The organism is Pantoea sp. SGAir0418 (assembly GCF_043529865.1).
Genome location: NZ_CP027912.1, coordinates 456419 through 511242 on the forward strand (window position 1 = coordinate 456419; position 54824 = coordinate 511242).

At 59.9% G+C, this 54824-nt stretch carries 59 protein-coding genes and 1 riboswitch (2 of these 60 running past the window's edge); of the genes, 39 read left to right on the top strand and 20 right to left on the bottom strand.

From position 1 onward, the window contains the following. From C1N84_RS21190 to C1N84_RS21215, 6 genes are all read left to right on the top strand, one after another. Positions 1 to 116, top strand: partial view of an ROK family protein gene (locus tag C1N84_RS21190; RefSeq protein WP_058770333.1) — the end only. 832 nt of this gene lie to the left of the window's left edge; the window shows 116 of its 948 coding nt (coding positions 833–948); its start codon lies beyond the left edge, outside the window; its stop codon occupies positions 114 to 116. Between the two features lie 185 nt (positions 117 to 301). Further along, on the top strand, positions 302 to 1525 hold the full coding sequence (locus C1N84_RS21195) for an MFS transporter (RefSeq protein WP_058770332.1): 1224 nt from the start codon (positions 302 to 304) through the stop codon (positions 1523 to 1525). 71 nt (positions 1526 to 1596) lie between these two features. After that, positions 1597 to 2643 (top strand): catalase family peroxidase, encoded by a 1047-nt coding sequence (locus C1N84_RS21200; RefSeq protein ID WP_394541856.1) that lies wholly within the window; start codon positions 1597 to 1599, stop codon positions 2641 to 2643. Then, entirely contained in the window at positions 2640 to 3194 is a 555-nt protein-coding gene (locus C1N84_RS21205) for a cytochrome b (protein ID WP_058781059.1), read from the top strand. The genes C1N84_RS21200 and C1N84_RS21205 overlap by 4 nt, the downstream gene beginning before the upstream one ends. Next, positions 3194 to 3697, top strand: coding sequence for a sigma-70 family RNA polymerase sigma factor (locus C1N84_RS21210; protein ID WP_058781060.1), 504 nt, complete (start codon positions 3194 to 3196; stop codon positions 3695 to 3697). The genes C1N84_RS21205 and C1N84_RS21210 overlap by 1 nt, the downstream gene beginning before the upstream one ends. Then, complete coding sequence (locus tag C1N84_RS21215) at positions 3694 to 4443, top strand: anti-sigma factor family protein (RefSeq protein WP_394541857.1); 750 nt, start codon at positions 3694 to 3696, stop codon at positions 4441 to 4443. Before C1N84_RS21210 ends, C1N84_RS21215 begins: the two co-directional genes overlap by 4 nt. A 1-nt stretch (position 4444) precedes the next feature. Here C1N84_RS21215 and C1N84_RS21220 read toward each other — a convergent pair whose 3' ends face one another. Next, positions 4445 to 5326, bottom strand: a complete 882-nt coding sequence (locus tag C1N84_RS21220; RefSeq protein ID WP_264444169.1) for a LysR family transcriptional regulator — start codon at positions 5324 to 5326, stop codon at positions 4445 to 4447. 123 nt (positions 5327 to 5449) lie between these two features. Between C1N84_RS21220 and C1N84_RS21225 the strand changes: the two genes are divergently transcribed. Further along, positions 5450 to 6175 carry a pirin family protein gene (locus C1N84_RS21225; protein WP_021508917.1) on the top strand — a complete coding sequence of 242 codons (726 nt, stop codon included), beginning with the start codon at positions 5450 to 5452 and terminating at the stop codon, positions 6173 to 6175. 253 nt (positions 6176 to 6428) lie between these two features. Then, positions 6429 to 6638 carry a glycine zipper 2TM domain-containing protein gene (locus C1N84_RS21230; RefSeq protein WP_031279978.1) on the top strand — a complete coding sequence of 70 codons (210 nt, stop codon included), beginning with the start codon at positions 6429 to 6431 and terminating at the stop codon, positions 6636 to 6638. A gap of 118 nt (positions 6639 to 6756) precedes the next feature. Here C1N84_RS21230 and C1N84_RS21235 read toward each other — a convergent pair whose 3' ends face one another. From C1N84_RS21235 to C1N84_RS21245, 3 genes are all read right to left on the bottom strand, one after another. After that, positions 6757 to 7464, bottom strand: coding sequence for an RES family NAD+ phosphorylase (locus C1N84_RS21235; RefSeq protein ID WP_264444164.1), 708 nt, complete (start codon positions 7462 to 7464; stop codon positions 6757 to 6759). Then, positions 7457 to 8134 (bottom strand): hypothetical protein, encoded by a 678-nt coding sequence (locus C1N84_RS21240; protein WP_215481193.1) that lies wholly within the window; start codon positions 8132 to 8134, stop codon positions 7457 to 7459. Before C1N84_RS21240 ends, C1N84_RS21235 begins: the two co-directional genes overlap by 8 nt. A 170-nt stretch (positions 8135 to 8304) precedes the next feature. Further along, positions 8305 to 8742 (bottom strand): 6,7-dimethyl-8-ribityllumazine synthase, encoded by a 438-nt coding sequence (locus C1N84_RS21245; RefSeq protein ID WP_088517394.1) that lies wholly within the window; start codon positions 8740 to 8742, stop codon positions 8305 to 8307. Positions 8743 to 8907: 165 nt separating this feature from the next. Beyond that, positions 8908 to 9027: riboswitch (TPP riboswitch) on the top strand. A gap of 126 nt (positions 9028 to 9153) precedes the next feature. Between C1N84_RS21245 and C1N84_RS21250 the strand changes: the two genes are divergently transcribed. The 8 genes from C1N84_RS21250 to C1N84_RS21285 all read left to right on the top strand — a co-directional run bounded on the left by C1N84_RS21250 (position 9154) and on the right by C1N84_RS21285 (position 15043). Next, positions 9154 to 10098 carry an FAD-dependent oxidoreductase gene (locus C1N84_RS21250; RefSeq protein ID WP_264444161.1) on the top strand — a complete coding sequence of 315 codons (945 nt, stop codon included), beginning with the start codon at positions 9154 to 9156 and terminating at the stop codon, positions 10096 to 10098. Further along, entirely contained in the window at positions 10082 to 10279 is a 198-nt protein-coding gene (thiS, locus tag C1N84_RS21255) for a sulfur carrier protein ThiS (RefSeq protein ID WP_150360083.1), read from the top strand. The genes C1N84_RS21250 and thiS overlap by 17 nt, the downstream gene beginning before the upstream one ends. A gap of 3 nt (positions 10280 to 10282) precedes the next feature. Beyond that, entirely contained in the window at positions 10283 to 11041 is a 759-nt protein-coding gene (locus C1N84_RS21260; protein ID WP_010615680.1) for a thiazole synthase, read from the top strand. 10 nt (positions 11042 to 11051) lie between these two features. Continuing rightward, positions 11052 to 12020 carry a HesA/MoeB/ThiF family protein gene (locus tag C1N84_RS21265; protein WP_021508921.1) on the top strand — a complete coding sequence of 323 codons (969 nt, stop codon included), beginning with the start codon at positions 11052 to 11054 and terminating at the stop codon, positions 12018 to 12020. Next, positions 12017 to 12733 carry an ABC transporter ATP-binding protein gene (locus C1N84_RS21270; protein ID WP_215788040.1) on the top strand — a complete coding sequence of 239 codons (717 nt, stop codon included), beginning with the start codon at positions 12017 to 12019 and terminating at the stop codon, positions 12731 to 12733. The genes C1N84_RS21265 and C1N84_RS21270 overlap by 4 nt, the downstream gene beginning before the upstream one ends. Then, positions 12717 to 13451, top strand: a complete 735-nt coding sequence (locus C1N84_RS21275; RefSeq protein WP_260640979.1) for an ABC transporter permease — start codon at positions 12717 to 12719, stop codon at positions 13449 to 13451. Before C1N84_RS21270 ends, C1N84_RS21275 begins: the two co-directional genes overlap by 17 nt. Positions 13452 to 13460: 9 nt before the next feature. After that, on the top strand, positions 13461 to 14390 hold the full coding sequence (locus C1N84_RS21280; RefSeq protein ID WP_059009262.1) for an ABC transporter substrate-binding protein: 930 nt from the start codon (positions 13461 to 13463) through the stop codon (positions 14388 to 14390). 185 nt (positions 14391 to 14575) lie between these two features. Further along, positions 14576 to 15043 (top strand): hypothetical protein, encoded by a 468-nt coding sequence (locus C1N84_RS21285; RefSeq protein ID WP_058759022.1) that lies wholly within the window; start codon positions 14576 to 14578, stop codon positions 15041 to 15043. Positions 15044 to 15120: 77 nt separating this feature from the next. Here C1N84_RS21285 and C1N84_RS21290 read toward each other — a convergent pair whose 3' ends face one another. The 3 genes from C1N84_RS21290 to C1N84_RS21300 all read right to left on the bottom strand — a co-directional run bounded on the left by C1N84_RS21290 (position 15121) and on the right by C1N84_RS21300 (position 17187). Continuing rightward, positions 15121 to 15420: a helix-turn-helix domain-containing protein gene (locus C1N84_RS21290; protein ID WP_021508926.1), complete on the bottom strand. Its 300-nt coding sequence runs from the start codon at positions 15418 to 15420 to the stop codon at positions 15121 to 15123. Beyond that, positions 15404 to 15775 carry a type II toxin-antitoxin system RelE/ParE family toxin gene (locus tag C1N84_RS21295; RefSeq protein WP_021508927.1) on the bottom strand — a complete coding sequence of 124 codons (372 nt, stop codon included), beginning with the start codon at positions 15773 to 15775 and terminating at the stop codon, positions 15404 to 15406. The genes C1N84_RS21290 and C1N84_RS21295 overlap by 17 nt, the downstream gene beginning before the upstream one ends. A gap of 494 nt (positions 15776 to 16269) precedes the next feature. Next, positions 16270 to 17187, bottom strand: a complete 918-nt coding sequence (locus tag C1N84_RS21300) for a LysR family transcriptional regulator (RefSeq protein ID WP_058759023.1) — start codon at positions 17185 to 17187, stop codon at positions 16270 to 16272. 136 nt (positions 17188 to 17323) lie between these two features. Between C1N84_RS21300 and C1N84_RS21305 the strand changes: the two genes are divergently transcribed. Both C1N84_RS21305 and C1N84_RS21310 read left to right on the top strand, forming a co-directional pair. After that, the gene (locus tag C1N84_RS21305) at positions 17324 to 18325 is read left to right on the top strand and encodes a zinc-binding alcohol dehydrogenase family protein (RefSeq protein WP_394541858.1); all 1002 of its coding nucleotides are present in this window, start codon (positions 17324 to 17326) and stop codon (positions 18323 to 18325) included. 104 nt (positions 18326 to 18429) lie between these two features. Continuing rightward, positions 18430 to 19083 carry an oxygen-insensitive NAD(P)H-dependent nitroreductase NfsB gene (locus tag C1N84_RS21310; RefSeq protein ID WP_021508932.1) on the top strand — a complete coding sequence of 218 codons (654 nt, stop codon included), beginning with the start codon at positions 18430 to 18432 and terminating at the stop codon, positions 19081 to 19083. Positions 19084 to 19120: 37 nt separating this feature from the next. Here the strand turns inward: C1N84_RS21310 and C1N84_RS21315 are convergent, their stop codons facing one another. Together C1N84_RS21315 and C1N84_RS21320 are read right to left on the bottom strand one after the other, a co-directional pair. Further along, positions 19121 to 20500 carry a heavy metal sensor histidine kinase gene (locus tag C1N84_RS21315; RefSeq protein WP_394541859.1) on the bottom strand — a complete coding sequence of 460 codons (1380 nt, stop codon included), beginning with the start codon at positions 20498 to 20500 and terminating at the stop codon, positions 19121 to 19123. Then, entirely contained in the window at positions 20497 to 21171 is a 675-nt protein-coding gene (locus C1N84_RS21320; protein ID WP_021508934.1) for a heavy metal response regulator transcription factor, read from the bottom strand. The genes C1N84_RS21315 and C1N84_RS21320 overlap by 4 nt, the downstream gene beginning before the upstream one ends. 267 nt (positions 21172 to 21438) lie before the next feature. Here C1N84_RS21320 and C1N84_RS21325 point away from each other — a divergent pair, with 267 nt between their 5' ends. Next, positions 21439 to 22209, top strand: coding sequence for a transporter substrate-binding domain-containing protein (locus tag C1N84_RS21325; RefSeq protein ID WP_264251844.1), 771 nt, complete (start codon positions 21439 to 21441; stop codon positions 22207 to 22209). A 38-nt stretch (positions 22210 to 22247) separates the two neighbouring features. Further along, positions 22248 to 23330 (top strand): M14 family metallopeptidase, encoded by a 1083-nt coding sequence (locus tag C1N84_RS21330; protein ID WP_264251843.1) that lies wholly within the window; start codon positions 22248 to 22250, stop codon positions 23328 to 23330. Here the strand turns inward: C1N84_RS21330 and C1N84_RS21335 are convergent. Continuing rightward, positions 23315 to 24085 carry a 2OG-Fe(II) oxygenase gene (locus C1N84_RS21335; protein WP_260640974.1) on the bottom strand — a complete coding sequence of 257 codons (771 nt, stop codon included), beginning with the start codon at positions 24083 to 24085 and terminating at the stop codon, positions 23315 to 23317. The two genes, C1N84_RS21330 and C1N84_RS21335, sit on opposite strands and share 16 nt — an antisense overlap. Positions 24086 to 24182: 97 nt before the next feature. Here C1N84_RS21335 and C1N84_RS21340 point away from each other — a divergent pair, with 97 nt between their 5' ends. The 4 genes from C1N84_RS21340 (at position 24183) to C1N84_RS21355 (ending at position 27798) form a co-directional block, all read left to right on the top strand. Continuing rightward, a complete protein-coding gene (locus tag C1N84_RS21340) occupies positions 24183 to 25082 on the top strand; it encodes a LysR substrate-binding domain-containing protein (RefSeq protein WP_394541860.1) in 900 nt (299 codons plus the stop codon). Positions 25083 to 25174: 92 nt separating this feature from the next. Next, a complete protein-coding gene (locus C1N84_RS21345) occupies positions 25175 to 26470 on the top strand; it encodes an SLC13 family permease (protein ID WP_394541861.1) in 1296 nt (431 codons plus the stop codon). 27 nt (positions 26471 to 26497) lie between these two features. Next, complete coding sequence (locus C1N84_RS21350) at positions 26498 to 27355, top strand: AraC family transcriptional regulator (protein WP_058781077.1); 858 nt, start codon at positions 26498 to 26500, stop codon at positions 27353 to 27355. Positions 27356 to 27390: 35 nt separating this feature from the next. Then, positions 27391 to 27798, top strand: a complete 408-nt coding sequence (locus tag C1N84_RS21355) for a DUF2000 family protein (protein WP_104093399.1) — start codon at positions 27391 to 27393, stop codon at positions 27796 to 27798. On the opposite strand, the gene C1N84_RS21360 is transcribed toward C1N84_RS21355, so the two are convergent. Together C1N84_RS21360 and C1N84_RS21365 are read right to left on the bottom strand one after the other, a co-directional pair. Further along, positions 27773 to 29134: an amidase gene (locus C1N84_RS21360; RefSeq protein ID WP_348879392.1), complete on the bottom strand. Its 1362-nt coding sequence runs from the start codon at positions 29132 to 29134 to the stop codon at positions 27773 to 27775. The genes C1N84_RS21355 and C1N84_RS21360 overlap by 26 nt on opposite strands. Before the next feature lie 3 nt (positions 29135 to 29137). After that, positions 29138 to 29959 carry an MBL fold metallo-hydrolase gene (locus tag C1N84_RS21365; protein WP_264444133.1) on the bottom strand — a complete coding sequence of 274 codons (822 nt, stop codon included), beginning with the start codon at positions 29957 to 29959 and terminating at the stop codon, positions 29138 to 29140. 79 nt (positions 29960 to 30038) lie between these two features. On the opposite strand from C1N84_RS21365, the gene C1N84_RS21370 reads away from it, so the two are divergent. Continuing rightward, on the top strand, positions 30039 to 30968 hold the full coding sequence (locus tag C1N84_RS21370) for a LysR family transcriptional regulator (protein WP_264444131.1): 930 nt from the start codon (positions 30039 to 30041) through the stop codon (positions 30966 to 30968). Positions 30969 to 30973: 5 nt separating this feature from the next. Here the strand turns inward: C1N84_RS21370 and C1N84_RS21375 are convergent, their stop codons facing one another. Continuing rightward, positions 30974 to 31666, bottom strand: coding sequence for an SDR family NAD(P)-dependent oxidoreductase (locus C1N84_RS21375; protein ID WP_394541862.1), 693 nt, complete (start codon positions 31664 to 31666; stop codon positions 30974 to 30976). Positions 31667 to 31797: 131 nt separating this feature from the next. Between C1N84_RS21375 and C1N84_RS21380 the strand changes: the two genes are divergently transcribed. Then, the gene (locus C1N84_RS21380; protein WP_394541863.1) at positions 31798 to 32700 is read left to right on the top strand and encodes a LysR family transcriptional regulator; all 903 of its coding nucleotides are present in this window, start codon (positions 31798 to 31800) and stop codon (positions 32698 to 32700) included. A gap of 1 nt (position 32701) precedes the next feature. Here the strand turns inward: C1N84_RS21380 and C1N84_RS21385 are convergent, their stop codons facing one another. After that, a complete protein-coding gene (locus C1N84_RS21385; RefSeq protein WP_394541864.1) occupies positions 32702 to 33736 on the bottom strand; it encodes a LacI family DNA-binding transcriptional regulator in 1035 nt (344 codons plus the stop codon). A 217-nt stretch (positions 33737 to 33953) separates the two neighbouring features. Between C1N84_RS21385 and C1N84_RS21390 the strand changes: the two genes are divergently transcribed. The 4 genes from C1N84_RS21390 to C1N84_RS21405 all read left to right on the top strand — a co-directional run bounded on the left by C1N84_RS21390 (position 33954) and on the right by C1N84_RS21405 (position 39167). Further along, entirely contained in the window at positions 33954 to 34982 is a 1029-nt protein-coding gene (locus tag C1N84_RS21390; RefSeq protein ID WP_058759035.1) for an ABC transporter substrate-binding protein, read from the top strand. 89 nt (positions 34983 to 35071) lie between these two features. Further along, entirely contained in the window at positions 35072 to 37294 is a 2223-nt protein-coding gene (locus C1N84_RS21395) for an ABC transporter permease (protein WP_394541865.1), read from the top strand. Beyond that, a complete protein-coding gene (locus C1N84_RS21400) occupies positions 37291 to 38352 on the top strand; it encodes an ABC transporter ATP-binding protein (protein ID WP_021508950.1) in 1062 nt (353 codons plus the stop codon). Before C1N84_RS21395 ends, C1N84_RS21400 begins: the two co-directional genes overlap by 4 nt. 14 nt (positions 38353 to 38366) lie before the next feature. Beyond that, on the top strand, positions 38367 to 39167 hold the full coding sequence (locus C1N84_RS21405) for an inositol monophosphatase family protein (RefSeq protein ID WP_021508951.1): 801 nt from the start codon (positions 38367 to 38369) through the stop codon (positions 39165 to 39167). A gap of 113 nt (positions 39168 to 39280) precedes the next feature. Here the strand turns inward: C1N84_RS21405 and C1N84_RS21410 are convergent, their stop codons facing one another. Beyond that, complete coding sequence (locus tag C1N84_RS21410) at positions 39281 to 39919, bottom strand: LysE family translocator (protein ID WP_264444121.1); 639 nt, start codon at positions 39917 to 39919, stop codon at positions 39281 to 39283. 280 nt (positions 39920 to 40199) lie between these two features. Here C1N84_RS21410 and C1N84_RS21415 point away from each other — a divergent pair, with 280 nt between their 5' ends. Continuing rightward, complete coding sequence (locus C1N84_RS21415; RefSeq protein WP_394541866.1) at positions 40200 to 41402, top strand: lactonase family protein; 1203 nt, start codon at positions 40200 to 40202, stop codon at positions 41400 to 41402. Between the two features lie 8 nt (positions 41403 to 41410). Here C1N84_RS21415 and C1N84_RS21420 read toward each other — a convergent pair whose 3' ends face one another. Next, a complete protein-coding gene (locus tag C1N84_RS21420) occupies positions 41411 to 42298 on the bottom strand; it encodes an alpha/beta hydrolase (RefSeq protein WP_264444118.1) in 888 nt (295 codons plus the stop codon). 184 nt (positions 42299 to 42482) lie between these two features. Here C1N84_RS21420 and C1N84_RS21425 point away from each other — a divergent pair, with 184 nt between their 5' ends. From C1N84_RS21425 to C1N84_RS21455, 7 genes are all read left to right on the top strand, one after another. Next, positions 42483 to 43907, top strand: a complete 1425-nt coding sequence (locus C1N84_RS21425) for a hypothetical protein (protein ID WP_264444116.1) — start codon at positions 42483 to 42485, stop codon at positions 43905 to 43907. 340 nt (positions 43908 to 44247) lie between these two features. Further along, entirely contained in the window at positions 44248 to 45453 is a 1206-nt protein-coding gene (locus C1N84_RS21430; protein WP_264444114.1) for an SfnB family sulfur acquisition oxidoreductase, read from the top strand. 9 nt (positions 45454 to 45462) lie between these two features. After that, positions 45463 to 46665 carry an SfnB family sulfur acquisition oxidoreductase gene (locus tag C1N84_RS21435; RefSeq protein ID WP_264444738.1) on the top strand — a complete coding sequence of 401 codons (1203 nt, stop codon included), beginning with the start codon at positions 45463 to 45465 and terminating at the stop codon, positions 46663 to 46665. Beyond that, positions 46662 to 48023 carry an LLM class flavin-dependent oxidoreductase gene (locus tag C1N84_RS21440; protein ID WP_264444113.1) on the top strand — a complete coding sequence of 454 codons (1362 nt, stop codon included), beginning with the start codon at positions 46662 to 46664 and terminating at the stop codon, positions 48021 to 48023. The genes C1N84_RS21435 and C1N84_RS21440 overlap by 4 nt, the downstream gene beginning before the upstream one ends. Before the next feature lie 20 nt (positions 48024 to 48043). After that, a complete protein-coding gene (locus C1N84_RS21445; protein WP_152390923.1) occupies positions 48044 to 48844 on the top strand; it encodes a MetQ/NlpA family ABC transporter substrate-binding protein in 801 nt (266 codons plus the stop codon). 2 nt (positions 48845 to 48846) lie between these two features. After that, positions 48847 to 49944, top strand: a complete 1098-nt coding sequence (locus tag C1N84_RS21450; RefSeq protein ID WP_058776052.1) for a methionine ABC transporter ATP-binding protein — start codon at positions 48847 to 48849, stop codon at positions 49942 to 49944. Beyond that, positions 49928 to 50578, top strand: a complete 651-nt coding sequence (locus C1N84_RS21455; RefSeq protein ID WP_021508962.1) for a methionine ABC transporter permease — start codon at positions 49928 to 49930, stop codon at positions 50576 to 50578. Before C1N84_RS21450 ends, C1N84_RS21455 begins: the two co-directional genes overlap by 17 nt. Before the next feature lie 7 nt (positions 50579 to 50585). On the opposite strand, the gene C1N84_RS21460 is transcribed toward C1N84_RS21455, so the two are convergent. Beyond that, on the bottom strand, positions 50586 to 51488 hold the full coding sequence (locus C1N84_RS21460) for a LysR family transcriptional regulator (RefSeq protein WP_222986823.1): 903 nt from the start codon (positions 51486 to 51488) through the stop codon (positions 50586 to 50588). A 100-nt stretch (positions 51489 to 51588) separates the two neighbouring features. On the opposite strand from C1N84_RS21460, the gene C1N84_RS21465 reads away from it, so the two are divergent. Further along, entirely contained in the window at positions 51589 to 52653 is a 1065-nt protein-coding gene (locus C1N84_RS21465; RefSeq protein WP_058759046.1) for an SDR family oxidoreductase, read from the top strand. A gap of 21 nt (positions 52654 to 52674) precedes the next feature. On the opposite strand, the gene C1N84_RS21470 is transcribed toward C1N84_RS21465, so the two are convergent. The 3 genes in view from C1N84_RS21470 to C1N84_RS21480 are tightly spaced (at most 17 nt apart) and all read right to left on the bottom strand, a layout consistent with a single transcriptional unit that may run on beyond the window. Continuing rightward, the gene (locus tag C1N84_RS21470; protein ID WP_104187505.1) at positions 52675 to 53304 is read right to left on the bottom strand and encodes an NrsF family protein; all 630 of its coding nucleotides are present in this window, start codon (positions 53302 to 53304) and stop codon (positions 52675 to 52677) included. After that, positions 53297 to 53848, bottom strand: a complete 552-nt coding sequence (locus C1N84_RS21475) for a sigma-70 family RNA polymerase sigma factor (protein WP_215481225.1) — start codon at positions 53846 to 53848, stop codon at positions 53297 to 53299. Before C1N84_RS21475 ends, C1N84_RS21470 begins: the two co-directional genes overlap by 8 nt. A 17-nt stretch (positions 53849 to 53865) precedes the next feature. Next, positions 53866 to 54824, bottom strand: the 3' portion of a protein-coding gene (locus C1N84_RS21480; protein WP_058776050.1) for a protein-disulfide reductase DsbD family protein. The gene runs 271 nt beyond the window's last position; 959 of the gene's 1230 nt are visible here — the last part of the coding sequence; the start codon falls outside the window, past its right edge; it ends in the stop codon at positions 53866 to 53868.

Genomic DNA, 54824 nt, shown 5'->3' on the forward strand with positions numbered 1-54824 from the left:
AGCGCTGTGTGTTGCGCAGCACAGCGCATGCGCTGGTGGTGCCGGGCGAGTTTGCCCACCAGGGCGGCATGGTGGGCGCGGCGCTGCTGGCGCGGCAGGCGCTCAGCGCGTCCTGAGCTTTTGCCCTTTCGCCCGTTGCAGGCGCTTTTCGGTTACCGTGTTGCGCTCAAGACTTCGTTGAACCCGATTCAACCTTAAATGCGCTAAGCTTGACGCGCTAAAACCCGCAGCAAAGAGGCTGTTGAACAGACACTGTCGCCAGCCTCTTTGCTGTTTTTTCACCTGCGGTACGGAAAAAAACATGTCATCAGTACAACCTCAACTCTCTCAGCTCCCGGACGAGGCCTCGCTGCCGCGTCACAGCGTGCCAAAAGCGCTGTTCGCGCTGGGCACCGGCGGATTTGCCATCGGCACCGGTGAATTTGTCATCATGGGCCTGCTGCCCGATGCGGCGAAAGGCCTGAACGTCACGATTCCTGAGGCCGGCCATCTCATCAGCATTTATGCCCTCGGCGTAGTGATTGGCGCGCCGCTGCTGGCTATTCTCGGAGCGCGGGCTTCACGGCGTAATTTCCTGATGACGCTGATGGGCCTGTTTGCGCTGGGTAATCTGCTGAGCGCTGTCGTGCCGGGCTACCCTGCGATGCTGGTAGCCCGCTTTCTGGCGGGCTTTCCGCACGGCACCTTCTTTGGCGTTGCGGCGCTGGTGGCGGCAGGACTGGTGGAGCGCGCGCGACGCGCGCAGGCGGTGTCGATGGTGCTGCTGGGATTAACCATCGCCAACCTGATTGGCGTACCTGCCGTTACCGCCATCGGCCAGTGGTTTGGCTGGCGTGATGCGTTTGCCATCGTCGGCGGACTGGCGCTGCTGACGCTGTTACTGGTGTGGCTTTGGGTGCCCAATGTGGCCGGTGACAAGCAGGCCAGTCCACTGCGCGAGCTCTCGGCGCTGACGCGCAAGCAGGTTTTGCTGACGCTGGCGATTGGCGCGATTGGCAGCGGCGGCATGTTCTCGGTATTCAGTTACGTTAAACCCACCATGATGGAACTGGCCCACCTGCCGGAGAATCTGGTACCGGCGATACTGGCGCTGTTTGGTCTTGGCATGATTATCGGCAACCTTGTCGGGGGACGTCTGGCCGATCGCGGGCTGGAGAAAACCATCCGCATTGTGCTGGTGTGGTCGCTGCTGGTATTGAGCGCGTTTGTCTTTGCCGCGCATTATGCGCTGGCGGGCGCGCTTAACGTGATGCTGGTCGGTACCATGGTGGCGCTGGGAAGCGTGCTACAAATCCGCCTGATGGACGTGGCCGGTGATGCACAAACCCTGGCGGCCGCGCTTAATCACTCGGCGTTCAACATTGCCAACGCGCTGGGGGCGTGGCTCGGCGGCATCACCATTTCCGCCGGGCTGGGCTGGCAGTCCACCGGCTGGGTTGGGGCCATTCTGTCCGTGCTGGGGCTGCTGATTCATGCCGTTGCGGTGCGCGATGCGCGCCGTAATCCGGCGCTGGTCATAAAATAATTTTTACCGCGCGGGAATAAACGCCGCGCTGGTTCGTCTTATGCCCACGTTTCCTTACTGAGTTGGCTAAGATGAACTTTAAACCTACGGTCAGACATCTGCCGTTGTTACTGCTGGTGGTCATTATTCCCGGATTACTGCTGGTGCTGTTTCTTGCTGCAGGCGGTTGGCTGACGCCGCAGCGCCTCAGTGCGCAAAGTCTGGTGCAGTCGCTGCAGCAAAACAGCGGTGTGCATCCGGGATACCGGCGCAATCATGCCAAGGGCGTGTGCGTTACCGGCGATTTTACCTCCAGCGGCAACGCGGCGTTTCTGTCACGCGCCAGCGTTTTCCAGCCGGGTACGGTGCCGGTGATTGGCCGCTTTGCCATTGCCGGCGGTAATCCGCACGCGCCGGATTATGGCGTGCCGGTGCGCAGCCTGGCGCTGGAATTTCAGCTGGCGCACGGCGAGCAGTGGCGTACCGGCATGAACGCGCTGCCGTTTTTCCCGGTCAGTACGCCGCAGGCTTTTTACGATCAGCAGCAGGCCAGCCGACCGCTGCCGCAGACCGGCAAGCCTGATGCGCAAAAGCTGATGGCGTTTACCGTTGCCCATCCCGAAGTTAAACCGTTCTTTGCCTGGGTAAAAACCCACATACTGGCCGCCAGCTGGGCACAGGAGCAGTACAACAGCCTGAATGCCTTCCGCTTTACCAATGCGCAGGGGGAAACGCGCTTTGTGCGCTGGAGTCTGGTGCCGCGTACGCCATGGCAGCCGATTAGCGCCGCTCAGCAGCAGCCGGATTATCTGCAGAGCGACCTGCACGACCGCCTGGCGACCGCACCGCTGAAGTGGGATCTGGTGATCAGCGTGGCTCACCCCGGCGATGCGGTGAACGATGCCAGCAAGGTGTGGCCAGCCGATCGGCAGCAGGTTGTCGCCGGTACGCTGACGCTGCGCGACAGCAGCCCGCAACAGGGCGGCAGCTGCAATGACATCAATTACGATCCGCTGATTCTGCCGCAGGGCATCAGCGGCTCGGACGATCCGCTGCTCAACGCGCGCTCTGCCGCTTACGCAAAATCTTTCAATCTGCGCACGGCTGAACAGGCGCACCAGCAGGAGAAAAAATCATGAGTCACCAGACAACCCTGTTTCATCCGCTGCTGCGCATCGTACACTGGTTGATGGCGCTGGCCGTGCTGACCATGCTATTTATCGGTGTGGCGATGGTGGCGGATATCTCGGCTGCCCATTCACTGCTGCTGGCGATACACAAACCACTCGGCGTGGCGATCGCGTTGCTGGTGGTCGTGCGTATCGGGCTGCGGCGTTACTATGGTGTGCCCGCCATGCCCGCGTCGGTGCCGGGCTGGCAGCAAACGGTGGCTCATTTGACCCATCTGGCGCTCTATTTACTGATGCTGGCGCAACCGCTGGTAGGCTGGGCGATGCTGTCGGCAGGCGGGTTTCCGGTGACGATTGGCGAAGGTCTGGTGCTGCCGCCGCTGCTGCCGGTTAGCGTGGAAAGTTATGCCGTGCTGCGCCCGTTACACTCGCTGCTGGCGTTTAGTCTGTTCGCGCTGATCCTGGCCCATCTGGCCGCCGCGCTGCTGCATGGTCTGATTTTACGGGATGGCGTGCTGAGTAGCATGACCGGCCTGCGCCGGGTGCGAGAGCAAAAATAATGTCTGCATTGAGCGATGACGAAATCCGCGCATTACTGCCGCATTTGCAGCGTTTTGCGCTGGGGCTGACGCGTGAGCGCATGGCCGCTGAGGATCTGGTACAAAACACGCTGGTCAAAGCACTGGACGCGGCGCGCGATGACACGCGCAGTCTGCGTGCCTGGCTGTTTTCCATTCTCTGGCATCAGTTCATTGATGGCGAACGCCGCCGCAAGCGCTGGCAGGCGATTATGACGCTGTTCAGCCGCGCCGAGCCCTTTGCCGAGTCGGCTGAGCATCATGCCATCGCCGATGAGATGCTGGCGCTGTTCGCCCGTCTGCCGGCTGACAGTCGCGCATTGCTGCTCCTGGTTAACGTTGAAGGCATGCGTTATCAGGAAGCGGCTGACACGCTGGACATTCCGCTGGGCACCGTGATGTCACGGTTGTCGCGGGCGCGAAAACAGTTGCAGCACATGACCGAAGGCCTGCCGGCCCCGGTGACGTTGAGGAGATTAAAATGAATATCCCGCCCAATGAGAACCAGCTGCACGCCTGGCTGGATGGTGAACTGGATAGCGCCAGCCATCAGGCCGTCAGCGACTGGCTGGCGCAGCATCCTGACGTCGCCGCCCAGGTTGAGGGCTGGCGTCAGGACAAGCTGCGCTTGCAACAAAGCCTGCAACGCAACATGGCGCGAAACGCCTTTACGCCACTGCAGCCAGCACAGCTGCGCCAGCGGCGTGCGCGACAGCGTTATCAGCGGCTGGCGCTGGCCTGCTCGCTGGTGCTGGCGTTGGGGATCGGCAGTCTGTCCGGCTGGCAGATGACTGAACGCTTACAGAATCATCCGTTACCGATGGAGGATGCGGTACAGGCTTACCGGTTATTCGGCGATGGCGCGCAGCAGGCGACGATGGACATAAGCACCCATCAGACGACACAGCTGGCCAGCTGGCTGGGCCGCTATTTTATCAACGGTACGCTGCCGCCCAATCTGGAGCGCTTTGGCTATCAGCTCATCGGCGCGCGCCTGATGGCGAATGAGCATGGCGCCTCGGCGCTGGTGCTGTATCAGACCGCCAGCGGCACGCGCGTTGGCTGGTACATCCGCCCGCAGACCGTGCGGCTGGAAAAGGGGTCGCGCCAGGCGGACAACCTGGTGGCGCAATACTGGAGCGATCGCCACTATAACTATGCGCTGGTGAGCCCGATGAGCGGCGAAGCCGCACCGGCGCTGCGTGCTGCGATAGGCAGCGAAGTGGGCTGATTCATTTGCCTGCCAGCTTGGCCTGCAGGAACGTCATAAATACCCGATTGATCTCGCTGCGCTGGCGATGCTGCGGATAAAGCGCATTCAGGTGCAGCGAGGCCGGATGCCAGTCATCCAGCACCGTTACCAGCTCACCACGCGCCAGCGCCGGAGCCACGATAAACTCCGGCAGCAGGATCAGCCCCAACCCGGCGACGGCCGCATCACGCAGCATTTCTCCGTTATTGCTGACCATCGGTCCCTGGACCGCCAGCACTTTACGCGTGTCGCCCTGAAACAGCTCCCAGCCGGTCTGGCTTTCACGCCCATAGCGCAGACAGAGATGGTGCAGCAGATCCTCCGGCTCACGCGGTGCGCCGGCGCCCTGCAGGTAGGCCGGGCTGGCGCAGATCACGCGGCGGAATTCCCCCAGCCGTTTGGCGATCAGGCTGGAGTCCGGCAGCGTGCCAATGCGGATCGCCATATCAAAACCTTCACCCACCATATCCACATGCCGATCGGCCAGTTCCACCTGGAACTGGATACCGGGATGCTGGCTCAGGAATTCGGCGATATAAGGGGAAAGATGGCTGATGCCGAACGACATCGGCACGCTGAGACGAAAACTGCCGCGCAGCACCTGACGACGACCAGACACCGCCAGTTCGGCTTCCTGCACATCATCCAGAATGCGCTGCGCATGCTGGGCAAACAGCTGGCCGTTGTCGGTAACGGAAAGTTTGCGCGTATTGCGATTCAGCAAACGCGCCCCGAGCGACTCTTCCAGCGCGGCGATGCGCCGGCTGACGTACTGCTTGGAGAGCATCAGCTGTTCAGCCGCAGCGGTAAAGTTGCCCGCTTTGATTACGGCGACGTAAATCCGGAGATCTTCAATCTGCATATTGTCCACTTATCTGTGACAGTCATTGTCATCCAGGCGCATTGTTGGGCAAATCAGTTTACGTATACTGGTCAGCAACGGGAAGGGCCTTCGCCCTCCAGCTAAAAATTTAAGGAGCAGACCATGATTGAACAACGACTGTCCGAACAACGTGGCTTAGGCGATCACGGCTGGCTGCATTCACGCCATACTTTTTCGTTTGCCAGCTACTGGGACCCACAACAGACCGGTTTCTCCGATCTGCTGGTGATTAACGATGATCAGGTAGCACCGGGTCGCGGTTTCGGTGCGCATCCGCACAACAACATGGAGATTATTTCCTACGTGCTGGAAGGCGCGCTGGAGCATAAAGATTCCATGGGTACCGGTTCGGTTATCGTGCCCGGTGACGTGCAGCTGATGAGCGCCGGCAGCGGCGTGACGCACAGCGAGTTTAACCATTCGAAACAGGATAATGTGCACTTCCTGCAGATCTGGATTGTGCCGGCAGAACGCGGTACCGAGCCAGGTTACCAGCAGGTGTCAGTGGCAGAAGCCGACAAACGCGGTCAGCTGCGCCTGATTGTTTCGCCACAAGGCGACAACGGCTCGCTGCGCGTACGTCAGGATATGCGTATTTACGCGGGACTGTTTGACGGTGCCGAGCAGCAGACGCTGGAACTGGCTAACGATCGCTATGCTTATATTCACGTGGCGCGCGGCAGCATTGAAGTGAATGGCGTAAGCTTTAAAGCCGGCGACGGCGCGCGCGTACGCAATGAGACGGCGCTGCAGTTCGCTAACGGTAACAATGCTGAAGTGCTGGTGTTTGATTTACGACCAGTAGAAGTTAATCATCCGCAGCGTTAATTCATTGCGCGGTAAGTCATCGAGGCATGGCGTGAACCTTCACGCCATGCCTTTTTATTTGGCTTAAGGTACGAATAATAACCAGCACCTGGCAGGTCCGGCATAAAATAGGAATTTTTACCTTCCACAAAAATGCAAAGCCCCTTAAATTTGCCTCCAGGATAAGCACGCTACGCCAGGTATTTGGCGGCTAAACAACAAACAAAGTTAACACTATTACATTCCATTAGAATTAATGGTAATGAGGATTTTGATGGTTTTAAAACGCAGCTTTAATATCGCAGTGGTATTGGTTCTAGCCTTTTCTGTAACGGCTTGTGGCATGTCTCATCGTGGCCGCAACACCGCCATTGGCGCTGGTGTAGGTGCTGTAGGCGGCGCCGTTCTGACCGGCGGCAGCACCTTCGGTACCCTCGGCGGCGCGGCTATCGGTGGCCTGATTGGTCACGAAGTCAGCCGTTAATTTCACCGTTACTCAGGATTTCGCCAGCAGGAATGCTGGCGAAATTTTAAACCATTTCATTTTTAAATTCTTATTCGTCCACTCTTCTTTTTTATCCATCGCCTGATAGCATCGTGGTTTATTTTGCTGCAATGATAAACACACCTAATCGCGATGCGAGATGTAAAACCTCGCCATAAGTATCGGAATCATCAATCAGGCTTAATGATTTATTAAGTGGCGTCAGCATGCCAGGTGAAATTCGATCGCCAAATAACATCACTGCCCGCGCTGAATCATCCTGACGGGATATCCATGAAAGGCCCTGCGCTGATTCGCTCTGATGATGCAGAGCGGCTGCCCAGCGTCGGGTGAGGGGATAGTGATGTTTTTCTGTGTCGATAAGCTGCTTACGCGTGATACCTAACTTGCGCAATGCGATGCTGCTCAGGTCGATCAGCAGCATATCTTCATTAACTTTAAGACAGGAGTGAAGTTGATAATGTAATTTTTTCTTATCCAGTGTCTTAAGACCGGGTGCGAAAGGCACGTCATGAAATACTGTTTCCATTAATGCGCAGTCTCTGGTCGAACCGCCGTAAAGGGTCGGTATTGGCTGCCCATGTCTGGTTTTTATTGGACTGAAGCGGGCATTCCCTTTCACTCCAGGATTAAACTGGTTGGCGGCATAATGCGACAGATGGACCCGGTGCAGAATGCTTCCTGCTGAAAGCGTAATAAATGACAGCTGAAGTAAAGCGCCTGGCAATGGCGCACCTTCTTCGGCAGTAATAACAGGCAAAGTTGATAAATCATCAGGTTGCGCCGCAGTGCTGCGCTTATCCATGCGTTATTCCTTCCATTTCATCCAGAGCGGCGTCGATGACGCGTTGCGCTTCGGTTAGCAGTAGATCTTGTGGTCGTTTGCCCGCAAGGAAACTGTTATTAGACAGAAACCACAACGCAATAGCCCAACTGTCTTTGCGTCCGGCAAAAATCCTGAGTATTTGAGCCAGTGGTTTAACCGGGCGAAAGTGCGTGTCGCGATCCAGGCCATAATCGGGGAAATAATCTATCCCATTGTGATTGATGGCAAATATCTGGCCGCTTTTTTTCCATTTATTCGGCTGAGCGCTCGGATTTGTGGAACTCAACCCTGCCAGTTGCGCCACTTCTGCGGCGCTGAGCCAGTTTCCGCTCTCCAGCACGGCATTGCGCGCCTCTAGTAACATCGCCGCTTCTTTGAGTAAATGAGGCGAAGCTGGCACGCGCGGTAACATCGCACTGGCAAGTTGCTCCAGCGATTCCTGCCGCTGCCGCTGCTGAAAAATTGCAAACATGGATGAAGCGATTGCGGAAAGATTTTCTGACAGGTTGCGCAGCGTCAGCGCATCGCCTGGGTGGTCGAAAGTAATGGCAACAACGTGACTGGCATGTGATTTTGACAGCCGACCCTGAATCTCCTGCGGGGTACCTGTCAGTGCAGAAACTCCGGTGTGATCTTTATCGCTAACCATCAGTTAACTCCCGCAAGGTTATTTAGGTTATCTTATTTTAATGATATCCCGAATAACTTGCAATGGCATCAATGGTGCTGCTTTAAGTAAGCAAGAGGCGAGAGGTAAGAGGGAGCACACTATAGGAAACGGATTGTTAAAAGTGGGAAAAGCTAACAATCCGTTTGAGGTTAATCGATCTGTAGCTGATGAATCATCAGAGCGGCGCGTGCGGCTTCTTTGCCTTTTTTAATAAAATGTTCGGTATAAAACGCTTCAATCGCATCGACCGGCTGAAAATTGTGCGGAGTGAGTGATACCGAAAACACCGGAACATTGGTGGCGAGCTGCACATTCATCAGGCCATCGACGACGGCCTGAGCGACAAAGTCATGGCGATAGATGCCACCGTCGACCACCAGCGCGGCGCAGACAATCGCATCAAATTTGCCGGTTTCGGCCAGGCGTTTGGCCAGCAGCGGCATTTCAAACGCGCCGGGTACGTCATAGCTTTTTAATGTATTCTCGACGCCTTGTTCTGCCAGTTCCTGCTCAAATCCCACCAGCGCGTTGTTCACGATCGCCTGATGCCATCCTGCTTTAATAAAAGCCACACGAAACTTATTCATAATGCTTCCATGATTAGCTGAAAAATTTATAAGTGAATAATAAAAAAGTCTTTTTTATCATCTGCCCGCTATCCGTCTGGTATACCATATGTTGCAATTTTGATCCACAACGCGGGCAGCGCGGTTAACGTGCTGCTTGACGCCAGCCAGCGCCTGCAATACAAATAGACGCGTCGGGGGAGTCTCGCCAGAGAGACTGAGAGGCTAATAGCGCACTGCGCGGCTTAGCGACCCTTTGAACCTGACCCAGTTGATACTGGCGTAGGAAGACTGACGGCTCATGTGCAAAGCCGTCTGGCGCAAAGGCGAGCCCGATCGCTGGCGTCGATTCCCTTCACCTGTATCTGCGGGTCTCAGTTATCACTGAGAGGCCGATGTGAATTTCCCAGATTATTTACCGGAACGTTGTTCATGAGCCGCTGGAGCGTGCTCGGTAGCGGCGTGTCCGGGCTTTGTGTTGCCACGCTGCTGGCTGAGCGCGGAGAAACCGTCGAGGTCATTGACGATGAAGCGCGTCAGCCTGCCTCGTGGTTTGCTGGTGGCATGCTGGCGCCGTGGTGTGAAGCTGAAAGCGCGCCAGCCGACGTAATTACCCTCGGCCAGCATGCTGCGGCATGGTGGCAAACGCGCGTCAGTAGCGTGGTGCAGCAGGGCACGTTAGTGCTGGCACCGCCGCGTGATAACCCGGAGTTAAACCGCTTCGCGCGCATGACGACGGCGCATCAATGGGTTGATCCTGCGTCGCTTGAACCGGCGCTGGAAAACCGGTTTGCGCGCGGACTGTTTTTCCCGCGCGAGGCACATCTCGATCCGCGCCGCGCGCTGTCTGAGCTGCGTGACAAACTGCTGCAGCGTGGCGTCCGCTTTGATGCGCGCCAGCCCTCGGGCCGGATCATTGACTGTCGCGGTATCCATGCCAGAGCGCAACTCTCCGGCCTGCGCGCGGTGCGCGGGGAAATGCTGATCCTGCAGAGTCATGAGGTGTCATTTTCCCGGCCGATTCGTCTGCTCCATCCGCGTTTTCCCTGTTATCTGGTGCCGCGTCGCGACGGCCACTTCATGCTCGGCGCCACCATGATCGAAAGCGACGATGCCAGCGCTATCAGCGCGCGCGCCATAATGGAACTGCTCAGCGCGGCCTACACCCTGCACCCGGCGCTGGCGGAAGCGCGCGTCATCGAAAGCGGCAGCGGTCTGCGTCCGGCATGGCCGGCTAATCTGCCGGAAATCCACTATCACAACGGTATTTTTTATCTTAACGGCATGTATCGTCACGGTTTTCTGCTGGCACCAATGATGGCAGAACAGCTGATGCAGCGCCTGTCCGGGGAGGTTAGCCATGAATATTCAGCTTAACGGCCGCACCATCAGCACTGAGGCCACCAGCCTCAGCGAATTGCTGATCGAACAGCAAATCGATGCGGTCTGTGTTGCCACCGCCTGCAATGGCGATTTTGTGCCGAAAAGTCAGTATGCCAGCCTGCAGTTGCAGGAAGGCTGGCAGCTGGAAGTCCTGTCACCGATGCAGGGAGGCTGAGCGATGTTTTACGATTTTACACCGCAGTCACGCTTGCTGCTCGGCACCGCAGGCTACCCTTCACCGGCGATTTTGCAGCAGGCGATCGCCGCATCCGGCAGTGAAATTATCACTGTCAGCCTGCGCCGCGAAGGCACGGCGGGCGCGGCTTTTCGCGAGCTGCTGACGGGCCTGAATGTGCGCGTGCTGCCCAATACCGCTGGCTGCCACACGGTCAAAGAGGCCGTCACCACCGCGCACATGGCGCGCGAGTTGTTTAACACGCCGTGGATCAAGCTGGAAGTGATTGGTCATGCCGACACGCTGCAGCCCGATCCGTTCGCGCTGGTCGAAGCGGCACGCATTCTGTGCGCCGACGGCTTCCAGGTGTTTCCCTACACCACGGAGGATCTGATTGTCGGTGAAAAACTGCTGGCCGCCGGCTGTGAACTGCTGATGCCGTGGGGCGCGCCCATCGGCTCCGGCCAGGGACTGCGAAATATTGACGGGCTGCGGGCGATGCGAGCCTGGTTCAGCGATATTCCACTGATCATTGATGCCGGCATCGGCGCACCGTCACAGGCAGCGCAGGCTATGGAGATGGGCTTCGATGCCATCCTGCTCAATACCGCCGTGGCGAAAGCGGGCGATCCGGTGGCGATGGCGCGCGCGTTCAGCCAGGCGATCGCCGCCGGGCAGGGCGCGCGCGATGCCGGGCTGATGGAGAAGCGTGATATGGCCGTGGCCTCAACGCCGATCTTCGGCCTCGCTAACCTGAACTAAGGAGCGCGCAATGGAACGCTACCAACGCCAGATGATGCTGCCGGAAATTGGCGTCGTCGGGCAGCAGAAACTGGCTCGCGCCCGCGTGCTGGTAGCCGGTGCCGGTGGGCTGGCCGCCACGCTGCTGCCTCAGCTGACGGGCGCGGGCGTCGGTCAGCTGTGTCTGTACGATGATGATCAGGTCGCGCTGCATAACCTGCATCGCCAGACGCTGTTCACCCTGCAGGATGTGGGTCGCAGCAAAGCTGTGGCGGCGCAGCAGGCTTTGCAGCAGCGCAATCCTGAGGTGCAAATCGAAGCGGTGCCCGAGGCGCTGAGCGCCAGCAATATCGCGCAGGCGCTGACGGGGTGCGATCTGGTGATTGATGCCGCCGATAACTTCGCGGTGACTTACCAACTGTCTGATGCCTGTTTCCAGGCAGGCATACCGCTGATCAGCGCCTCGGTGCTGGGTCGTCAGGGCTATGCTGGCGGTTTTTGCGGCGGCGCGCCGAGCTATCGTGCGCTGTTTCCGCAGCTTCCTGCCTCCGCGGCTAACTGCAATACCGCTGGCGTGATGGGGCCAGCCGTGGCGGCGCTGGGGGCGATGCAGGCGCAGATGGCGCTCAGCGTACTGCTCGGGCTGCAACCCTCACCGCTCGGCTGCATGGTCAACTGTGACTTCGTCAGCTGGCACTTTCGTTCGTTCCGCTTTGATGCGGCACAGGAACCGGCCCAGCCCGGCGTGCCGTTTATTGATGCTCACCTGTTACAACCCGGAGACTGCATTGTGGAGCTGCGCAGCTGCGAAGAGGCGCCTGCCAGCGTGGCCGATCGGGTTGAGCGCGTATTGCCGCACGAACTGGACGCCTGGCAGCCACCGGCGGATCGCCGCATCGTACTGGTCTGCGCCAGCGGCATCCGGGCGGCGCAGGCGGCCAGCGCGCTGGCGCAGCGCGGCTTTAATCAGCTGGCGATTCTGGCGGCGCGCCGGCCATGACGCAGGACATCCGCTTTGACCAGGTGAGCTTTGCCTGGGGCGAAAAACAGCTATGCGATCGGCTCAATCTGCAACTGCGCGGCGGCAAAACCACGGTGCTGCTGGGCTGCAGCGGCATTGGTAAAAGCACGCTGCTGCGTCTGGTGGCCGGCTTAGTGCAGCCGCAGCAGGGCAGCCTGAGCGGTATTGCGCAGCACGTGGCATGGATGGGGCAGCAGGATCTGCTCTATCCGTGGCTGACGGTGCTGGAAAACGTGATGCTGACGGCGCGTCTGAGCGGTGCGAAGCCGGACCGCGTGCGGGCGCATCACTTGCTGGCACAGGTGGGACTGGAAGACGAGGCGCAAGCCGCGCCCTCACAGCTCTCGGGTGGCATGCGGCAGCGGGTGGCGCTGGCGCGCACGCTGTATGCGCAGCGCGAGCTGGTGCTGATGGATGAGCCATTCGCCACGCTGGATGTGATGACCAAACACCAGTTGCAAACGCTGACCGCGACGCTGCTGCGTGGCAAAACGGTGCTGCTGGTGACCCACGATCCGCTGGAAGCCTGCCGTATGGCCGATGACATTCTGCTGTTGCACGGCCAGCCGCTGCAGGTGACGCACTGGCCTGTGCCGGCAGGTACGGTGCCGCGCGCGCTCAATGATGCCGGACTGCTGCAGGCGCAGGCCGAACTCTTTTCCCGACTGAATTCCTATGAAAAAGCTGAGTAGTGGTATCTACCTGATCGCGGTGGTGCTGGGCGTGTGGCTGCTGGCGCGCCACAACGGCGTACCGGCATTTCTGCTGCCGGCACCGCAGGCGGTGCTGGAGGCTCTGTGGCAAAAGCGGCAGCTGCTCGCGCATCACGCAATGTATACGCTGGCGGAAATTGTGCTGGCGCTGCTGCTGGGCGTCGGCGGCGGCGTGGTGCTGGCGGTACTGATGGCCTCCAGCCCGCTACTGCGTCGGGTGCTGTTTCCGCTGGTGACAGCCAGCCAGACCATCCCGGTATTTGCGCTGGCCCCGCTGCTGGTGCTGTGGCTGGGTTTTGGCATCGCGTCAAAAGTGGTGGTGGCGGCGCTGATTTTGTTTTTCCCGCTGTGCCTGTCGCTGTTCGACGGTTTATGCCGTACGCCTGCCGGCTGGCTGGAGCTGGCGCAAACGCTGTATCCCTCGCGCTGGCGAATTTTCTGGCGCGTACGCTGGCCGGCTGCGCTGCCGCAGTTTTTCGCCGGCCTGCAGATGGCGGTGGTGCTGGCACCGATTGGGGTGGTGATCGGCGAGTGGGTCGGTGCCAGTGAAGGGTTAGGCTACCTGATGATGCAATCCAACGCGCGGCTGGAAACGGCCACCAGTTTTGCCGCACTGCTGCTGTTAATGAGCCTGGCGCTGCTGCTCTCAGCGGCCGTGGCGCTGGTGCGTAAAAAATTTCTCTGGCAATCATACTAAGGAACTTGAGTGAATAGACTTCTTCGTGCCATCGCTTCGTTACTGCTGCTGGCCACCATCAACGCGCAGGCAGCCGAAAAGGTGCGGCTGCTGCTCGACTGGTTCATTAACCCTAACCACGCGGCGATCTTTGCCGCTCAGTACAGCGGGGCGTTTAAACAGCAGGGGCTGGATGTCGAGATGATCGCACCGGCGGATTCCGCGTCGGTACCGCTGTTGCTGGCGGCAGGCAAGGCGGATCTGGCGATTAGCTATCAGCCACAGCTCTATACGCTGGTGGACAAGCAGGTGCCGGTAATCCGGGTTGGCACGCTTATTAACCAGCCGCTGAACACCCTGACAGCCGTATCGGGCGATATCCACAGTATTAAAGATTTCGCCGGTAAATCGATTGGCTATGCGATTCCCGGCGCGGAAGATGTGGCTATCCGCAACATGCTGAAATCGCAGGGCGTCGACGTTAACAGCGTGAAGCTGGTAAATCTGAATATGGACGCCGTCTCCGCGCTGCTGACGCATAAAATTGACGGCGCGCTGACCATCTTCCGTAACTACGAGCTGCTGGATTTGCAGGACAAAGGCGCAAAGCCGGTGTCGTTTAAACCGGAAGATTACGGCGTGCCGGCCTACGATGAGTTGATCATTCTGGCCAACAGCAACACAGCGGCAAACGATCCTCGCATCCCGGCATTTCTGCGTGGGCTGGATGCGGGCATCGCCTGGCTGCGCGCTCATCCGCAACAAGCGTGGCAGGCGTTCATTAAGCGTTATCCTGAACTGGATACGCCACTCAATCATCAGGCCTGGCAGGCGACGCTGCCTTATTTTGCAACGCACAGTGCGGAATTCAATCAGGCGCGTTATCAGGCATTTGGTGAATATATGAAAGCCAACGGGCTGATCACCACCGTGGCGCCGCTGGCGCGCTATTCACTGTAATTCGTCCGCTTGCGCCGTTTTCCCTGGCCGGGAGAACGGCGCGCGTTGACATTGCGTGCGGCCGGGGGACAAACGGAGACCCGCATCCCCGGTTTTCGGAAAATACTGGATTTCTGTGACTGTTATCACTGCGCGGGTAACGCTAAAATAAATACTTCTCATTTAGCAGAAGGTTTTTCGTCACGATGTTTTCGCGTTTCACACTGGCCACGTTAACGGCCACACTCCTGCTCACCGGCTGCGCGCGTCATGCTGCCAGCGACAGCAGCGCTGATGCTGCCGCCGCAGAAGCCCCGGCTACTGCTTCCGCTCCGGTCGAAAACAACGACAGCGCTTCGCCGTTTGCCAGCGGACCGACCGTCATCAATGTCTCCCATCTGGTGACGCGCACCGACGATGGCTCATCCGTGTACGTGACGGTGGATGGGCAGGAAGCCGGACTGCTGCAAAAGGGCGAGAGTAAAGAGCTCCGCGTTCCGGCCGGTAAACACCAGATTGGCGGCTACGTGCAAACACTGTTTGGTTTTGGCAAAGTGACCATTCCTGCGGTCGATGTCACCACAGACACCAATGGCCCGAAAAACGTGGTCTATTCCGTTACGCGGCAAAAACCGCAGTTCAGCGAAAGCGCTGCCACGCCAAACAACTCCTGATTGACTGTGGTGCGGGCCAGATGTCGGCACCGTTGATCGGAGTCCGGGGCAGGGCGTTATGCGCTCTGCCTGAACGGTCAGATAATTAAGTCGACATGCTGGCCACCCGGCATCTTTACACCCAGCGTCAGCTCTCCACCCAGCGCCTCAATGTAGCGCTTCAGCGTGGAAATTTTTAACTCTGCGCCACGCGCTTCCATCGCCGCCACAGATGACTGGGCAATGTGCATGGCCTGCGCTTGCTGACGCTGAGTCCGCTGCATCTGCTCACGTAATTGGTAAAGCTGGTATTCAAGACGCATCTGGCTGACGCGTTCATCGACCTGATGTTGCTGTTCGGGCGTCAGCGCCGCCAGCATCTCATCCAAGGTTTTCATTATGAGTTTCCCCGATTGCGTTCAGATGATGATGGTATTCGGTTTCGGCAATGCGAAGCATCTGCTGATAGAAACGCTTCTGATTTTTACCCTGTTTGTTGCCGGCACACAGCACAATCGCATGGCGGCGCGGATCGAAAACAAAAAAGCTGCGGATGGGACGACCTTTACTTTGCACGCGTAGCTCTTTCATATTGGGCACCCGCGATAACATCAGGGTATCAACGAAAGGGCGGCCGAGGTGCGGACCGTACTGCGCCAGAAGCTTCATGGCGGCAAGCACATCGAGACGCAACGCTTCATCCTGAGCCTGCAACCATTTCCAAAACCGATCTGTTGCTTCAACCTGCCACACGATGCCATCCTTGATAGTCTGTAGTCTATTTTATCGTCTGCAGTCTATCAAGGCTCGCGGATTAAAAAATCCGTGACGGGGAATTTATCTCATCTTTCGAATCTGGCTCGCAAAAACAGCGGTAAAGCGCAATAAGCCATCAGTGCATCAACGCATACACGACATCAATCGCGTTGATGACCAGGAAGAACAGGATAATGTGGGTGAGGGCATTAACGGACATCGCTTTGGGTTGAGACATCATCAGTCCTGAATAATTAACGTGAATACAGTGAAGTAACGTTAAATATTACCTGTTAAGAATAAGATTACTATGCTGTGCCACGGTTATCAGAGGTGCCGGACGGCTGCGTTTTCATGCGCGGGTTCAGAAGACACCACATTTCATCCGCTTGCGGCCGCGCGTCCTTAATTTTAAAGATAAATCGCAGGGGCATTCGCCTGATGGCTGGCCCGGATTGCGTGGCTAATGGCGTCGAGGCGCAGCGGTGAGATTAAATCGCCGGTAAGATTTGCGCCGTCAGAGTGCGTAAATGTTCACGCAGTAATTGATGTAAAGCGCGAATCGCCGGCGAGAATTGTTTGCGATGCGGGCAGATTAAATGCAGCGGCGTGCTTTCACCTGGCAGCTGCGGCAGCACCCGTTCCAGCCGGCCGTGTCTGATATCATCGCAGACATCAAGCCAGGATTTATAAGCAATCCCCATTCCGGCAATCGCCCAGCGGCGCGCCACTTCAGCGTCGTCGCACAGCAGCCGGCTTTTCACCGTAATCTGTCGCCGCATCCCTTCCTGCGGGAAGGTCCATTTATCATACACGTGGCCGCCCATGACAAACGGCAGACAGTGATGCTGTGCCAGATCCTCGAGTTTTTCCGGACGGCCATGTCGATCGAGATAATCGGGTGCGGCGACCATCACACGGCGGTTTTCTTCCGCCAGCGGTAGCGCGACATAGCTGCTGTCCTCCAGCTTACCGTAGCGAATGGCGATATCCACCGGATCGCGGAACACGTCACTCACCTGATCGGAAAACGAGAGACGCAGCCCGAGCGCCGGATGCGCCCGGCAAAACTCTGTCAGCAGCGGCAGAATAATATGACGGCCGATGTCAGACGGCAGAGCGATTTTCAGCTCGCCGCTCAGGGCATCGTCGTGGCTTTGCAGGCTTTCTGCACCGGCGTGCATTAGCGCCAGCATCTCCTGCGCGAACGGCAGATACTTTTCGCCTTCCGCCGTTAAACGCAGGCTGCGCGTCGATCGCGCAAACAGACGGCGATCGAGATCGCGCTCCAGCCGCTGAATGGCGGCGCTGACCTGACCGGGCAGCAGGTTGGCTTCGCGCGCTGCGCGGGAAAAACTGCCCAGCGCGGCAGAGCGCACAAACAGGGTGACATCTTCTAAACGAATCATCGACGTTCTCGCCATTATCGGGATTTTCACTCTACGAGTGAAAGTGTTGTCCTGCAACAGGCATTTTTCCCGGCGCGATGTCTGGCTATGCTGCTGTCAACACCCTGAAAATATTCACTCACCTGGAGCCTGTTGCATGAAAGCGATTGTTTATAGCCAAAACGGTTTACCGATTTCAGATGAAAATGCGTTGTATGAACTGGACGTGGCGAAACCGCAGCCAGGCGCACGCGATCTGCTGGTGAAAATCAGTGCGATTGCGGTTAACCCGGTTGATACCAAAGTGCGTGCTGGCGCCCCGACGGTCACGCCGCGCATTCTCGGCTGGGATGCGGTGGGCGTGGTCGAGGCGGTGGGCAGCGATGTCACGCTGTTTCAGCCCGGCGATGAAGTTTACTACGCTGGCGACATCACGCGCGCTGGCAGCTATGCCGAGTACGGACTGGTGGATGAACGCATCGCCGGACTCAAGCCGCGCACGCTGAGCGACGCCGATGCCGCCGCGCTGCCGCTGACGTCACTTACTGCGTGGGAACTGCTGTTCGATCGCCTGGAAATTGATGCTGCCGACGAAGGCACATTGCTGATCATCGGCGCGGGCGGCGGCGTGGGTTCGATGCTGACGCAGCTGGCGCGCAAACTGACCCGACTGACGGTCATTGGTACCGCCTCTCGCCCGGAAACCGCCGACTGGGTGCGCTCGCTGGGTGCCCATCATGTTATCGATCATCAGCGTCCGCTGGGTGAGCAGCTGGCAGCGATTGGCCATAAAGAGGTGCGCTACGTGGCCTCACTGACCCATACCGACAGCTACTATCCGCAGTTGATCGATGTGCTGGCTCCGCAGGGCAAACTGGCGCTGATTGACGATCCGGAAACACTGGATGCGGTACCGCTGAAGCGCAAAGCCATCTCGCTGCACTGGGAACTGATGTTTACCCGCTCGCTGTTCCATACCGCCGATATGCAGCGCCAGCATCAGATTCTGCAGCAGGTGAGTCAGCTGATTGACGATCAAACCCTGCAGACCACCGCTGGCGAGCATCACGGCAGCATCAGCGCGGCCAACCTGCGTAAAGCGCATGCGTTGATTGAGAGCGGTCGCGCACGCGGCAAGATTGTCCTCAGCGGCTTTTAAGTCATTAAAACACGTAAAGTTAACCGTCCGTCAGCCCGGGCGGTTATGGTAGCGACTTTGCTATTTATCTGCGCTCTGGCGCAATCTTCAATCAGGAGACTCTCATGACCCTTAATGATGCGGTTGCCCGCCGTCACACCGTAAAAGCTTTCTCTGCGGGCAAAACGCTGCCGCAGCAGGAGATCGACACGCTGCTTAACCTGCTGCGCAACAGCCCGTCATCGGTTAACTCGCAGCCGTGGCACTTTGTTGTCGCATCGACTGCAGAAGGGCGGGAAAAGATGGCGCAATCCACCAGCGGCGCGTTCATTTACAACAACCCTAAAGTGCTGAACGCCTCACACGTGATTGCGCTGTGCATGCGCACCGATCTGGATGAAGCGCACCTGCAAAATGTGCTGGCGCAGGAAGAAAAAGACGGGCGTTTTGCCAAACCCGAAGCCAAAGCCGGGCAGGATAAGAGCCGCCGCAGCTACGTGGATATGCACCGTTATGAGCTGCGCGACGTGCCGCAGTGGATGGAGAAACAGGTCTATCTGGCGCTGGGCGGACTGTTACTGGGCGCCGCGATGCTCGGCATTGATGCCACCCCGATGGAAGGCTTTGATGCGCGCGCACTTGACCAGGCGCTGGGCCTGCGTGAACAGGGCTTTACCAGCGTGGTGCTGGTTTCGCTTGGCTATCGCAGTGAGGAAGATTTCAACGCCACGCTGCCGAAATCGCGTCTGTCGCAGGACGAAATTTTCACGTTTATCTAAGGGACTTAACCAGGTGCGCACCTGCGCACCTGCGCGCTTAACGTGGGAACCGCAGGCAGAAACGGGTAATGCCGTGTTCGCTGCTCACCGTGCAACTGCCCTGATGCAGTTGCATGATCCCGCGCACGATCGACAGACCCAGTCCGCTGCCGCCGTGCTGGCGTGACGCATCGGCGCGCCAGAAGCGGTCAAACAGGCGTGCCTGCTGCGCCTGACTTAGCGTCGGCCCCTGATTTTCCACCACCAAAAGCACGGCGTCTGGCTGCGTGATGCTGGAGACGTGAATGGTGCCGTCGCGCGTGCCGTAATGCAGCGCGTTAGCGATTAGATTAGCCAGCGCGCGCTGTAACAACTGCGGATCGGCGTGCAACTCGCCGTGAAGCGAGATGACAAGCTGCATGCCATGCTCTTCCGCCATGCCCTCAAAATAGTCACTCAACCGCTCACCCAGCGGGGTCAGATCGATGCATTGCCTGTCCAGCGCCTGGCTGGCGTCTGCGGCTTTGGCGAGAAACAGCATGTTATCAATCATCTTCGCCAGCCGCTCCAGCTCCGCATAATTGGAACCCAGCAGCGTTTGATACTCGCTGACGCTGCGCGGCTGGTTCAGCGCCACTTCCGTCTGACCAAGCAACGTGCCAATCGGCGTGCGAAGATCGTGTGCCATGTCCGCTGAGACCTGGCTAAGTTGCTGATAACCCTGCTCCAGCCGGCTCAGCATCTGGTTGAGCGCCGCCAGCAGCGGTTGCAGCTCGCCTGGCGCGCTGGTCAGTTCAATGCGATGCGACAGCCGCCGCACGTCGATCACCCCGGCTTCCGCTGCCAGCCGGCGCAGCGGCGTCAGGCCGCGGCGCACCAGCAGCACACTGATCGCGGCGACCAGCAGCGCCGCCAGCGCGGTGCACAGAATAATCTGGTGGCGATAGCCGGTGAGGGTCTGCGTGCGGTCGCTCATCAGGCGACCGGTGATGATTTCGATCTGGCCGCTGCCATCACGCGTTGGCGTCAACGCGGCGGCGGCGATAAACGGCGTGCCGTCCGCCGCCTGCTGATGGTGGACTGATTGCAGGGTTAACGGCTGATCGGCGGCGACCGGCGTAATGGCTGGCACCGGACGCCCGCCGGGATTGATCACGATCAGCGGCGGCTGGCCGGGAAAGCGCAGCACCAGCAACGATTCGGTATTGCCCAGCATGTTGGCGAACAGTCGCGGCTTCTGCTGAATCAGTGTCAGCGCATCTTCATCGCGCAGCAGCGTGCGCATTTGATCGATGCGCGTCAGCAGGGCTGCGTCATCGCGCACGCCGATCTGCTTCGCCAGTGCGTGATACAGCGCCATGCCGCTGAGTGTAAAAATGACCACCACCGTAGCACTGAGCAGTAGCGAAAGGCGGACGGCGAGCGAGCGGGGTTTCATGTTTCAGCTTCGCAGCGATAACCGACACCGTGCACGGTATGAATTAATGGTCGGGTAAAAGGGCCGTCAATTTTCTGCCGCAGCCGTTTTACCGCCACATCCACTACGTTGGTGTCGCTGTCAAAATTCATATCCCAGACGCGCGACGCAATCACCGTGCGCGTCAGTACCTCGCCGGGATGCAGCAGAAACAGATGCAGCAGATTGAACTCTTTGTTGGTCAGGTCGATGCGCTGTCCGGCGCGCTCGACCCGGCGACGGGCAATATCCAGCTGCAGATCGGCCAGCGTCAGGATGTCGGGCAGCTTCTGCTGGCTACCGCGCCGCAATTGAGTGCGCACGCGCGCCAGCAGTTCGGCGAAGGAGAAGGGCTTGACCAGATAGTCATCGGCACCCAGTTCCAGCCCTTTAATGCGATCTTCCACCGTGCCTTTGGCGGTGAGGAAAATCACCGGCGTTTGTAATTGCTTATCCAGCTGCGCCATCACCTCCCAGCCATTGATGCCGGGCATCATCACATCCAGCAGAATCAGATCGTAATGGTGCTCCTGCGCATAAAACAGGCCATCCTGACCGTTTTCAGCCACGTCGACGATAAAACCGGCCTCGGTCAATCCTTTGCGCATGTAATCACGCGCCCCGGCTTCATCTTCTATCACCAATATTTTCATGCGCTCTCCCGGCAGTGGCGGCCGCTTGCTGATGGCGGGCAGTATAACGCGGGTTAGCATAGAAAACCGAGGCTGACAGCGGCATGAGCCCCTGATGACAAAATCATGACAGAGCGTTAAGTAAAACTTAATGGCGCGACAAATTTCGCTAACTCATTAACATATATAAGAATTTGCTCTGCATTTTTGCGCGCTTTTGATGGTGGCGTCAGCGGCATCGTGTTATTACAAGGTTAAAACCTGTGAGATAGCCTGCCGGAGAGCATCATGAAAAAGCGTTGGTCTTTTGCCTTACTGTTGTCACTCAGCGCCCTCAGCCAACTGGCTGCGGCGCAGCAGACGCTGCGTTTTGGCGTCGATCCCACTTTTCCACCGTTCGAATCCAAAGCCAGCGATGGCTCGCTGCAGGGTTTTGATATTGATCTGGGCAATGCCATCTGTGCGCAGGCCAAAGTGAAATGTCAGTGGGTGCAGATTGGCTTTGATGGCAGCATTCCGGCGCTGCAGGCGAAGAAATTTGACGCCATTCTGTCGGCGATGTCGATGACGGAGAAGCGCCGCGAGCAGGTAGCGTTCAGCGACATGCTGTACATCACGCCCAGCGCGCTGCTGACACCTGCCAACAGCACGCTGACGGCGGATATCAGCACGCTGCGCGGGAAGAATATCGGCGTCGCGCAGGGCACCATCCAGGAAACCTACGCCAAAACGAAGTGGGCACCGCAGGGCGTCAACGTGGTCTCGTATCCGAATCAGATGGAGATCTACCCGGATCTGGTAGCGGGTCGACTCGATGCCAGCCTGGCGAATGCGGTTTCGGCCGAGCAGGGCTTTCTCAACACGCCGGAAGGCAAGGGTTATGTCAATAAAGCCACGCTGGTGGATAAAGCATTATTGGGCAACGGCGTGGGTATCGGGCTGCGTAAAGGCGATACGGCCAATCTTACTTTAATTAACGATGCGCTGGCCGCGCTGCACAGCAACGGCACCTACGACCGGCTGGCGCAGAAGTACTTTAAAGTTAAGGTTTACCCCTAATCGTAGGGCGATTTGCCTTCGTCACGCACAGGAAAATCATGTCTTTACTCCCTGATTATACCCAGCAGCGGGCGCGATTCCTGGCCGCCGTCACGCGCCAGCACAGCGCGCTGACTGCCTATCGCCATCCGCTGACCGCGCCTGACGGGGCCGCGCTGTACACCGACGTCGCGGTGATCGGCGATCCGGCGGCTCCCAAACGCATGCTGATTCTCTCCGGCACACACGGTGTGGAAGGCTATTACGGTTCAGACAGCCAGATCGCCTGGCTTGATAGCCTTGATGTCGCCGCGTTACCGCCCGACTGCGCCCTTGTGCTGGTCCATCTGCTGAATCCGTGGGGCGCTGCGCATCTGCGGCGCGTCAATGAAGACAATATCGATCTCAACCGGAATTTCATCGATTTCAGCCAGCCCGCACCCGCTAATCCGCACTATGCGCTATGGCACGATCTGTACCACGGCGACCGCGCACATGCCGATCGGCTGCTGGCGGAGACGCTGCAGCAGTCAGGCTGGCCGGCGCTAAAACGGGTGGTGGAAGCGGGCCAATATCAGGCAGCAGATGGCCTGTTTTATGGCGGGCAGCAGCCGGCCTGGTCGCACCGCACGCTGCACGCCATTGTCGAACAGCATCTGCGTCAGGCGCAGGTCATCCTGAGTTTCGACCTGCACACCGGTGCCGGCGCGTGGGGCCATCCGATGCTGCTGGCGATTGCTGAACAGCGCTATCCGGCGCATGACTGGGGGAAGTCGTTATACGATGAGTGGCTGACGCTGCTGTTTACCGGCGCCGGGCGCGACAGCGACACCGGCGTGACCGCCACGGCAACGGGCTATGTCTCGCAGTTTCTGCTGACGTCGCTGCCTGACACGCAGCTGCTGCCATTGGTGGTGGAGTGTGGCACTTATCCGGGTGAGGAGATGCACCGCCGGGTGCGCGACGATCACTGGCTGCATCTGAAGGGCGATCCGGCAAGCCACGCCGGACGCGCGCTGAAGCAGCAGCTGGTGGAGGGGTTCTGGCCCGCCGATGAGGACTGGCGCGCCTTAACTGCGTTTCGTACCCGGCAGATTTTCCTGCGCGGCTGGCGCGCGCTGGTGGCTTACAACCGGCCGTAAAAGGTCATGCGCGCGGTTTCGGACAACGCGATACCGGGCTGGGTGTTGTAGGCCAGCACCGCCAGCATACGCGTGACATCGCCTTCGGTGGGCGTCACGCGGTGCAGCGAATTGCGCCCGCGAAACAGCACCAGGTCACCGGCATCAATCTCCAGCGCCTCGACCGGCTGGCGCTGATCGAGCACGGCGGCGACGCCGTCGTAATTCATCTCGCCGGCATCCGCATCGCGCAAATCTTTCACATACTCAAATACACCGCCGCCGCGCGGTTTTTGCACCAGCAGCGTGATGGCGAAAGAGGAGTTGTCAAAATGCCAGCCGAGTTCCTGGCCGTCAGGTGCGTAATGCAGATTTATGGACGACAGCGGGTCGGCATATGGATACAGCGCGTCTTCGTCCAGCACATCACAAAGAAAGCGTTTAAACAGTTCGTCATTGTACAGCTGACGCAGCGGCGATTCCGCCGCAATCACATCGTCGGTAATGCAGCCTTTGGTGCTGATCACGTCACGGTTGCGTGGATGATCGGCACGGTACGCCTCGTCCGGCTTCAGCAGATAGACGTTGTGCTTGCTGACGGTGTGGTAAGCCAGATGGCGCTGGGCCAGCCCGTCAGCCACGATCGACTGCAGCGCAGCCGGTTGCAAAAACTGACGCAGCACCAGCGCGCCGTGTTGCTCCAGCTGCTGGCGACAGTGCCGACGCCAGTCGGCGTCGGCCAGTGGGTGCAAATCAAATCGAATCAAAGCAGACATCGCGGTGGTTCTCTGAGTTGGCAGGAGTAGAGACTGTAACGGCCTGATATGTTGATGCCTAACGATAAATATTTAACGCCTTGCTAAGGAAACCTTAATGCCTGCACCCGTGTCGCGTTTGCCGAAAATCAGCGTGATTCAGTCGTTCAAAGTGGCGGCGGAACTTGGTAGCCTGGCGAAAGCCGCCGCACAGCTGGCGCTGACGCCGGCTGCCGTCAGCCAGCAAATTCGTCAGCTGGAAGCGCAGCTGGGCAGCGCACTGTTTGTGCGTACCCAGAGCGGCGTGATGCTGACGGAAACCGGCAAAGAGTATCTGCGCTACGTTAGTGAAGCGTTCGACATTCTGCATCTGGGGCAGCAAAATTTGCGCCATGCGGCCAGCATGCCAAAGCTGACGCTCTATTCATTGCCGGCGCTGGCATCGAAATGGCTGCTGCCGAATATCACCGCCTGGCGGGCTCACTGTCCGGGCTGCGATCTCAGCCTGCACGGCACTCATGCGCCGGTGGATTTCAGCGCCACACCGGCAGATTTTGTCATCTGCTTTGGTGAGGATCGCTACCCGCAACTCGACAAGCAACGGCTGTTCTGTGACGAGGTGCTGCCGGTCGCCAGTCCGGCGCTGATACAGCGTTACCCGGGCGAATCGTTGCTCAGCCAGGCGCCGTTGATCCATCTGGACTGGGGCAATGAGGGACGCTTTCTGCCCGACTGGCGCAGCTGGTTTCAGGCCAAAGGCAGTATGGAGCCGGCGGCCCAGCCAGCATTCAGTTTTAATCTCACTTCACTGGCGATCGACGCGGCGGTAGCAGGGGCCGGTGTGCTGCTGGGGCAGCGTCGCCTGATTGCCGGCGAACTGGCGCGCGGCGCGCTACAGGTGGTGGATCCGCTCAGCCTGCCGCTGAGCAAACCCTATTTCCTCGCCTGGCCACAGCGCTCCCGCAGTCAGCCTGGCAGCGAGGCGCTGATTCAGTGGCTAACGCAGCTGGCGAGTTAACAAACTGTTAACTGCCGCAGCGTTCTGCGACAGGGATTGCCCTATGCTGATGCGCTTTGTGCGCAGTTGCGAAGAAAGGGAGTTCAGGCACGATGATTGATACCTCATTCTGGCTGACCACGCTGGTGGTCAGCATCACAATTTTGCTGTGGGCGCTGGCGCGGTTGCCGGAATACCTTACCGCGCTGCTGTTTTTTGCGGCGGCGATGCTGCTGTCGATAGCGCCAGCCAGCAGCGTATTCAGCGGTTTTGCCTCCTCAGCGTTCTGGCTGGTGCTGAGCGGTTTTGTGCTGGGCGCGGCGATCCGCAAAGTGGGCCTTGCCCAACGCTGGGCCAACTGGCTGGTGGTGCCGTTCAGCCAGAGCTGGCCGCGGATGGTGGCGGGCACGGTGCTGCTGAGTTATCTGCTGGCGCTGGTGATGCCGTCGAACATGGGACGCATCGCGCTGCTGATGCCGGTGGTGCTGGCGCTGGGCGAGCGGGCCGGTATCCGGCCGGGCAGTCGCGGCAGCATTGGGCTGGCGCTGGCGGTGGGCTTCGGCACCTTTCAACTCTCTGCCAGTATTCTGCCCGCCAACGTACCAAACCTGGTGCTGAGCGGCGCGGCGGAAAGCGCGTACCAGCTGCATTTGCAATGGCTGCCGTGGTGGCTGCTGCACATGCCGGTGGTGGGGCTGGGCAAAGGTATTCTGCTGGTTGCCTGCATTACGCTGCTGTTCCGCGCTCAGCCGCAGCCGGTGGCAACGCGGGAAGCATTGCCGGCGCTAAGCGGGCGCGAATGGCGGCTGATTGCCTTACTGGCCGTCACTCTACTGTTGTGGATGACCGACAGCCTGCACGACTTATCCGCTGCGTGGGTCGGGCTGGCCGCGGCGTGTCTGTGTTTGTTACCGCGCGTGGGCTTTCTTTCGGGCGACGATTTTGACAGCGGCGTCAATTTCCGCACCTGCATCTATATCGCCGGCATTCTCGGCGTCGCCACGGTGGTGGTGGACTCTGGCCTGGGGCGGCTCATCGCCAATGCACTGCTTCACCTGCTGCCGCTGCATGACTCGCCGTCATTCAGTAATTTTGCCGTGCTCAATGCGCTGGTGACGCTGCTGAATTTTGTGCTCACCGCCAACGGCGTGCCGGCGATGGTCACGCCGATGGCGCAGGAGCTGGCTGCCGCTTCGGGCTTTCCGCTACTGAGCGTGGTGATGCTGCAGGTTTTTGCCTACGCCACCCCGCTGCTGCCATATCAGGCGTCGCCCATCGTGGTGGCAATGGGGCTGGGGAATGTGCCTGCCAGAGCCGGTCTGCAGCTGTGCCTGCTGGTGTTTGTGCTGAGCGCGCTGCTGCTGTTACCGCTGGATTATCTGTGGTTCCGGCTGCTAGGCTATGCCTGATACGCCGTCAGAGGTCACGAATTCGCTATGTCAGCTACTAACGATTGGGTAGATTTCCGTCGTGATGAGGAGACGGGCATCGAAAGTGTTAACGCGCACTTCTGCGGCCACGCTTACGATCCGCACGACCACGACGAATTGCTGGTCGGCGTGACGCAGCAGGGGCTGCAGCGCTTTAACTGTCACCGCGCGCTGCACACCAGCACGCCGGGCCGCGCTATTCTGATTGAGCCGGGCGCGGTACACGATGGTCACGCGCCCGATGCCGCCGGTTTTACCTATGTGATGCTTTATCTGCCACAACCCTGGGTGGCGGAGATGATGCAGCGCCGCGGGCTGGGCGATGTGGCGAATATTCAGGGGGCGTTTCGCTCCACGCTCACCGATGATGCGCAGCTGGCCAGTGCGATTCAGCAGGCATGGTTTGCGGTGCATCAGCGGGAAGGGCGACTGGCGCGCGATCAGAGCCTGGATCATCTGCTCACACTGCTTTCCCGGCATCTGGAAAATAAACCCGGCGTGCAGCTCAGTGACGCTCAGCGGCAGATGCATCTGCTGCGTGACTATCTGCACGATTTTATGGCGCAGGATATCGGGCTGGATGATCTGTCGCGCCTGTCCGGCATCGATCGTTTCCGCCTGACGCGCCAGTTTAAGCAGACGTTTGGCCAGTCGCCGCACGCTTATCTGGTACGGCTGCGGCTGCGTAGCGCGCGTGCGCTGCTGGCACAGGGCGTTGAGCCAGTGCAGGTCGCAGCGCAGGTGGGCTTTGCCGACCAAAGCCACCTTGGCCGCTGGTTCCAGCGCGCTTATCGTCTGACACCCGCCGCCTATCAGCGCCAGTGCACAAACGTTCTATACCGCTCTCTGCCGGCTATCCGATGATGGGATTTTTAATCCTCACCGGAGAGTTCTGACAGATGTTTGATACCAAAATTGCCCTGATCGTACGCGATGATTTAGCCACCTGGCAGCGCCTGAATGTGGTGGCTTTTCTGGCGACCGGCATTGCGGCAGCCGCGCCGGAGATGATGGGTGAACCCTACGTCGACGCGCTCGGCCGTCAGTACGGCAACATAGCCGGCCAGCCGATGCTGGTGTTTGCCGCCGATTTAGCTGGCCTGCAACGGGCGCATCGCCAGGGCGTGGAGCGCGAATTAACGCTGATTCCTTACGTCGAAGCGATGTTTTCCACCGGCCACGATGCCGCCAACCGCGCGGTGTTTCTGGCCGAAGACGCCGATAATCTCAACCTGGTGGGCATCGCGCTGCGCGGCCCGAAAAAGGCGGTGGATAAAGCCATCAAAGGGCTGGCGCTGCATGGTTGAACGGCGGGTGCGCCTGTTCAATCTGTTCTGCCGCCATTAACAGCACATCTTCCCGGTCGCGCAACGCCAGAAGCTCCAGGCCGATGGGTAACCCTTCCGTACTCAGGCCGACCGGAATGCTGATTGCCGGTGCGCCGGTAACGGCTGAAATCAGCGCGTTGCTGCCAGGCTGTAACTCGCCATGCTTCACCGGCGGATGGCGGACTACCGGATAAGCGAGCAGGTCGATCTGCTGCTGCTGAAAAAACTGCGCCAGCTGCTGATACAGCCTCTGCTGGCGCAGCTGCACCTCGCGATAGCCGTCACTCTGCATGCCGGGATGCTGCGCGCGGGTTTTGAAGGTGGCCTCCAGCTGGGGATGATAGCGTCCTGACGCGGCAATCGCCGCCAGCGTGCGCAGCGGTGCCTGCGGTTTATCCGCCAGCCAGGCGGCCAGCGCGTCAGCAAATTCATAGGCAATAATATTGGCTTCCGTCGCCAGCGTCTCCAGCTCAGGCCAGCTCAGCATGCGCGGCTGAAACGGTGCCACAGCATCCTGCACCGCCTGGTTAATCTCCGTTTCCTCTGCGGCAAATCCTTCCTGCCAGATGCCGATGCGCAACGGCCGGTCGGGACGGGAAAAACGCTGGCCCGTGAGTATTTCACTGATCAGCCGCAAATCAGCCGCGTAGCGCACCAGCGGTCCGGGGATATCCTGGGTAGGCGACAGCGGCACGATGCCAGCGCTGCTCAGTGCACCGCGCGTCATACGTAAGCCGAACAGGCCATTAAACGCGGCCGGAATGCGCACCGAACCGGCGGTATCACTGCCTATCGCCAGCGGCACGAAGCCTGCGGCCACCGCCACGGCTGAACCGCTGCTTGAACCTCCCGGAGAACGGCCTTGCTGCCAGGCATTATGGGTGAAGCCACTCAGCGACGACGCGCCGGTGATGCCTGCTGCCAGTTCATGCATGGTGGTTTTGCCGATGAGGATTGCGCCAGCCTGACGCAGAGCCGTAACCAGCGGTGCATCCTCGCTGGCAATCACATCGCGCAGCAGCGCCGAACCGGCACTGGTCGGCCAGCCTTTGACTTCAATGTTGTCTTTAATCAGCAGCGGAATACCGGCCAGTGGGCCAACTGGCGCATTCTGCTGCCGTGCGGCATCGCTGGCAGCGGCCGCAGCCAGCGCGTCATCGGCAAACAGCCAGCTGATGGCGTTGTAGCGCGGCTGATCCACGTCAGCAATGCGCTGCAGCGCAAACATGGTGAGCTGGCGTGCGCTCACCCGGCGCTGGGCCAGCGCCTGTTGCATATCTCCCAGCGATGCGGTGAGGTAATCAGCGTATTGCATGGTTCAGGCCTCCACAGGAATCCATTGCCGCTCTGGCGAAACCCGGCCGCACGAACTGCCGGCAAAGTGTGAGCTGCACCAGAGTGCCTGATGGCTAATGCACCAGTCTATCAGTAACTGACGTGACGTTACGGCGCGTGGTAAATCCTCACAAAAAACTGAGTTCCATTGCGGATGTGCAAACTGAACTGGATGATGCATCACATCACCGCTAAATACCGCGTGGGCACCGGCGCTTTGCAGCACAATTGAAGCGTGGTCGACGCTGTGGCCCTGCGTCGGCATATAGCGCAGCACACCGGCAAACAGCGGGGAGTGCTGCACATCAATAGTTTCCAGCTGGCCGCTCGCCAGCAGCGGCGCAAGGCTATCGTGATACAGAGCCTGCATCGACGGCGTGCTGCGGCACTGTGCCAGTTCACGCGCTGAACAGATGTAACGCGCATGACGAAACATCGGCTGCCAGCGGCCAGCGCGCCAGCAGGTATTCCAGCCGACGTGATCGGTGTGGATATGCGTCATCAGCACCAGCGTCACTTTATCAGGGTCGACGCCCGCTTCGGCCAGACGTTGCGGCCACGCGGTTTGCAGCTGGTGAAACAGCGGCTTGTTATCGCGGTTACGGCCATTGCCCGTTGCGGTATCAATCACGATGGTGTCGCGAGCGGTGCGCACCACCCAGCTATGGATGGATAGCTCTGCCAGCTGCTGTGCCAGCGTGTCGCTCATCGTCTCGCGGTGTGCCGGAAACAGCGCAGCGAAGGGGAGTGAGCTGGTCTGCTCGATCACTTTATCAATGCTGCATTCACCTATGTGCAGGGTCATATTGCCTCCTAAAGCGTGGTGCCTGTTACTGCAGGTCACTATACTGAGGGCTGTTTCATTATTTAAATCGATTAAAATCATGAAAAGCATCAATGAAAATGATTTCAGCAAAATCGACCTTAACTTATTGATTGTGCTGCTGGTCATGTATGACGTGCGCAGCGTAACTCAGGCGGCAAACCGGCTTTATCTGGGGCAGCCGGCGGTCAGCGCGGCATTAAAAAGACTGCGGGCAATGTTTGACGATGCGCTGTTCGTGCGTTCCTCGCAAGGCATGATGCCCACGCCGCGCGCAGAGCAGCTGGTGCGGCAGATCGCACCGCTACTGCAGAGCGTCCATCGCGTTATTTTCACTGCCGATCGCTTTGATGCCGCGCACGATAGCCGCAGTTTTACGCTCGGCATGAGCGACTGGCTCGAGCACTGGCTGATGCCCGATTTACTGCTGCAGCTGGCCGACTCGGCTCCGAATATTGATATCCGGGTGGTGGCTGCCGATCCGTGGCAGGCCATTCCGCTGATGGAGTCGCAGCAGGCTGACGTGGTGGTGACCGTCGGAGAGGAAACCAGCCGCGATCTTACGCGGGAGCACATTGCGCGCGCCGGCTTCCGCACGGTATGGCATCGCGGACAAATTGACCTTGCGCCACCGCTGACGCTGGCGCAGTTCGTGCAGTATCAGCATGCGCTGGTCTCCTATCGCGGCGTGAGTGAAAGTGCGCTGGACGCCGCGTTAGCCCGCGAGGGGCTGACGCGCCGCGTGCGTTATGTCACGCCGCACTTCTCGGTGTTACCGCTAATGTTGCAGCGTCTGCCGCTGTTCGCGACCGTTCCGCAGGGACTGGTGCAGGCATGGCAACAGCGCTATGCGCTGAGTACGGCGGCGGTGCCGATCGGCATGCCGGATTATGCGCTTTCGCTGCTGTGGCATAACGCCCGGGCCGAAGACCCGGCGCACCGCTGGCTGCGCGCCACGCTGCGTCAGCTGATCGAACGCAAGCTGGCGTGAAATGCTTACCACGGCACTACGCGGCCGAGGTAATCGAGATAGTGCAGGCCGCCGCGTCCGGTCTGGCTTTCCACCGTGTTGAGCAGATTTGGGATGCTCTCCTCAATGCTCAGTCGCGCCCCGGCGCCACCCATGTCGGTGCGCACCCAGCCGGGGGCCAGCAGCAGTAGCGTGCGTGCATCGTCGTGACGCGCGGCGAAGCTGCGCATAAACATATTCAGCGCCGCTTTGCTGCCGCGATACACCTCGTAGTTGCCATGGGTGTTGTTGGTGAGACTGCCCTGGCCGGAGGACATCACCGCCAGCGTGCCGCGCGCGCTGACGTTGTTTCTGAAGGTTTCCAGCACGCGCAGCGGGCTCAGCGCGTTGGTTACCATTACGCGAATAAACTCTTCCGTCGACACATCGGCAAGGGTTTCGCGATCGTCATTTTTCACGCCCGCGTTGACCAGCAGCAGATCGAACTGCTGGCCGCTTAGCCGCAGATGCATGGCGTTGACCTCTGCTGGCACGGTGATGTCCACGCTCTCCACCTTCAGCTGCTGCGGGTAGCGCTGCGCCAGCTGTTGCAGCGCGTGAAGGGAGTGCTGGCGGCCGGTCGCCACCACCTGATAGCCACGCTGCAGCATATTCTCCGCCAGCGCGAAGCCGAGGCCGCGCGAAGCACCAATTAATAAAGCACGGGAAGCCTTGTTCATAACCCTCTCCTGGTTTTGGGGTGAGTGAAAAGTCTACCCTTGCATGACAACAGGCGGAACGCGCAGCATCTGCATAGATAACCTGCAGCAAACGCCTTGCCAGATGGCGCTCAATCGATAAGGATGATGCGATGAATACCGTCGATTTGAATTTACTCCCTGCGCTGGATGCGCTGCTCAGTGAAGGCAGCGTAGTGGGCGCTGCGCGTCGCCTGGGGCTGAGCGAGTCAGCGATGAGCCGCACGCTGGGGCGACTGCGTGCTGCCACCGGCGATGTGCTACTGGTGCGCGCCGGGCGCGCGATGGTGCTGACGCCACACGCCGAAGCGCTGCGCAGCCAGGTGCATGCCACTTTGCGGGACACGCAGGCGCTGCTGAGTCCACCCGCGCAACGCTTTGCTGCCGCCGAGCTGCAGCGCCACTTCACGCTGCGTACCAACGAAGGTTTTGTCGAAGCGTTTGGCAGCGCGCTGATCGCCGCAGTCCGCGCACAGGCGCCCGGCGTGCAGCTGCGCTTCATGCCGAAAGCAGAGAAAAATGATCGACCGCTGCGCAGCGGCGACGTTGATCTGGAGATTGGCGTACTGGGCAATATGGGACCGGAGATTCGGCTGCAGGCGCTGTTTCGCGATCGCTTCGTCGGCGTGGTGCGCGCCGGGCATCCGTTACTCGCGGACGTGACGTTGGCGCAGCTGGCCGCATATGGTCACATCGTGGCGTCAAGGCGCGGTGAGCTGGGCGGGCCGGTGCATGAGGCGCTGCTCGCCGCCGGTTTTACCCGCCAGGTGGCGGCCGTGGTACCCGCTTTTTCCACTGCCGTCGCGCTCACGCTGCACAGCGACTGGCTGGCGCTGGTGCCGCATACGCTGTGCCTGCACCATCCGCTAATCAAAGATAATCCGGCGTTTGCGATGTTTGAATTACCGTTTGCCACGCCAGAGGTGACAGTGTCACAGCTATGGCATCCGCGGCTGGAGCAGGATGCCGCACACCGCTGGTTGCGTGACACGGTACGGCAGGTATGCCGCGCTTAGATCAGCCGCCGCGCACCGATCCGCGCCATATCACATCAGCCTGATACAGTAGCGTGTCGTGCTGCTGCTCACTCTGCGGCGTAAAACCACTCTCCGCCTGCTCGGTCTGCGTTAGCCACGCGATGGCGTCGCGGGCAAAGCACTCCACCGGCTGGGCGAAGGTGGTGAGATTGTAAGAGGACCAGCCAGCCTGCGCGATGTTGTCGTAGCCGATCAGGCACAAATCCTCCGGCACGCGCAGCTGGAAACGGTGGCGCGCTTCATCCATGAAACCGCAGGCCATCAGATCGGTGACGCAGAACACTGCGTCCGGGCGCTGATGACGCGTCAACAGGCGATGCGCCAGAATCTGACCGCTCTCATACGAGGTGGTGCCGAATCGCTCCACGCTGACCGTCAGTCCGGCGCGCTCCGCCACGGCGATAAACGCCGCTTCACGTTTGATCAGGCTCGGCGTACCGGCCAGCGAATTGGCGAACGCCAGCTGACGGCAGCCGGCGCGCTGAAACGCCATCACCGCCGTTTCGGCCGCCGCCTGAGCGTCGAGGTTGATGCTGAGCGAGCCCGGCAGCGCTTCGTCGCGGTTGATCAGGATGATGCGCTGACCGTGCTGATAGCACTGGCGGGTGATGGTGCGATCCGGCATGCCGGAAAGGATGATGGAGGCATCGGCGCGAAAATTGATCGCCTGCAGCAGCGCGGCGGAGACGCTGTTGTCGGAACGATCGGTATTTATCAGCATCGCCACTTTACCCGCTTCCTGTAAAAACTGGGTCAGCCAGCGCACCAGCGTGGCGCGGTAAGGCGTGGCGATTTCAGAGACAATCAGGCAGACGATGCCGCTGCGGTTGCGCACCAGCCCGCGCGCCAGGTGGTTAACGTGGTAGCCCAGCTCCTGCGCCGCTTTCATCACCCGGGCACGCGTGGCTGCAGAAACGCTGGCACCGGGCGTAAAGGCGCGCGACACCGCCGAGCGCGACACGCCCGCCCGATCCGCCACATCCTGTGCGCTCACCCCGGCTTTGTCATTCTGCATCTTCAACTCCTCACAATTACGGCTGAAAAGCAGTCTGCCGTAAATTGCAAAGCTGTGCAATTTGTCTGCGATCACATTTGTTGCATTTTTGTGACACAGCCTGTCAATTGCAGATTGCGCTATTTGACAGGCTATTTTCTGTTCATTACTAATTTGCACACACGTGCAAATAAAAACCTCTGTTAAGCACGGAACCCTGCCAACCAAGGAGAACATCATGCGCTACACCTCACTGGCCATTGCGCTGTCCCTCAGTTGCACCGCGCTGCCGTTTGCTGCGACGGCCGCTGGCAATCTCAATATGGTCTGCTCGGCGGACGTGGTGGTGTGCGAACATATGACGCGCATTTTCAGCCAGGCACATCCGGATATTAAAGTCAGCATGGTGCGCCTGTCAGCGGGTGAAGCCTATGCCCGCCTGCGCAGCGAAGCGCGTAACCCGCGCACCGACATCTGGTGGGCCGGCACCGGCGATCCGCATATGCAGGCGGCGGAAGAGGGGCTGACGCAGCCGTATAAATCGCCGCTGCTCGACCAGCAGCAGGACTGGGCGCAGAAGCAGGCGGAAAACTCAGGTTACCGTACGGTCGGGATTTATGCCGGTGCGCTCGGCTGGGGCTACAACACCAAATTGTTGGCGGATAAAAAGCTTAAAGCGCCAGCCTGCTGGGCTGATTTGCTCGATCCGGCCTTCAAAGGCGAAATTCAGATTGCCAATCCGAACTCGTCCGGCACCGCCTATAACACCCTGGCGACGCTGGTACAGATCATGGGCGAGGACAAAGCGTTTGATTACCTGAAAAAGCTCAACGCCAACATTTCCCAGTACACCAAATCCGGCTCGGCGCCGGTGAAGGCAGCGGCGCGCGGCGAAACCACCGTTGGCATCGTGTTTATGCACGACGCGGTGGCAATGGAAGTCGACGGCTTCCCGATCAAAACCGTCGCGCCCTGTGAAGGCACTGGCTATGAGATTGGCTCAATGTCGATCGTCAAAGGGGCACGCAATCTGGCCAATGCCAAAGTGTGGTACGACTGGGCGCTTAGCGCCGAAGCGCAGTCGCACATGAAAGAGGCCAAATCCTTCCAGCTGCCGTCAAACCGCAGTGCAGAGATCTCCGAATACGCGCCGCGCTTCGAGAACATCAAACTGATCGATTATGACTTCAAAACCTACGGCGATTCCGCCAAACGCAAAGCGCTGCTGAGCCGCTGGGATAAAGAGATCGGCGCCAGCGCGCAGTAATGCCGCATCGCCGGACGCTGCCGCTCACGGCGGCTTACCGATTCCGACAGCGCTAAGGATGGCGCGATGATCCCGCATTGAGGTAACACATGAACGCAAATAATCGCCGTCTGACAGGCGCGCTGCTGCTGGGCGCCGTCGCGCTGTTGCTGCTACCGTGGTACAGCCTGGAAGCAGGCTTTTTCGATAGCGGCTGGCTGCTTAACCTGTGGCGTGATGAAGCCAGCGCGCCGGCGCTGTGGCAGATCGGCAGCCATCCATGGCTGGCGCTCGCCGTGGCGCTGCTGGCGCTGTGCGCCGCCTGCGGTTTACTGCCCTGCAGCGCGCGCAGCCGGTTGCTGCTGCTGTTCAGCGCGCTGGGCGTGATCTTCCTGATTGTGGAAGGGCACGCGATTGGCTACAGCGGCTGGAGCTGGCTGTGGCTGGAAAATCGCTTCGGCGCGCTGCCGCAGGGACAGCCAGCGATGGGCGCTGGCGCGCTTCTGCTGCTGACCGTGTTTTTGCTGCTGTTCTCGTTTGCGCTGGCCGAACGCGGCGTGCTGAAAGGCGATGCCTTTGTGGTGGCGTCGCTGGTGCTGCTGACTGCGCTGGTCAGCATCTTCGTACTCTATCCGGTGCTCAGCATGTTTGTGGTGTCGGTGCAGGACGTTGACGGCAGTTTCAAACCGGACGGTTTGATCAGCAATTTACAGGATCCGTCAATCTGGAGCCTTGCCTGTCTGAAAGGCGGCACCTGCGGCACCGCCTGGCGCACGCTGTGGCTGGCGCTGATGACTGCCAGCGGTTCGACGCTGCTGGGTCTGGCCTTTGCCCTGGCGGCAACGCGCACGCCGCTGCCCTGCAAAAAAGCGCTGCGCATGCTGACCATTCTGCCAATCATCACGCCACCGTTCGTGATTGGTCTGGCGCTGATTTTGCTGTTCGGTCGCTCGGGCGTAGTGACGGAGCATCTGGCGGCGCTGTTTGGCATCGAGCCCGGCCGCTGGCTGTATGGCCTGACCGGTATCTGGATTGCTCAGGTGCTGTCGTTCACGCCGATTGCTTTTCTGGTGCTGATTGGCGTAGTGGAAGGCGTCAGTCCGTCGCTGGAAGAGGCGTCGCAAACGCTGCGCGCTAACCGCTGGCGCACCTTCAGCCGCGTTTCGCTGCCGCTGATGGCGCCGGGTCTGGCCAATGCCTTTTTGATCAGCTTCATCGAGAGCATGGCCGATTTTGGTAATCCGATGGTGCTGGGCGGCAGTCACGGCGTGCTCTCTACCGAAATTTTCTTCTCGGTGGTAGGCGCGCAAAACGATCCGAGTCGCGCCGCGGTGCTGGCGATGATTTTGCTGTGCTTCACGCTGGCCGCCTTTGTGCTGCAGCGGCTGTGGCTGGGTGGCAAAAACTTCGCCACGGTGACCGGAAAGGGCGACGGCGGCAAACATGGTCAGCTGCCGCGTCTGCTGCGCTACGGTGTGTACGGCATGGTGATTCCGTGGGGGCTGTTTACCCTGGTGATCTACGGCATGATTGTGGTCGGCGGCTTTGTGCAGTCGTGGGGCCTGAACGATGCGCTGACCATCGAACACTACGTGCGTGCTTTCCGCGTCAGCGTCAGTGACGGCCATCTGCTGTGGAGCGGCGTGGCGTGGAATTCGTTCTGGACCACGCTGGAAATTGCCCTGATTGCCGCACCGCTCACCGCCGTGGTGGGCCTGCTGACCGCCTGGCTTATCGTGCGGCAGAAATTTGCCGGTCGCCAGACGTTTGAGTTCCTGCTGATGCTGAGCTTTGCCATTCCCGGCACGGTGATCGGCGTCAGTTATGTGATGGCCTATAACCTGCCGCCGCTGGAGATTACCGGTACGGCGATGATCCTGATTGCCTGCTTTGTGTTCCGCAATATGCCAGTCGGCGTGCGCGGCGGTATCGCGGCGATGAGCCAGCTGGATAAGAGCCTTGATGAAGCGTCACTGACGCTGGGCGCCAGCAGTTTCCGCACGCTGCGCAAAGTGGTGCTGCCGCTGCTGAAACCGGCGATCAGCGCGGCGCTGGTGTACGCCTTTGTCCGCGCCATTACCTCGATCAGCGCGGTGATCTTCCTTGTCAGCGCCCAGTACAACATGGCGACGTCCTACATCGTCGGGCTGGTGGAGAATGGCGAATACGGCGTCGCCATTGCTTATTCGACAGTACTGATTGTGGTGATGCTGCTGATCATTGGCGTGTTCCAGTGGCTGGTGGGCGAACGTCGCCTGCGCCGCGTGGCGCGCCCGGTGGACATCGCCGCGCCACCTGCTTCCCCTTCGTTAACTCAGGAGAGTGCCGTATGACCGCGATAACTGCTGGTTCCGTGGTGTTTGAACACGTCGAAAAACGCTTTGCCGGTTTTACCGCACTGCCGGATTTATCGCTGACGGTGGAGCCGGGTACGCTGGTGACGCTACTGGGGCCTTCCGGCTGCGGCAAAACCACCACGCTGCGCCTGCTGGCCGGTCTGGAGCATCCGACTTCGGGGCGTATTTTAATTGGTGGCAAAGACGTAACGCATCTGCCAGCCAACGAGCGCGACGTGGCGATGGTGTTTCAATCCTACGCGCTGTTTCCGCACATGAGTGCGCTCGACAACATCATGTACGGCCTGCAATCGTCCGGCATGAGCAAAAAGGAAGCGCAGGATCGTGCGCGCGAAGGGCTGAAACTGGTCGGGCTGGAGAGTCAGGGGCAGCGGCTGCCGTCCGAACTTTCCGGTGGGCAGCAGCAGCGCATTGCGGTGGCGCGCGCGCTGGTGCTGGAGCCGCAAGTACTGCTGCTGGATGAGCCGCTCTCCAATCTCGACGAGCGCCTGCGCCGCCGGGTGCGCACGGATATTCGTGATTTGCAGCAGCGGCTGGGCTTCACGGCGGTGTATGTCACGCACGACCAGGAAGAGGCGCTGGCGGTGTCGGATAAAATTATTGTCATGAAAGAGGGCGATATTGCTCAGCAGGGCGCGCCGGAAAGCCTGTATCACGCGCCCAATTCGGTGTTCATCGCTGACTTTATGGGCGAAGCCAATATTCTGCCGTGCGAAGTCGAACAGGTAGAAGGCAGCGAAGCGCTGGTGCGACTCGGCAGGCAGCGCTATCGCGTGCGCGGTAACGGCGTTGCGACCGGATCCGCGCAGCTGTCGGTCAGACCACAGTTCATTACCCTGCACAGCGGTGCTGAAGGCGCACTGCGCGGCGAGGTGACACACGCCACCTGGCTGGGCGATCACATCGAATACGAGGTCAACACGGAACTGGGCTCGCTGTTTATCGTCGATGCGCAGATGGAGCAGCAGCTGCCGCTGGCCGCACGGGTGGCGATTGATTTTAAACCTCAGGGTCTGGCCCTGATTGCCGGTTAATTTAAGGATAACGCATGAGTGATACGAAAAATGACGCGCTGCAATCGCGTCTGCTGCTGGCCGAACGCGTCGCGCGGGCGGGCGGGGAGAAGGCGCTGGCCTACTTCAATCAGCGTGACACGCTGGTGGTCGAAACCAAGCACGACCTGCAGGATGTGGTATCACGCGCTGACCGCGAGGTGGAACAGATGATCGACCAGCAGATTCGCGCCAGCTTTCCTGACGACGGTTTTCTTGGCGAGGAGTACGGCCTGCAGCCGGGCACGTCAGGCTATACCTGGGTGGTCGATCCGATTGACGGCACCAGCCCGTTCCTCAACGGTATGCCAAACTGGTGTGTTTCCGTTGCGGTGCTGCATGACGGCGTGCCGGTGATTGGCGTGATCTTTGCGCCGACCTATCAGGAGTGCTACGTCGCCGCGCTCGGCCAGGGCGCAACGCTGAATGGCCGCCGTTTACAGGTGGATCCGTCACGTACGCTGCAAAATCACGTTACCGGCTTTGGCGCGAATAGCTATGTCAGCCCGGAAGAGGTGGGCCGCCTGCTGGCGTCACTGCTGGCAGCGGGGGGCAACTTTATCCGTATCGGATCTGGTGCGCTGATGCTGGCGTGGGTGGCAGCCGGACGCGTGGTGGGCTATTTCGAACCCTACATGCACGCGTGGGATTGCCTGGCCGGTTACTGTCTGGTGAAAGAGGCCGGCGGCTGGTATCACCCGTTTAACACCGAGGGCGACCGGCTGTTAAAAGGCGCGCAGGTGCTGGCGGTGGCGCCGGGCGCGCAGGCGGAGCTGAGGCGGATTGCCGGCGTTTAAGTGGTGCATTTCGCTGCCGCGCGACGTTTTCCGGGTCGCCATCCATGGCGACCTTACAACGCTTGCGCTGTCGTAACTGGATAATCGCTGATTTTTAACGATTACGTGGTGACTTAAACCGCCACGAACTCGCGGTATCCCGACCAAATCACATACACCGCGAAATAACAGAAAATCAGCGCTGAGGCGAGATACGAATACTTCAGCAGGCGCTCGCCCAGCAGCTTTCCGCCCATGCTGCCGATCAGGCAGATCACACAGGTCCACAGCACCCCGGCGAGGAAAAAACCGCTGAGAAACCACGAAGTTGCACCGGCATCACTGTGGCCGATGCGGGCTATCAGCGCGCCGCCCACGCTGGCGAACCACAGAATCGCCGTCGGTGACGACATCGCCAGCACGATGCCGCGCCAAAATTCGCGCAGCACTGAACGATAAGGCTGGGTTTCAGCTGCGGGGATGTCGATTTTTTTGGCCAGCGCGGCGTAAAGCATTTTAGCGGCAAACCACAGCAGCAAGATGCCGCCGCCAATCCATAGCAACCAGCGCACCGGCGTAAACTGCAGTATCACCGCCATGCCAGCCATCGCCAGCAAGGCGTAAATTAAATCGCCCACGCAGGTGCCCATGCCCAGCCAGAAACCGTGCAGATAACCGCGCTGCATCGCCAGCGTCAGCATGGCGATGTTGGCGAGTCCGATATCCAGACACAGCGATAAACTCAATAAAAAACCATTAGAAAACGGCAGCATAACGTCGTGACCATCCCTGAGTTCAGTAAAGGAAAGATTAAAGCATGCGTGCCGGGGCTTTTTACACTGCTTCCTGCCAGCCATAACCAAACGCTATGACCCATTAGCAAAGGCACAATTAAATAAACCGATTTGTGAAGCCGATCGGCCTGCGCAGCTTTGCGGGCAGGGAATGCCACTATAGTCGTTAACGAGACGTTAACAACGTCCGTTTCAATACAAAAAAATCAACCTGGTTTGGGCGCAGGCCCGTGAAAATTCCGATTATGGTGGAAAGACAATGAGTGGATACCCAAAACCGGCAACTGGCGGTTTAGCAACAAACTTAACCGTGGCAATATCACTGGCTCTATTGACGCTGGCGGGGAGTGCTATGGCGCAGAACACGGAACATCATCAAACAGCATTAGTCGGCACCTGGACCAGTATTCCGGATGCCCCTGCGGTACAAAAGCCGGATCGACCCAGTGAAGGTTTGTATCGCATGCAGGTCAACAGCGACGGGACGCTCAAGCCGCTGGAGGTGATCAGGATGAAAAGCCCGTCGTGGATCGTTAAATCACGCGACGGGCGGTTTGCTTATACCACCAATGAAGAAAATGCCGGTGCCGTTACCGCGCTGGCGATCGATAAACAGGGCGCAGTGCAGGTGCTGAATCAGGTCGACAGCCACGGCGAGCAGCCGACGCACGCCACTCTCAGCCCGGACGGCAAATTCCTGTTTGTCGCCAACTATTCGGTGGCGAAAGGCGGAGCAGGGGTGACGGTGTTCCCGATTGCGTCGGACGGCAAGCTGGGCGAACAGGTCCAGCATTTTGCGTTCAGCGAGGGTAGCGGCGTGGTAAAAGATCGGCAGGATGGCGGCCATGCGCACTCCACTACTTTTACCCATGATGGCCGCTATCTGTATGCAGCCGATCTCGGTGACGACAAACTGCATGCCTATCGCTACCACGCGGATCGGCGAGAGCCGCTGCAGGTGGATACCAGCCGTGATGTGAGCTTTGCGCCAGGTGCGGGTCCGCGCCACATGGTATTCTCCGCCGACGGTAAACACGCTTATGTGATTACTGAAATGGCAGGCGAAATCGTGGTGTTCCGCGTCACTGATGACCGGCTGGAACGGCAGGCACAGGTAGCGCTGAATACGCAAAACAGCAGCGCCGCCTATAAAAGCGGTGGCGGCATCATTCTCAGCCCGCAGGGTAAATTCCTGATTGCCGCTAACCGCGGATCTGACAATCATCTGCTGGTGTTTAAGATTGCCGCCGATGGCAGCCTGACAGATGCACAGCGCTATGCCGCCGACGGTATTGAGCCGCGCGCGCTGGCGTTTGATAACAGCGGTAAACACCTCTATGTCACCAACGTGTTTACCAACACCATTACGCTGTTTGATTTTGATGCGCACAGCGGCAAGCTGAGCGCGCGCGGTGTGGCGGCGAAGCTGGCAACGCCAACCGACATCAAATTCTTTAACTAACTACCCTTTCACTCATCCGGTGCGCGTGACGGCGCACCGTCTTCCGCCATGGCCGACAGCGCGCTTTCCAGCGAAGCCGGAAACATCTGGCCGTGACTGAGCCCGGGAAACAGCTGGAAGCGAGCCGCCAGGCCGTTCTCCTGCATGCCGTCGAGGGTGGTGCGAATCCGGCTCAGCACATCGCTGACGCCAGAACGGGATTCGCCGTTGCCTTCCATCAGCACCAGCTGCTTCTGCTTGAACGATGCGGGCGTCACCGCCGCCATCTGCTGCAACAGCGTTGCGTCGCCGCGCAGGGAAGGACTGGCGGCAAAATAGCGCTGGAAAAATCCGGAGGTTAAATAGCTGTCCAGCACAAACAGCCCGCCATAAGAGTGGCCCCACAGCGCACGCTGCTGCGCATTGATCGACAGATTCCGTTCGGCACGCGGCGCGATAGTCTGTTCCAGCAGCTGGCGGAATGCGGCGCTGCCGCCGGCTGGCCGGCCGCGACGATCCTGCACCTGCTGCGGCGGGGTGTAATCCAGCGTGCGCGCAGCGAGATCGAACGGCAGCGGGGTCTGATAGCCTACCGCCACCAGCACCGGCGGGTTGCCTGCCGCCAGCTTCTGCAACAGCGCTTCGCTGAGATGGTTCATCACCGCGTTGCCATCCAGCATATACAGCACCGCGTAACCGTTGGCCGGTGCGGGTTTACGTGGCACCGCCGTCCACACTTTGTAGTGGCGCTGGCCGTCAGCGGAATCAAACGTGTTAACAGTGAAGCGATACCAGGCAGAGCCTTTGTCGGCAATGTTGGGTCCGAGCGGCGTCATATCAGGCCGGGCGAAACCGACAGCGGGGCCGAGCAGCAGGCTCAGCAGGGTGAACAGCGGAATGATAAGGCGATAAACCATGGCGCTTCCTTACTAGCTGGCGAGTCAATTACTTCCGTGTCACAGCGAAAGCGCCAGACAGATTAGTGATAATGATTATTAATTTCAACAACCATTTTGCACCGTCATGCGCCGTGCGGAAGTGTAAAGATTTCGTCAGGATCGCCGATAACGTAGCGGTATAATACCAGCGAGGATAGTCAGGATGATTAACGGTATCGGACCGGGTAGTTTCTCACAGCTCCATCTCAGCAGCGCCAGCGCACGCGTGACCAGCAGCACGGCAAGCAATGCGACCCGGCAAAATAGTCTGACGGCAGACGCCTCAGCGAAAGTCACCTTTAGCGAAGCCACCGACGCCATCTCTGCGGTGTACCAAATGACGCCGGCGCGCGTCACCGCCAGCACGCCTCTTTCGCCTGATATGCAGACGCAGGCGATGGGTGCGCTGCGCAGCACGGGCGTCAGCATGAACGGCATTGGCAGCGCGTTGCTGAGCGCACTGACGCAGCAGCGTGACGATGTCACCATCAGCGTACCGGCCAGCGGCGGCGCGCAAACTGACACGCAGAGCGCGGTGGCGCTGGAGATTACCACTCAGTCCGGCGTTAGCCTCACCCTGCAGATGACGCGGCAGCAGGATGGCGTAGCGGTGGCGCTGAAAACCACTCACGGTAAGCTGAACGATGACGAAGCTGCGGCAATTGCCAAACTTTCCGGCGCGCTGGAGAAAACCCTGAGCGGGCTGGATAACGGCAACGGTAAACTGGATGTCGGTGACCTGCTCAGTTTTGACAGTAACCAGCTGGCCAGCGTTGATCTGAAAACCGACCTGCGTCGCAGCGGCGAAGTGATGCAGTCGCTGAATCTGCATGCCGACCCGGGTTCACGCTGGCTGGGTTTCCATAATGCTGACGCCAGTTTCAAACTGACGACGGACATGCGCAGCCTGGCGCAGGCCAGCAACGCCGGTCAGCAGCAGAGCGCCCTGGCGCAGTGGAGCGCGAAATTTGATCAGGCCGCTTCGCGCGGTCACGGCGATCGCGCGGCGCTGGCACTGTTTAAGCAGGGTTTCGAGAGCTTAAACAGCACCAGCGCGGCGGCCGGCGTGGCGATGCGCACCCCGCAGGCGATCACCGTAGGCGCGCATGCGGCGCAGGCCGGTGCCATCAGCGGCCTGGCGGATTTCTCGGCCAGCTATCACCAGACGGCGCGCTCCAGCAATCCGCTGAAGCCGGAAGAGGAAGATACTTTCGCTCTGGATGTGGCGCAGCGCAGCAGCCAGCAGAAGAACGGCGATACGCAGCGCATGACGCAGGAAACCCTGTTTAAGCTAAACGCCAGTTTTCATACCGCGCTAAGCGCCAGTTCGCCGCTGGCGCTCAATGAAACCAAAGAGTCACAAAACTATCACTACCACCAGATTCACGATGAAACGCGCAGCACCACTGAGGTGACGCAGGATGCGCAGGGTAACCTCACCGCCCGTTTCGCCCAGCAGCTGACGCAGCAGGAAACGGTGAAGACTTATCAGCTGGCGAAGCTGATCGACAGTACCAGCACACCGCACAGTGAGAAGAGTGAATCGACGCGCCACTATTCCCCGGCGATGTATCTGGCGCAGGCGTAATACCGGGATAACGTAATGCCCACTCTATTGCGCCAGCCCATGGCGCAATAAAACAATAATGTCATTTATCACTATCGATAGCGGAATTAATACTTAAGATAATTCGCCCGTGTCACTCAGCGTAATAACCCTGCATCTCCGCGCCCGCTAACGCCTTCTTATCCCTGATAAATTCTTTATTCTCTTTCTGCATGCCGTTTGCCGGATATAGCATAACCGTGCTCTTTACCGCTGTTATTCCCGCTGATTATCATCGCGCTCAATCTGTTATTAAATTACGGCTCTCTGCCCTGGCAGAATGAGCCTGTGAATCACAGCAAAATAAAAAGTGAATCCAGCGATGACGCAAATCAGGGCTCAACAACTTCAGCGCGCGGCGGTGATTACGTCTGACGCGGCGGCAATCGACGCCGCCCGCCACCTGGCGGAACAGGCGAAAGCCGGGGCAGCCGAACGCGACCAACAGCGTATCTATCCGCGTGAACTGCTCGATCAGTTCACCCAGCTGGGGCTGGGCAGTATCAGCGTGCCGCGCCAGTTTGGCGGCGGCGGTTTGTCGTTTGGTACCGTGGCGGAGGTGTTCCGCCTGATCTCCGCCAGCGATCCGTCGCTTGGCCAGATTCCGCAAAACCACTTCGGGCTGATCCAGTTCATCCTGGGGGAAGGCAGCGCGCAACAGCAGCAGCGCCTGCTCAGCGCGGTGGTACAGGGCCAGCGGCTGGGCAACGGCGGTCCGGAAAAGAACAGCAAACACACGCGTGATATGCAGGCGCAGCTGGTGTCAGGCCCGGAGGGGTTACGGCTCAGCGGTGAAAAGTTCTATTCCACCGGTGCACTGTTTGCCGACATTCTGGTGACCACCGCGCAGCAGGAGGGCCAGCCGGTAATGGCGTTCATTCCGCTGCCGGCAGCGGGCGTTGAGATTATCGATGACTGGTCGGGTATCGGTCAGCGCACCACCGCCAGCGGCACGGTGAAGCTCCAGCAGGTGGCGGTCGATGCCGGTTTGACCATCGCGCTACCGTCGCCCGATAAGCCAACGCTGCGCGGTGCCGTATCGCAGCTGATCCAGGCCGCGATTGACGCCGGGATCGCCCAGGGCGCGCTGGATGAGGCGCTGGCGTTTATTCACAGCAGCTCGCGTCCGTGGGTGGACGCGGGCGTGAGCCGCAACGCAGAAGATCCTTACATTCTCGCCGATGTCGGGCGTATCAGCACCGAACTGAGCGCCGCCAACGCGCTGCTGGTGCGTGCGGCGCGCGTACTGGACAGCATTGACCCGCACGCGCTTACCGCTGCGCACTGCGCGCGCGCCTCCATCGCGGTTGCAGAAGCCAAAGTGCTGACCACCGAAATTGCACTGAAAGCCAGCGAAAAGCTGCTGGAGTGGAGCGGCAGCCGCGGCACATTGCTGAAGCATGGGTTGGATCGCCACTGGCGCAACGCGCGCACCCATACGCTGCATGATCCGGTGCGCTGGAAAACGCACGCCATCGGCAACTATTACCTCAATGATGTTCTGCCCGCGCGTCATGCGTGGATTTAAGGAGCGATGATGACGCAGGTTTTCGCTAAACAGCCGGCAGCACGTATCCGCAGCGCGCAGCAGGCCCTGCAGGTGGCAGAAGAGCTGGCTGAACGCTTTCGCAGCGGCGCAGCGCAGCGCGACCGGCAGCGCGAGCTGCCACATGCTGAACTTCAGCACTATTTCCAGTCCGGCTTAGGCGCCATTACCGTGCCGCGTGCGTGGGGCGGCATTGAGATTTCCAGCGCAGAACTGGCGCAGATTTTTGTCATTCTCAGCGCTGCCGATGCCTCGATCGGTCAGGTGCCACAAAACCACTTCTACGCGCTGGAAGTGCTGCGCGTTAACGGCAGCGATGCCCAGCAGCAGCGGCTGTACAACGAAGTGCTGGCGGGCGTTCACTATGGCAACGCGCTGGCGGAGTTCGGCTCTGCGGCGGCGCATCAGCGCACCACCGCCTTCAGCCAGACCGCCAGCGGGCTGCACCTCAACGGCGACAAATTTTACTGCACCGGGGCGCTGTTTGCCGACCGCATCCCGACGCTGGCCATCGCCGATGACGGCAAAGAACAGCTGGTGTTTGTGCCGCGCCATCAGCCGGGCGTGACGGTGATTGATGACTGGAGCGGTTTCGGCCAGCGCACCACCGGCAGCGGCAGCGTGCAGTTTCGTGATGTGGCGATCGCGCCGGACGATGTGGTGCCGTTTCACAGCGCGTTTGAGCGGCCGACCACCGTCGGACCGTTTGCCCAGATTATGCATGCGGCCATCGACCAGGGCATTGCCCGCGCGGCCTTCAACGACATGCTGGCTTTTGTGCAGCAGCGCGCGCGGCCGTGGCCGGACAGCGGCGTCGAGCGAGCCTGTGACGATCCGCTGACGCTGGATCGCACCGGGCGGCTCGCCGCACGACTCAGCGCCGGTGATGCGTTACTGGATGTCGCCGGGGAGGCGGTCGATATCGCCCAACGCAACCCGAGTGCTGAGCACGTCGCGCTGGCATCGGTTGAAGTGGCGAAAGCGCGTGCCTGGACCACTGAGGTGGCGCTGGAAGCCGGCAATCTGTTGTTTGAGCTGGGCGGATCGCGCGCCAGCCTGCGCGAGCACAACCTCGATCGCCACTGGCGCAACGCGCGTACCCACACGCTGCATGACCCGGTACGCTGGAAATATCCGGTCATCGGCAACTGTCTGCTTAACGGCGTGCTGCCGCCGCGACGGGGAACGCTATGAGCCGCAAACAGATTCTGCTCAATGCTTTTAACATGAACTGCGTGGGGCATATTCACCATGGCATGTGGACCCATCCGCAGGACCGCTCAGTGGAGTTCAATTCGCTGGCGTACTGGCTGGATTTAGCGCGTCTGCTGGAGCGCGGCCTGTTCGACGGACTGTTCATTGCCGATATTCTCGGCGTTTACGATGTGTATCAGCAGGGTATCGGCCTGACGGCACGCGAGTCCATTCAGCTGCCGGTGAACGATCCGCTAATGCTGATCTCCGGCATGGCCAGCGTGACGCAGCACCTGGGCTTTGGCGTGACGGCCAATCTGAGCTACGAAGCCCCTTATCCTTTTGCCCGCCGCCTGTCGACGCTCGACCATCTGACCAATGGCCGCATCGGCTGGAATATCGTGACCGGCTATCTCGACAGCGCGGCGCGCGCCATGGGTCAGCAGCAACTGCTGGCGCACGATCGGCGCTACGACCAGGCCGATGAATTTCTCGATGTCACTTATCAGCTGTGGGAAGGCAGCTGGCAGGACGATGCGTTGCTGGCCGACAAACAGCGGCGGCTGTATGCCGACGCGCAGAAGATTCACGCGATCAATCATCAGGGCGAATTTTATCAGGTGCAGGGCTATCACCTGAGCAGCCCTTCGCCGCAGCGCACGCCGCTGCTGTTCCAGGCAGGCTCATCCGCACGCGGCGTGGCGTTTGCTGCGCGGCACGCCGAGTGCAGTTTCGTGAATGCCAGCTCGCCGGCGGCGCTGCGCGAGCAGGCGCAGCGTCTGCGCCACGCGGCGGTGGCGGCGGGTCGTCAGGCGGACGACTTACGCATCTTTATGGGCGTCAGCGTGATCGTCGCCGCCAGCGAACGCGAAGCGCAGGAGAAGCACCGCAGCTATCTGGAATACGCCAGTGCTGAAGCGGGCATTGCGCACTTTTCCAGCTCAATTGGTGTCGATCTCGCCGCGTTTGGCCTCGATGAACCGATTCACAGCGGCGACACGCGCGCCATTGAATCGGTGAGCAAAGCCTATAACGGCTGGACGCGTCGCCAGCTGCTGGAGCAGCACGCGCTTGGCAGCCGCTACCCGGTGATTGTCGGCAACCCGTCTCAGGTCGCCGACCAGTTGATCCGCTGGATTGATGAAGGCGACATCGACGGCTTCAATCTGACGCGCATCCTGAATCCGCAAAGCTACCGCGATTTTATTGAGCTGGTGGTGCCGGAACTTCAGCAGCGCGACCGCTTCAAAACCGCCTATCAGCCGGGATCGCTCCGGCAAAAAATTTTTCAGCAGCAGGATCGTCTGCCCGCGCGCCACCCGGCCGCGCGCTGGCGGCCTGCGGCTGACGTTCGTTAATTTAACCTCAGGGAGTCAGGATGAAATTTGCCTCATTAGTGGCGCTGAGCGCCGCAATATTAACCGCCAGCGCGTTTGCCGCCGGTGACTACAGCGGCGCCCTCAAAGTCGGTACCACGGCGGCCTTCGCGCCGCCGCTGGAAACCGCCGTGGCTGAAGCGAAAAAGCAGGGACTGCAGGTGGAGCTGGTGGAGTTCACCGACTGGACTGCGCCGAACGTGAGTGTGGAAAATGGCGACATTGACGTCAACCTGTTCCAGCACAAGCCGTTTCTTGACAATGCCAACCGCGAGGGCGGTTTCCATCTGGTGCCGTATGCGCCCGCCATCATCAATAACATCGGGCTCTATTCGAAGAAGCACACGGCAATCGATCAGATTCCGGACGGCGGCACGGTGGCGATTGCCAATGACCCGATTAACGGTGCGCGCGGATTGCTGCTGTTGCAAAAAGCGCAGCTGATTACGTTAAAACCGGGCAGCGGGCTGAAATCCACCGTGGATGATATCGCCAGCAATCCCAAACACCTGAAAATCATCGAAGTGGAGGCAGTGCAGCTGTCGCGCTCGCTGGATGAGGTCGACCTGGCGCAGGGATATCCGCACTATCTGCGTTTGTCTAAGAGCATCGACCCCAATAAGGCCCTGTTATTTGATGGCCTTGAGCATCCGGAATATGTGATTCAGTTCGTGATTCGCGACGGACATCAGGACGATCCGCGTCTCAAAAAGTTTGTTGATATCTATCAGCACTCGCCAGTGGTGCGCGCGAAGCTGGATGAGTTCTACGGCAAGCTGTATCAGCCGGGCTGGAGCCAGTAATCATGGTCAGCCTGACTCTTCCTGGCGAGCAGGCGGCGCTGCACACCACGACGCCGGTGGCGGGCCGTGCGCATGTGCAGATCCGCGGGCTGAGCAAACGCTATGACGGCCAGTCGCAGGATGCGCTGAAGCACATCGACCTGCAGGTTAAACGCGGCGAAATTTTTGGCATCATTGGCCGCAGCGGCGCGGGCAAATCGACGCTGATCCGCTGTCTGAACCGGCTGGAAAATCCGACGCAAGGTGCGGTGGTGATTGATGGTATCGATCTCAGTTCACTGAGCGCCAGCCAGCTGGTGCAGTGGCGGCGCCGCACCGGCATGATTTTCCAGCACTTCAATTTACTGTCCGCTAAAACGGTGCGGCAAAACATTGAGCTGCCGATGAAGGTGGCCGGCATACCGGCGGCGCAACGGCGGCAAAAAGTGGATGAGCTGCTGGCGCTGGTTGGGCTGGAAGCGCGCCAGCATGCCTGGCCGGCGCAACTCTCCGGCGGGCAGAAGCAGCGTGTCGGCATTGCGCGCGCGCTGGTGCACGATCCGGAACTGCTGCTGTGCGATGAGGCAACCTCGGCGCTGGATCCGGAAACCACGCGCGCCATCCTCGCGCTGCTGAAAAAAATCAATCAGCAGCGTCATATCACTATTGTGCTGATCACCCATGAGATGGACGTGGTGCACGACCTGTGTCACCAGGTGGCGGTGATCGATCAGGGTGAAATCATTGAGCGCGGTCCGGTGTGGCAGGTGTACAGCGATCCGCAGCATGAGACGACGCGGCAGTTGCTTAATCCGCAATTCGGCGCGCTGCCGGAGGCTATCCAGCCGCTACTGACGCCGCAACGTCAGGACGTGGACTCGCGTTTGCTGGTCCGGCTGCGCTACAGCGGGCAGGGCGCGCAGCCGGATCTGGCGGCGATCAGCGCACAGGTCAGCGGCGAGCTGACGCTACTGTATAGCGCGGTTGAATGGGTCGATCGCAAACCCACCGGCCAGCTGTTGCTGCTGCTGGATGCCCGGCACGACGCGCCGGCAGCCCTTACCGCGCTTCATCCGCTGGCGGACCAACTGGAGGTTGCAGGTTATGTCACTGGCTATTGATCGTTTATGGCAGGGGTTGCTGGATACGCTGCTGATGGTCGGCGTGTCGTCGCTGCTGGCACTGCTGATCGGTTTACCGATGGCGGTGATTCTGGTGGTAACCGGGCGCGGCGATCTGTTCCCCAATCCGCTGCTCAACCGGCTGCTGGGCTGGCTGGTGAACCTGTTCCGCTCGATTCCGTTTTTGATTCTGATGGTGGCGCTGATCCCGTTTACCCGCTGGATTGTCGGCACTACCTACGGCGTCTGGGCGGCCGTGGTGCCGCTGACGCTGGCGGCGACGCCGTTTTTTGCCCGCATCGCGGAGGTGAGTCTGCGCGAAGTGGATAAAGGGCTGACGGAAGCGGCGCAGGCGATGGGCTTTCAACGCTGGCATATTGTCTGGCACGTGCTGCTGCCGGAAGCGCGGCCTGGCATCGTCAGCGGTTTTACCATTACGCTGGTGACGATGATTAATGCCTCGGCGATGGCCGGTGCGATTGGCGCCGGCGGGCTGGGCGATCTGGCTTATCGTTACGGCTACCAGCGTTTCGATATGCAGGTCATGCTCACGGTGATCGTGGTGCTGGTGGCACTGGTCACGCTGCTGCAGCTGTGTGGCGACCGGCTGTCGCGCCGGCTGAACCATCGCTAAAGGCGTTTCACCTGATCTGCAGGCCGTCAAGCGCCGCCAGCAGCGCGTCGACCTTCGGCAGCAGCTGTTTGCGCCGCGGCCAAATCACCGACAGCGGCAGACCGTCCGGCTGCTGCTGCGGCACAATCACTTCCAGCGCGCCGCTCGCCAGCGCGTCACGCACCAGCCATGACGGCATCTGCGCCACCCCAAGGCCAGCGCACAGCGCCTGCATTTGTGCATCCACGTCGCCCAGCGCCATGCGAGACGGCACCTGACGCCAGTGCGGATGTCCATCCTCCGTGGTGAACAGCCACGGCTTGGTGCTGCCGTCAACGCGCTCGTACAGAATCGCCCGATGCCGCAGCAACTCACTCTCGCTGGTCGGTCTGCCTGCGCGCGCCAGATAGTCCGGCGCGGCGCAAAACACCATACGCTCGCGGCCCATCGCCCGGCAGCCGAGCGAGGCGGGCAGATCCGGCGAACCGCCGATGCGCACCGCGACATCAATGCCCTCATCAAACAGATCAATAAAGCGATCCGAGAAAGTCAGGCTGAGTTCCACATCCGGATGCTGCTGACAGAACGGAATCAGCAGCGGCATCACGCCGAGCCGTCCATAGGTATTCGGCACCGCCAGCCGCAACCGCCCGGAAGGAATGGTGCGCTGCGCCGCCAGTACCGCTTCGGCTTCCGCCAGCTCCTCCATAATGCGCAGGCAGGTCTGGTAATAGGCGCTGCCGGCGTCGGTGAGCGTCAGGCTGCGGGTGGTGCGCTCCAGCAGGCGTGAGCCGAGCCGCGCTTCCAGCCGCGTCACGCTTTTACTGATGGCGGAACCGGTCAGGTGCAGGCGCTCAGCGGCAGCGGCAAAACTGCCGCATTCGACACTGGCGACAAAAGGAACGATGTCTTTCAGACGCTGATCGTGCATGTATTAATGAATCCAGTTCAGGAATGATGTGAATTAATGCCACGGCTAAGAATTTAATTCTCTATTACGCTAAGGATAACTGCAACAGAGGAGATTCGACATGCAAAAACAGGCGTTAATCGTGGGGATCAGCGGGGTTATCGGTCGTGCGCTGGCGGAAAGGCTGCAAAGTGAGGGCTGGCAGGTAACCGGCTTGTCGCGCGGACGCGGTGCTATTCCGGAAGGTTGCCGCAGTCTGACGGCCGATCTGACCGATGCAGAAGCGGTGCGCAATGCGCTGGCGCAGGAAAAACCGGATGCGCTGTTCTTTAGCGTCTGGTCACGCCAGGCGAATGAAAAAGAAAACATCCGCGTTAACGGCGGCATGGTGCATAACGTCATTGCCGCGCTCGGCGAGCGGCTGAACGGCGCACATGTGGCACTGGTGACCGGGCTGAAGCACTACCTCGGTCCGTTCGAAGCATATGGCAAAGGTGCGGTGCCGGTGACGCCGTTCCGCGAAGAGCAGGGACGTCAGCCAGTCGATAACTTTTACTATGCGCAGGAAGACGAAGTGTTTGCCGGCGCAGAGCAATATGGCTACAGCTGGAGCGTGCACCGTCCGCACACCATCATCGGTTATGCATTGGGTAACGCCATGAACATGGGGCAGACGCTGGCCGTTTACGCCACGCTGTGCCGTGAAAAAGGCTGGCCGTTCATCTTTCCCGGCTCGCCGCAGCAGTGGAACGGTCTGGCCGATGTCACCGAAGCCGGTTTACTGGCGGAACAGCTGCTGTGGGCGACCCGTGCTGAAGGGGCTGCCAATCAGGATTTCAACGCGGTGAACGGCGATGTGTTTCGCTGGAACTGGCTGTGGCCGCGTCTGGCAGACTATTTCGGTATTGAAGCTGCAGACTATCCGGCGCAGATGATGCCGCTGGAAGGACGCATGCAGGAAGCCGCAGCGGCCTGGCGTGAGATCGCTGCGCGCTATCAGCTGCGTGAAGCGGACATCGATAAACTGGCGTCGTGGTGGCACACCGATGCGGATTTGGGACGGCCGATGGAGGCGTTTACCGATATGAGCAAGAGCCGTAAAGCCGGCTTTACCGGCTATCGCGCCACGCTGGATTCCTTCACCCAGCTGTTCGACCGGCTGCGGGCGGAGCGCATCATTCCCTGATAGCGTCACTGGCCGGCGTCGTCAGGCGATCTGCACCCAGCGCCGGCCAAGCAATACGGTCAGCACGATGATGCTCACGATGGCCGCCAGGTGCTGCAGCAAATCCAGCGCATGCAGGTGCACCGGATGACAGAACGCCAGCAGGCTTACCGCCATGCAGGCGACGCCCAGGCCCGCCATGGCCAGACTGCGGGACGGATAGAGCGTCCGCGTCCGGCGCAGACTGATGATGGTCAGCAGCAGCATCGGCAGACTCACCACCAGCAGGAAAACAAAGCACGGCAGCGTGTCGTGCTGCTGCAGCGGCGCGGCCGTCTGCAGCAGACTGCTGGCGCTCAATCCCAGCCACAGCAGGCCCGGCGGCAACAGCAGCTTTGCGCTGATGCCGCGCCGGCCGGCAATGCTGAGTTCAAAGGCGCTGCGCATCGCCAGCAGCCCGAGGATAAAAGCCAGCATCAGTTGCAGCGCGGCCTGCATCGCGCCGGCCTGCGACCAGTCGGTCAGGGTGCGCGGCACCAGCAAACTGGCCGCGATGCCGGCCGGTAGCGCCAGCGCCAGCCAGCCCAGCACGCGTTTTCCGGTCGCCGGCGGGCGTTTCACCGGGCGCAGATCGCGCCCCAGTTTTTCAATCAGCAAATGATGGTCAGTCATGGTTTGCTCCAAAGCGGCGCAGATTGATGAGCGCGCGGTGCAACAGCGATTTCACCGCCGATACGCTCAGATTATGGTGTGCCGCCGCCTCGTTCAGGCTCATTTCATGCAAATGAACATGCTCAACGATTTCACGCTGACGCAGCGGCAGCTGGCTGAGATAGCCCGCCAGCTCCTGCCGGGTGTCCAGCTGCTGCTGTTCTGCCGTGCTGGCGGGATCGGCGGCCTGAGCGTCGTCAAGCGTACAGTGCTGCTGGCGGCCGCGGCGGCGCAGGGCATCAATCGCGCGCGCCGAGACTATCGCCGTCAGCCAGGGCAGAAAAGGGTAAGCAGGATCGTAGGTATGGCGCACGCGATGCAGCGTGAGCAGCACATCCTGAATCACATCTTCCGTTAAGGCTTCATCGCTCAGCCTGCGCCGCACCTGTGCGCGTATCACCGGCACCAGCGCCCGCAGCAGCCGGGTATAGGCACACTGATCCCCGGCCTGCGCGCGTTCCATCAGTCCGGGCCAGTTTTCACGTGCGCTATCGCCTGTGTGCATACGCTGCCTTGTTGCCGTTACGTCTTCTTCGCTGCCGCCTGGTTTAACGCATCCACTACGATGCCGGGTGTCAGCACCTGCGGCAGTACTTTCGGTGGTCCGCCATCAGCCGGATACACCAGGTACATTGGTAAACCGCCCTGACCAAACTCACTCATCACGTCATCAACGTCCGGGTTAAATTTAGTCGAGTCTGCCACCATGTACAGCGTACCGGTTTTCGCCAGTGCGGTTTTCACCGCCTGGGTCGACAGCGAGGTCTTCTCGTTCACCTGACAGGTAATGCACCATGATGCGGTAAAATCGACAAAGATCGCTTTGCCATGCCCGCGCTGAGCGGCCACCGCCTGCGGCGTCCACGTCTGTTTGCTGACCTGTGCCTGTATATCGCCTTGCAGCGCCGCGCCTGGCTTGATCAGCCCCGGCAGCGGCGCGATCACCGCAATCAGCAATATCGCCGTGACGCTGAACAGCGCTTTGTGCCCTTTTCCGGCAAAGCGGCGCTGCTGCGCCATGCCATACAGCCAGCCGGCAAACGCCAGCACCACCGAGGCGGCCAGCACAACAGCCAGCGCGCTGCTGCCCGCCTGCTGGGCCAGAATCCACACCAGCCAGGCCCAGGCACCGAGCATGGGAAAGGCCAGCCCGCGCTTAAGGATATCCATCCAGACGCCAGGACGCGGTAAAAATCGTGCCAGCGGCGGGAACAGCGACAGCAGGGTAAAGGGCGCGGCAAAGCCGAGCGCCAGCGCAAAGAAAATGACCAGCGCAACCGCAGGGGGCTGCACCAGCGCGTAGCCGATGGCGCTGGCCATAAAGGGCGCGGCACAGGGTGTGGCTACGATGATTGCCAGTGCTCCGGTCAGCGCGGAACGCAAAAAAGCGCCGCGCTGGATGTCGATGGCCCCGACGCGCTGCACCGTTAGTCCCACCTCAAAGACGCCAAGCAGGTTAAGCGCGGCAGCCAGGATCACCA

Coding starts and splice junctions, on each gene's coding strand:
- C1N84_RS21415 (WP_394541866.1), top strand. CDS start 40,200: ATGAGTGGATACCCAAAACCGGCAACTGGCGGTTTAGCAACAAACTTA.
- C1N84_RS21445 (WP_152390923.1), top strand. CDS start 48,044: ATGAAATTTGCCTCATTAGTGGCGCTGAGCGCCGCAATATTAACCGCC.
- C1N84_RS21195 (WP_058770332.1), top strand. CDS start 302: ATGTCATCAGTACAACCTCAACTCTCTCAGCTCCCGGACGAGGCCTCG.
- C1N84_RS21335 (WP_260640974.1), bottom strand. CDS start 24,085: ATGTCTGCTTTGATTCGATTTGATTTGCACCCACTGGCCGACGCCGAC.
- C1N84_RS21305 (WP_394541858.1), top strand. CDS start 17,324: ATGAAAGCGATTGTTTATAGCCAAAACGGTTTACCGATTTCAGATGAA.
- C1N84_RS21475 (WP_215481225.1), bottom strand. CDS start 53,848: ATGCACACAGGCGATAGCGCACGTGAAAACTGGCCCGGACTGATGGAA.
- C1N84_RS21370 (WP_264444131.1), top strand. CDS start 30,039: ATGAAAAGCATCAATGAAAATGATTTCAGCAAAATCGACCTTAACTTA.
- C1N84_RS21225 (WP_021508917.1), top strand. CDS start 5,450: ATGATTGAACAACGACTGTCCGAACAACGTGGCTTAGGCGATCACGGC.
- C1N84_RS21350 (WP_058781077.1), top strand. CDS start 26,498: ATGTCAGCTACTAACGATTGGGTAGATTTCCGTCGTGATGAGGAGACG.
- C1N84_RS21215 (WP_394541857.1), top strand. CDS start 3,694: ATGAATATCCCGCCCAATGAGAACCAGCTGCACGCCTGGCTGGATGGT.
- C1N84_RS21310 (WP_021508932.1), top strand. CDS start 18,430: ATGACCCTTAATGATGCGGTTGCCCGCCGTCACACCGTAAAAGCTTTC.
- C1N84_RS21245 (WP_088517394.1), bottom strand. CDS start 8,742: ATGAATAAGTTTCGTGTGGCTTTTATTAAAGCAGGATGGCATCAGGCG.
- C1N84_RS21345 (WP_394541861.1), top strand. CDS start 25,175: ATGATTGATACCTCATTCTGGCTGACCACGCTGGTGGTCAGCATCACA.
- C1N84_RS21395 (WP_394541865.1), top strand. CDS start 35,072: ATGAACGCAAATAATCGCCGTCTGACAGGCGCGCTGCTGCTGGGCGCC.
- C1N84_RS21460 (WP_222986823.1), bottom strand. CDS start 51,488: ATGCACGATCAGCGTCTGAAAGACATCGTTCCTTTTGTCGCCAGTGTC.
- C1N84_RS21440 (WP_264444113.1), top strand. CDS start 46,662: ATGAGCCGCAAACAGATTCTGCTCAATGCTTTTAACATGAACTGCGTG.
- C1N84_RS21210 (WP_058781060.1), top strand. CDS start 3,194: ATGTCTGCATTGAGCGATGACGAAATCCGCGCATTACTGCCGCATTTG.
- C1N84_RS21435 (WP_264444738.1), top strand. CDS start 45,463: ATGACGCAGGTTTTCGCTAAACAGCCGGCAGCACGTATCCGCAGCGCG.
- thiS (WP_150360083.1), top strand. CDS start 10,082: ATGAATATTCAGCTTAACGGCCGCACCATCAGCACTGAGGCCACCAGC.
- C1N84_RS21250 (WP_264444161.1), top strand. CDS start 9,154: ATGAGCCGCTGGAGCGTGCTCGGTAGCGGCGTGTCCGGGCTTTGTGTT.
- C1N84_RS21450 (WP_058776052.1), top strand. CDS start 48,847: ATGGTCAGCCTGACTCTTCCTGGCGAGCAGGCGGCGCTGCACACCACG.
- C1N84_RS21205 (WP_058781059.1), top strand. CDS start 2,640: ATGAGTCACCAGACAACCCTGTTTCATCCGCTGCTGCGCATCGTACAC.
- C1N84_RS21235 (WP_264444164.1), bottom strand. CDS start 7,464: ATGGATAAGCGCAGCACTGCGGCGCAACCTGATGATTTATCAACTTTG.
- C1N84_RS21275 (WP_260640979.1), top strand. CDS start 12,717: ATGAAAAAGCTGAGTAGTGGTATCTACCTGATCGCGGTGGTGCTGGGC.
- C1N84_RS21355 (WP_104093399.1), top strand. CDS start 27,391: ATGTTTGATACCAAAATTGCCCTGATCGTACGCGATGATTTAGCCACC.
- C1N84_RS21320 (WP_021508934.1), bottom strand. CDS start 21,171: ATGAAAATATTGGTGATAGAAGATGAAGCCGGGGCGCGTGATTACATG.
- C1N84_RS21285 (WP_058759022.1), top strand. CDS start 14,576: ATGTTTTCGCGTTTCACACTGGCCACGTTAACGGCCACACTCCTGCTC.
- C1N84_RS21230 (WP_031279978.1), top strand. CDS start 6,429: ATGGTTTTAAAACGCAGCTTTAATATCGCAGTGGTATTGGTTCTAGCC.
- C1N84_RS21360 (WP_348879392.1), bottom strand. CDS start 29,134: ATGCAATACGCTGATTACCTCACCGCATCGCTGGGAGATATGCAACAG.
- C1N84_RS21330 (WP_264251843.1), top strand. CDS start 22,248: ATGTCTTTACTCCCTGATTATACCCAGCAGCGGGCGCGATTCCTGGCC.
- C1N84_RS21220 (WP_264444169.1), bottom strand. CDS start 5,326: ATGCAGATTGAAGATCTCCGGATTTACGTCGCCGTAATCAAAGCGGGC.
- C1N84_RS21405 (WP_021508951.1), top strand. CDS start 38,367: ATGAGTGATACGAAAAATGACGCGCTGCAATCGCGTCTGCTGCTGGCC.
- C1N84_RS21375 (WP_394541862.1), bottom strand. CDS start 31,666: ATGAACAAGGCTTCCCGTGCTTTATTAATTGGTGCTTCGCGCGGCCTC.
- C1N84_RS21385 (WP_394541864.1), bottom strand. CDS start 33,736: ATGCAGAATGACAAAGCCGGGGTGAGCGCACAGGATGTGGCGGATCGG.
- C1N84_RS21260 (WP_010615680.1), top strand. CDS start 10,283: ATGTTTTACGATTTTACACCGCAGTCACGCTTGCTGCTCGGCACCGCA.
- C1N84_RS21270 (WP_215788040.1), top strand. CDS start 12,017: ATGACGCAGGACATCCGCTTTGACCAGGTGAGCTTTGCCTGGGGCGAA.
- C1N84_RS21240 (WP_215481193.1), bottom strand. CDS start 8,134: ATGGTTAGCGATAAAGATCACACCGGAGTTTCTGCACTGACAGGTACC.
- C1N84_RS21365 (WP_264444133.1), bottom strand. CDS start 29,959: ATGACCCTGCACATAGGTGAATGCAGCATTGATAAAGTGATCGAGCAG.
- C1N84_RS21430 (WP_264444114.1), top strand. CDS start 44,248: ATGACGCAAATCAGGGCTCAACAACTTCAGCGCGCGGCGGTGATTACG.
- C1N84_RS21290 (WP_021508926.1), bottom strand. CDS start 15,420: ATGAAAACCTTGGATGAGATGCTGGCGGCGCTGACGCCCGAACAGCAA.
- C1N84_RS21315 (WP_394541859.1), bottom strand. CDS start 20,500: ATGAAACCCCGCTCGCTCGCCGTCCGCCTTTCGCTACTGCTCAGTGCT.
- C1N84_RS21420 (WP_264444118.1), bottom strand. CDS start 42,298: ATGGTTTATCGCCTTATCATTCCGCTGTTCACCCTGCTGAGCCTGCTG.
- C1N84_RS21390 (WP_058759035.1), top strand. CDS start 33,954: ATGCGCTACACCTCACTGGCCATTGCGCTGTCCCTCAGTTGCACCGCG.
- C1N84_RS21380 (WP_394541863.1), top strand. CDS start 31,798: ATGAATACCGTCGATTTGAATTTACTCCCTGCGCTGGATGCGCTGCTC.
- C1N84_RS21400 (WP_021508950.1), top strand. CDS start 37,291: ATGACCGCGATAACTGCTGGTTCCGTGGTGTTTGAACACGTCGAAAAA.
- C1N84_RS21455 (WP_021508962.1), top strand. CDS start 49,928: ATGTCACTGGCTATTGATCGTTTATGGCAGGGGTTGCTGGATACGCTG.
- C1N84_RS21265 (WP_021508921.1), top strand. CDS start 11,052: ATGGAACGCTACCAACGCCAGATGATGCTGCCGGAAATTGGCGTCGTC.
- C1N84_RS21325 (WP_264251844.1), top strand. CDS start 21,439: ATGAAAAAGCGTTGGTCTTTTGCCTTACTGTTGTCACTCAGCGCCCTC.
- C1N84_RS21200 (WP_394541856.1), top strand. CDS start 1,597: ATGAACTTTAAACCTACGGTCAGACATCTGCCGTTGTTACTGCTGGTG.
- C1N84_RS21300 (WP_058759023.1), bottom strand. CDS start 17,187: ATGATTCGTTTAGAAGATGTCACCCTGTTTGTGCGCTCTGCCGCGCTG.
- C1N84_RS21465 (WP_058759046.1), top strand. CDS start 51,589: ATGCAAAAACAGGCGTTAATCGTGGGGATCAGCGGGGTTATCGGTCGT.
- C1N84_RS21470 (WP_104187505.1), bottom strand. CDS start 53,304: ATGACTGACCATCATTTGCTGATTGAAAAACTGGGGCGCGATCTGCGC.
- C1N84_RS21410 (WP_264444121.1), bottom strand. CDS start 39,919: ATGCTGCCGTTTTCTAATGGTTTTTTATTGAGTTTATCGCTGTGTCTG.
- C1N84_RS21340 (WP_394541860.1), top strand. CDS start 24,183: ATGCCTGCACCCGTGTCGCGTTTGCCGAAAATCAGCGTGATTCAGTCG.
- C1N84_RS21425 (WP_264444116.1), top strand. CDS start 42,483: ATGATTAACGGTATCGGACCGGGTAGTTTCTCACAGCTCCATCTCAGC.